Annotated in this window: 45 protein-coding genes (1 of these 45 running past the window's edge); 19 read left to right on the top strand and 26 right to left on the bottom strand. The window is 68.9% G+C overall.

The window, feature by feature from the left end; all coding sequences use genetic code 11:
- A protein-coding gene (locus tag ACFW16_RS26225) for a hypothetical protein (RefSeq protein WP_380310638.1) crosses the window boundary here: on the bottom strand, positions 1 to 178 show its 5' portion. Its footprint begins 110 nt before the window's first position; only the first 178 of its 288 coding nucleotides appear in the window; its start codon is at positions 176 to 178; the stop codon falls past the left edge of the window.
- Between the two features lie 212 nt (positions 179 to 390).
- On the bottom strand, positions 391 to 849 hold the full coding sequence (locus tag ACFW16_RS26220) for a VOC family protein (RefSeq protein WP_380310635.1): 459 nt from the start codon (positions 847 to 849) through the stop codon (positions 391 to 393).
- A gap of 304 nt (positions 850 to 1,153) precedes the next feature.
- On the opposite strand from ACFW16_RS26220, the gene ACFW16_RS26215 reads away from it, so the two are divergent.
- The 3 genes from ACFW16_RS26215 to ACFW16_RS26205 all read left to right on the top strand — a co-directional run bounded on the left by ACFW16_RS26215 (position 1,154) and on the right by ACFW16_RS26205 (position 4,741).
- Positions 1,154 to 1,432: a hypothetical protein gene (locus ACFW16_RS26215; RefSeq protein WP_380310633.1), complete on the top strand. Its 279-nt coding sequence runs from the start codon at positions 1,154 to 1,156 to the stop codon at positions 1,430 to 1,432.
- A gap of 73 nt (positions 1,433 to 1,505) precedes the next feature.
- Entirely contained in the window at positions 1,506 to 2,567 is a 1,062-nt protein-coding gene (locus ACFW16_RS26210; protein WP_380310631.1) for a glycosyltransferase family 4 protein, read from the top strand.
- Positions 2,564 to 4,741 carry a glycogen debranching N-terminal domain-containing protein gene (locus tag ACFW16_RS26205; protein WP_380310629.1) on the top strand — a complete coding sequence of 726 codons (2,178 nt, stop codon included), beginning with the start codon at positions 2,564 to 2,566 and terminating at the stop codon, positions 4,739 to 4,741. The genes ACFW16_RS26210 and ACFW16_RS26205 overlap by 4 nt, the downstream gene beginning before the upstream one ends.
- 38 nt (positions 4,742 to 4,779) lie before the next feature.
- Here ACFW16_RS26205 and ACFW16_RS26200 read toward each other — a convergent pair whose 3' ends face one another.
- The 7 genes from ACFW16_RS26200 to ACFW16_RS26170 all read right to left on the bottom strand — a co-directional run bounded on the left by ACFW16_RS26200 (position 4,780) and on the right by ACFW16_RS26170 (position 9,906).
- On the bottom strand, positions 4,780 to 5,481 hold the full coding sequence (locus ACFW16_RS26200) for a transporter substrate-binding domain-containing protein (RefSeq protein ID WP_380310627.1): 702 nt from the start codon (positions 5,479 to 5,481) through the stop codon (positions 4,780 to 4,782).
- A 155-nt stretch (positions 5,482 to 5,636) separates the two neighbouring features.
- Positions 5,637 to 6,365: an amino acid ABC transporter ATP-binding protein gene (locus ACFW16_RS26195; protein ID WP_380310625.1), complete on the bottom strand. Its 729-nt coding sequence runs from the start codon at positions 6,363 to 6,365 to the stop codon at positions 5,637 to 5,639.
- Between the two features lie 34 nt (positions 6,366 to 6,399).
- Positions 6,400 to 7,071, bottom strand: coding sequence for an amino acid ABC transporter permease (locus ACFW16_RS26190; RefSeq protein ID WP_380310623.1), 672 nt, complete (start codon positions 7,069 to 7,071; stop codon positions 6,400 to 6,402).
- 14 nt (positions 7,072 to 7,085) lie between these two features.
- Complete coding sequence (locus ACFW16_RS26185; protein WP_380310621.1) at positions 7,086 to 7,769, bottom strand: amino acid ABC transporter permease; 684 nt, start codon at positions 7,767 to 7,769, stop codon at positions 7,086 to 7,088.
- A gap of 11 nt (positions 7,770 to 7,780) precedes the next feature.
- Entirely contained in the window at positions 7,781 to 8,686 is a 906-nt protein-coding gene (locus ACFW16_RS26180) for an NAD(P)-dependent oxidoreductase (RefSeq protein WP_380310619.1), read from the bottom strand.
- A 3-nt stretch (positions 8,687 to 8,689) separates the two neighbouring features.
- Positions 8,690 to 9,127, bottom strand: a complete 438-nt coding sequence (gene rpiB, locus ACFW16_RS26175; RefSeq protein ID WP_380310648.1) for a ribose 5-phosphate isomerase B — start codon at positions 9,125 to 9,127, stop codon at positions 8,690 to 8,692.
- 35 nt (positions 9,128 to 9,162) lie between these two features.
- Positions 9,163 to 9,906: a FadR/GntR family transcriptional regulator gene (locus ACFW16_RS26170; protein ID WP_380310617.1), complete on the bottom strand. Its 744-nt coding sequence runs from the start codon at positions 9,904 to 9,906 to the stop codon at positions 9,163 to 9,165.
- Positions 9,907 to 10,108: 202 nt separating this feature from the next.
- Between ACFW16_RS26170 and ACFW16_RS26165 the strand changes: the two genes are divergently transcribed.
- The gene (locus ACFW16_RS26165) at positions 10,109 to 11,110 is read left to right on the top strand and encodes an amidoligase family protein (RefSeq protein ID WP_380310615.1); all 1,002 of its coding nucleotides are present in this window, start codon (positions 10,109 to 10,111) and stop codon (positions 11,108 to 11,110) included.
- Here the strand turns inward: ACFW16_RS26165 and ACFW16_RS26160 are convergent.
- The 7 genes from ACFW16_RS26160 to ACFW16_RS26130 all read right to left on the bottom strand — a co-directional run bounded on the left by ACFW16_RS26160 (position 11,083) and on the right by ACFW16_RS26130 (position 17,665).
- Positions 11,083 to 11,973: a glycine betaine ABC transporter substrate-binding protein gene (locus tag ACFW16_RS26160; protein ID WP_380310613.1), complete on the bottom strand. Its 891-nt coding sequence runs from the start codon at positions 11,971 to 11,973 to the stop codon at positions 11,083 to 11,085. The two genes, ACFW16_RS26165 and ACFW16_RS26160, sit on opposite strands and share 28 nt — an antisense overlap.
- A gap of 26 nt (positions 11,974 to 11,999) precedes the next feature.
- On the bottom strand, positions 12,000 to 12,782 hold the full coding sequence (locus ACFW16_RS26155) for an ABC transporter permease (protein ID WP_380310610.1): 783 nt from the start codon (positions 12,780 to 12,782) through the stop codon (positions 12,000 to 12,002).
- A complete protein-coding gene (locus ACFW16_RS26150; RefSeq protein WP_380310608.1) occupies positions 12,779 to 13,900 on the bottom strand; it encodes an ABC transporter ATP-binding protein in 1,122 nt (373 codons plus the stop codon). The genes ACFW16_RS26155 and ACFW16_RS26150 overlap by 4 nt, the downstream gene beginning before the upstream one ends.
- Positions 13,897 to 14,559 (bottom strand): ABC transporter permease, encoded by a 663-nt coding sequence (locus ACFW16_RS26145; protein ID WP_380310606.1) that lies wholly within the window; start codon positions 14,557 to 14,559, stop codon positions 13,897 to 13,899. Before ACFW16_RS26145 ends, ACFW16_RS26150 begins: the two co-directional genes overlap by 4 nt.
- 29 nt (positions 14,560 to 14,588) lie before the next feature.
- Positions 14,589 to 15,272 (bottom strand): isochorismatase family protein, encoded by a 684-nt coding sequence (locus ACFW16_RS26140; RefSeq protein WP_380310604.1) that lies wholly within the window; start codon positions 15,270 to 15,272, stop codon positions 14,589 to 14,591.
- A complete protein-coding gene (locus ACFW16_RS26135; RefSeq protein ID WP_380310602.1) occupies positions 15,272 to 16,576 on the bottom strand; it encodes a M24 family metallopeptidase in 1,305 nt (434 codons plus the stop codon). The genes ACFW16_RS26140 and ACFW16_RS26135 overlap by 1 nt, the downstream gene beginning before the upstream one ends.
- Before the next feature lie 108 nt (positions 16,577 to 16,684).
- The gene (locus ACFW16_RS26130; protein ID WP_380310600.1) at positions 16,685 to 17,665 is read right to left on the bottom strand and encodes a GlxA family transcriptional regulator; all 981 of its coding nucleotides are present in this window, start codon (positions 17,663 to 17,665) and stop codon (positions 16,685 to 16,687) included.
- 92 nt (positions 17,666 to 17,757) lie between these two features.
- On the opposite strand from ACFW16_RS26130, the gene ACFW16_RS26125 reads away from it, so the two are divergent.
- Positions 17,758 to 18,606, top strand: a complete 849-nt coding sequence (locus ACFW16_RS26125; RefSeq protein WP_380310598.1) for an alpha/beta hydrolase — start codon at positions 17,758 to 17,760, stop codon at positions 18,604 to 18,606.
- Here ACFW16_RS26125 and ACFW16_RS26120 read toward each other — a convergent pair.
- On the bottom strand, positions 18,581 to 19,588 hold the full coding sequence (locus ACFW16_RS26120; RefSeq protein WP_380310596.1) for a LacI family DNA-binding transcriptional regulator: 1,008 nt from the start codon (positions 19,586 to 19,588) through the stop codon (positions 18,581 to 18,583). The two genes, ACFW16_RS26125 and ACFW16_RS26120, sit on opposite strands and share 26 nt — an antisense overlap.
- Positions 19,589 to 19,829: 241 nt before the next feature.
- Here ACFW16_RS26120 and ACFW16_RS26115 point away from each other — a divergent pair, with 241 nt between their 5' ends.
- From ACFW16_RS26115 to ACFW16_RS26090, 6 genes are all read left to right on the top strand, one after another.
- On the top strand, positions 19,830 to 21,758 hold the full coding sequence (locus ACFW16_RS26115; protein ID WP_380310594.1) for an ABC transporter substrate-binding protein: 1,929 nt from the start codon (positions 19,830 to 19,832) through the stop codon (positions 21,756 to 21,758).
- Positions 21,759 to 21,840: 82 nt separating this feature from the next.
- Complete coding sequence (locus ACFW16_RS26110) at positions 21,841 to 23,949, top strand: alpha-amylase family protein (RefSeq protein ID WP_380310592.1); 2,109 nt, start codon at positions 21,841 to 21,843, stop codon at positions 23,947 to 23,949.
- A 27-nt stretch (positions 23,950 to 23,976) separates the two neighbouring features.
- On the top strand, positions 23,977 to 24,963 hold the full coding sequence (locus tag ACFW16_RS26105; RefSeq protein ID WP_380310590.1) for an ABC transporter permease: 987 nt from the start codon (positions 23,977 to 23,979) through the stop codon (positions 24,961 to 24,963).
- Entirely contained in the window at positions 24,963 to 26,138 is a 1,176-nt protein-coding gene (locus ACFW16_RS26100) for an ABC transporter permease (protein ID WP_380310588.1), read from the top strand. Before ACFW16_RS26105 ends, ACFW16_RS26100 begins: the two co-directional genes overlap by 1 nt.
- Before the next feature lie 14 nt (positions 26,139 to 26,152).
- The gene (locus ACFW16_RS26095) at positions 26,153 to 27,865 is read left to right on the top strand and encodes a dipeptide ABC transporter ATP-binding protein (protein WP_380310586.1); all 1,713 of its coding nucleotides are present in this window, start codon (positions 26,153 to 26,155) and stop codon (positions 27,863 to 27,865) included.
- Between the two features lie 82 nt (positions 27,866 to 27,947).
- On the top strand, positions 27,948 to 30,062 hold the full coding sequence (locus ACFW16_RS26090) for a beta-galactosidase (protein ID WP_380310584.1): 2,115 nt from the start codon (positions 27,948 to 27,950) through the stop codon (positions 30,060 to 30,062).
- Between the two features lie 131 nt (positions 30,063 to 30,193).
- Here ACFW16_RS26090 and ACFW16_RS26085 read toward each other — a convergent pair whose 3' ends face one another.
- The 5 genes from ACFW16_RS26085 to ACFW16_RS26065 form a co-directional block, all read right to left on the bottom strand.
- Complete coding sequence (locus tag ACFW16_RS26085) at positions 30,194 to 32,260, bottom strand: alpha-amylase family protein (RefSeq protein ID WP_380310582.1); 2,067 nt, start codon at positions 32,258 to 32,260, stop codon at positions 30,194 to 30,196.
- Positions 32,261 to 32,298: 38 nt separating this feature from the next.
- Positions 32,299 to 33,597: an ABC transporter substrate-binding protein gene (locus ACFW16_RS26080; protein WP_380310580.1), complete on the bottom strand. Its 1,299-nt coding sequence runs from the start codon at positions 33,595 to 33,597 to the stop codon at positions 32,299 to 32,301.
- Positions 33,598 to 33,682: 85 nt separating this feature from the next.
- Positions 33,683 to 34,561 carry a carbohydrate ABC transporter permease gene (locus tag ACFW16_RS26075; RefSeq protein ID WP_380310578.1) on the bottom strand — a complete coding sequence of 293 codons (879 nt, stop codon included), beginning with the start codon at positions 34,559 to 34,561 and terminating at the stop codon, positions 33,683 to 33,685.
- A gap of 2 nt (positions 34,562 to 34,563) precedes the next feature.
- Positions 34,564 to 35,520 (bottom strand): carbohydrate ABC transporter permease, encoded by a 957-nt coding sequence (locus ACFW16_RS26070; protein WP_380310576.1) that lies wholly within the window; start codon positions 35,518 to 35,520, stop codon positions 34,564 to 34,566.
- Between the two features lie 182 nt (positions 35,521 to 35,702).
- Positions 35,703 to 36,461 carry a GntR family transcriptional regulator gene (locus ACFW16_RS26065; RefSeq protein ID WP_380310574.1) on the bottom strand — a complete coding sequence of 253 codons (759 nt, stop codon included), beginning with the start codon at positions 36,459 to 36,461 and terminating at the stop codon, positions 35,703 to 35,705.
- Between the two features lie 188 nt (positions 36,462 to 36,649).
- Between ACFW16_RS26065 and ACFW16_RS26060 the strand changes: the two genes are divergently transcribed.
- A complete protein-coding gene (locus tag ACFW16_RS26060; RefSeq protein ID WP_380310572.1) occupies positions 36,650 to 37,660 on the top strand; it encodes a D-2-hydroxyacid dehydrogenase in 1,011 nt (336 codons plus the stop codon).
- A 59-nt stretch (positions 37,661 to 37,719) separates the two neighbouring features.
- Here ACFW16_RS26060 and ACFW16_RS26055 read toward each other — a convergent pair whose 3' ends face one another.
- Positions 37,720 to 38,715: a LacI family DNA-binding transcriptional regulator gene (locus tag ACFW16_RS26055; RefSeq protein WP_380310570.1), complete on the bottom strand. Its 996-nt coding sequence runs from the start codon at positions 38,713 to 38,715 to the stop codon at positions 37,720 to 37,722.
- A 158-nt stretch (positions 38,716 to 38,873) separates the two neighbouring features.
- On the opposite strand from ACFW16_RS26055, the gene ACFW16_RS26050 reads away from it, so the two are divergent.
- From ACFW16_RS26050 to ACFW16_RS26040, 3 genes are all read left to right on the top strand, one after another.
- Positions 38,874 to 41,249, top strand: coding sequence for a family 78 glycoside hydrolase catalytic domain (locus ACFW16_RS26050; protein ID WP_380310568.1), 2,376 nt, complete (start codon positions 38,874 to 38,876; stop codon positions 41,247 to 41,249).
- Positions 41,250 to 41,523: 274 nt separating this feature from the next.
- Positions 41,524 to 41,811: a ribbon-helix-helix domain-containing protein gene (locus ACFW16_RS26045; RefSeq protein WP_380310566.1), complete on the top strand. Its 288-nt coding sequence runs from the start codon at positions 41,524 to 41,526 to the stop codon at positions 41,809 to 41,811.
- Positions 41,812 to 41,901: 90 nt separating this feature from the next.
- Positions 41,902 to 42,642 carry a hypothetical protein gene (locus ACFW16_RS26040; RefSeq protein WP_380310564.1) on the top strand — a complete coding sequence of 247 codons (741 nt, stop codon included), beginning with the start codon at positions 41,902 to 41,904 and terminating at the stop codon, positions 42,640 to 42,642.
- Here the strand turns inward: ACFW16_RS26040 and ACFW16_RS26035 are convergent.
- The 3 genes from ACFW16_RS26035 to ACFW16_RS26025 all read right to left on the bottom strand — a co-directional run bounded on the left by ACFW16_RS26035 (position 42,614) and on the right by ACFW16_RS26025 (position 51,720).
- Positions 42,614 to 44,422 carry an adenylate/guanylate cyclase domain-containing protein gene (locus ACFW16_RS26035; RefSeq protein ID WP_380310562.1) on the bottom strand — a complete coding sequence of 603 codons (1,809 nt, stop codon included), beginning with the start codon at positions 44,420 to 44,422 and terminating at the stop codon, positions 42,614 to 42,616. The two genes, ACFW16_RS26040 and ACFW16_RS26035, sit on opposite strands and share 29 nt — an antisense overlap.
- A gap of 16 nt (positions 44,423 to 44,438) precedes the next feature.
- On the bottom strand, positions 44,439 to 49,280 hold the full coding sequence (locus tag ACFW16_RS26030) for a PKD domain-containing protein (RefSeq protein WP_380310560.1): 4,842 nt from the start codon (positions 49,278 to 49,280) through the stop codon (positions 44,439 to 44,441).
- An 82-nt stretch (positions 49,281 to 49,362) separates the two neighbouring features.
- Positions 49,363 to 51,720, bottom strand: coding sequence for a FecR domain-containing protein (locus ACFW16_RS26025; protein ID WP_380310557.1), 2,358 nt, complete (start codon positions 51,718 to 51,720; stop codon positions 49,363 to 49,365).
- An 850-nt stretch (positions 51,721 to 52,570) separates the two neighbouring features.
- Between ACFW16_RS26025 and ACFW16_RS26020 the strand changes: the two genes are divergently transcribed.
- The 4 genes from ACFW16_RS26020 (at position 52,571) to ACFW16_RS26005 (ending at position 57,585) form a co-directional block, all read left to right on the top strand.
- A complete protein-coding gene (locus ACFW16_RS26020; protein ID WP_380310555.1) occupies positions 52,571 to 53,854 on the top strand; it encodes a peptidoglycan-binding protein in 1,284 nt (427 codons plus the stop codon).
- Positions 53,855 to 54,121: 267 nt separating this feature from the next.
- Entirely contained in the window at positions 54,122 to 54,916 is a 795-nt protein-coding gene (locus ACFW16_RS26015) for an EAL domain-containing protein (protein ID WP_380310646.1), read from the top strand.
- A gap of 81 nt (positions 54,917 to 54,997) precedes the next feature.
- Positions 54,998 to 56,194, top strand: coding sequence for an FIST signal transduction protein (locus ACFW16_RS26010; RefSeq protein WP_380310553.1), 1,197 nt, complete (start codon positions 54,998 to 55,000; stop codon positions 56,192 to 56,194).
- The gene (locus ACFW16_RS26005) at positions 56,191 to 57,585 is read left to right on the top strand and encodes a sensor histidine kinase (protein WP_380310551.1); all 1,395 of its coding nucleotides are present in this window, start codon (positions 56,191 to 56,193) and stop codon (positions 57,583 to 57,585) included. The genes ACFW16_RS26010 and ACFW16_RS26005 overlap by 4 nt, the downstream gene beginning before the upstream one ends.
- The last annotated feature ends 86 nt before the right edge of the window (positions 57,586 to 57,671 follow it).

Raw genomic sequence — 57,671 nt, 5'->3', positions numbered from 1 at the left:
GCCGCATCTCCGCCTCGGCTTCCGCATCCCGGCCCTGCCGGAGGAGGTCCGTGGCGTGCTTCCAGTTGAGCCGCTGCCGCGGGACCGGGCCCGAGCCGGTCTTCGCCCAGTCGCGCAGGCCGATGCAGAGGGAGGTGAAGAGAAGCAGGCCGGGATCGCCGTTTGCTTCCTGGCTCATGGGGACTCCAAGCGATTCTGTTCCGGAAAGACATGGCCCGGAGCCGCACGGGGGCAACCGGAGCCGCGGGCCGGACGCGCACCGGCCCCTCTGCCGCCCGGACTAGACCGGCTCCGGTCGAGCGTCAACGATTGATAGCCGCAACGCTGCCGCACGGCGTCGATGGATCGCGGCGGGAAGGGGAGGCGCGGCGGCGCCTCCCCACCTCCCGATCAGGCCGGCTGGGCCGGCGCCACCGTGACCATCCAGGACACGCCGAAGCGGTCCGCGACCATGCCGAAGCGGGACGAGAAGAAGGTCGGGGCCATCGGCATCTGCACCTGGCCGCCCTCGGCCAGGGCGGCGAAGACCTTCTCCGCCTCGGCGTCGCTGGCGGTCTCATAGGCCAGGGAGATGCCCTTGAACTCCGGCTTGCCCTGGCACATGCCGTCGGAGGCCATCACCGCCGCGCCGCCGACGGTGAAGCAGGCATGCATCACCTTTTCGGCCATGTCGGCGGTCATCGGGCCGCATCCCTCCTGGGGCGGCGCCTCCGGCTGCGGCGGGGCGTCCTTGAAGCGGAACAGCTGCTCGACCCTGGCGCCGAGGGTGCGCTGGTAGAATTCGAGCGCCTCGTCGCAGCGCCCGTCGAAAAACAGATAGGGCTTGATGGCTTGGGAACCGGATTGCATGGCGGCGTTCCTCTCCTGGATATGGGTCCCGGACCGGCGGAATGGTGCCGGCGCTGATCCAAGGACGTAGGGCGCCGACGCGATCCGACAGCCCTGATGATTTTTCGGCACCGGCCGAGCTGGCGAGAAATTCACCGGAGCTTCGGAACAAGATCGGCCCACACCGGTTGGAAAGCGCGTCGACCTCATCATGCGAGCGCGACGGCAGGCCCCCCGGCCTTCATGGTCGAGGCGGTGCCCGGCGGACGCTCGCGATCAGCATGCCCCGGTGAGCGGGGCCGCCCCTGGAAGAGAGAGGACCCGCATGACCGGTTCCGCATCATCCATCCGCGCAAGAGTGGTCGCTGCCTATCGCTCCAGCCGCGAGGCGGGGGCGGACGAGTGGACCGCGTGCGAGAAGGCGCTCGACGTGTTCCGCCGGGTTCACCCGGACGCCTCCGCGGATTTCGCCAACACCTTCGTCTCCGAGGCGCTGCGGGAGGCCTATCCGCCCGATCGCGTCGCGCGCCCGCCGGTGCCGGCCTCGGCGCCGCTCCGGCGCGCTGCGCCTCCGACCGGGATGGGCGCCGGCCCGCACTCATAGCTCTTCTGGCGGTGCGGCCGAGGGCGGGCTCTGCGGCCGGTATCGGCTACGCGCATTTTGGACAGGTTCGACGATGAAGATTGCCCAGATCGCTCCTCTCTATGAAGCGGTGCCGCCCCGGCTCTACGGCGGCACGGAACGGATCGTCGCCCACCTGTCCGACGCGCTGGCCGATCTCGGCCATGACGTCACCCTGTTCTCCAGCGCCGACGCCCACACGCGGGCCACGCTGGTGCCGGTGCGCGACCAGGCGTTCCGGCTCGACCCCAGCCCGCTCAAATCCGATTACGCCGCGCATCTGTCGATGCTGCACGAGGTCCGGCGGCGGGCCGACGAATTCGACATCATCCATTTCCATGTCGACCTGATCCATTTCCCGCTGTTCGAGGCGATCGCCCCCCGCACCGTGACCACGCTGCACGGCCGGCTGGACCTGAAGGACCTGCCGGAGGTCTATCGCCGTTGGCCGGACTATCCGCTGGTGTCGATCTCGGACTCCCAGCGCCTGCCTCTGGCCGGCGCCAACTGGGCGGCGACGGTGCATCACGGCATGGCGGAGGACCTGTTCCAGCCGACGGTCTCGCCGCGGGACGGCTATCTCGCCTTCCTCGGGCGGATCTCGCCGGAGAAGCGGCCGGACCGGGCGATCGAGATCGCCCGCCGGTCCAACCGGCGCCTGCGCATCGCCGCCAAGGTCGACGCCGCCGACCAGATCTACTTCAAGGAGACGATCGAGCCGCTGCTGTCCGATCCTCTCGTCGAGTTCATCGGCGAGATCGGCGACGACGCCAAGGCGGATTTCCTCGGCAACGCCGCCGGGCTGGTGTTTCCGATCGACTGGCCCGAGCCCTTCGGCCTGGTGATGATCGAGGCCATGGCCTGCGGCACGCCGGTGATCGCCTGGGCCTGCGGCGCGGTGCCGGAGGTGATCGACCACGGCACCACCGGCTTCATCGTCCGGTCGATGGAGGAGGCGGTGGAGGCGGTCGGGCGGCTGCCGGAGCTGGGCCGCGGCGAGATCCGCCGCACCTTCGAGCGGCGCTTCTCCAGCCGGGTGATGGCGGAGCGGTACCTCGAGCTGTACGGCCGCCTCGCCGGCGATGGCTCGCCCTCAGCCCTGCTCGCCGCCGAGTGAGCCGGCCCGAGCCCCAGCTGGTTCCGGGCGAGCCCGTTCCGGAGCTGCCGCCGCCGGACACCTCGGCCCGGCGTGTGCCGCTGCGCATGTATGCGCTGAAGCACGGCGACACCTTCCTGGTCGCCGACGCCCTCGGCAACATCGCCGGCGACGATGACGGGCTGTTCCACAACGACACCCGCATCCTGTCCCGCCTGATCGTCGTGCTCGGCGGCAGGCTGCCGTCTTTGCTCGGCGCCGGGCTGAGCCAGGACAACGCCGTCTTCACCACCCACTCGACCAACCGGACGCCGTCGCCGCTGGGTGACGAGGGGCTGCCGGAGGGCGCCATCCACCTGCAGCGGTCGACGCTGCTGTGGAGCGACCGGCTGCATGAGCAGGTCCGGGTCGAGAATTTCGGCCAGGCCGAGGTCCAGATCCCGATCACCATCCGCTTCGGGGCGGATTTCCGCGACATGTTCGAGGTGCGCGGCGCGACGCGGCTGCGGCGCGGGCGGCTGGCCGAGCCGAAGGTCCGCGACGATGCGGTGGTGCTGCGCTACACCGGGCTCGACAAGATCGCCCGCCAGGCGGTGATCCGGTTCTCGGAGGCGCCGAAGCGTCTCGACGGCGACACCGCGGAGTTCCTGTTCCGGCTGCCGGGCCACGGCGCCTTCGACCTGTATGTCGAGGTCGGGGTGGAGGAGGCGGGCGAGCCGCCGGGCCGGGCCCGGTTCCGCCATGCCATGGCCCAGGCCAAGCGGCGCATGCGGGCCCTGTCGCGCCATGGCACGGTCCTGCGCAGCTCCGGCCGGCTGTTCAACGACTGGATCGAGAAGTCGCGGGCCGACCTGTCGCTGCTGGTCACCGAGTTGCCGACCGGGCCCTATCCCTATGCCGGCATCCCCTGGTTCTCGACCACCTTCGGGCGCGACGCGATCATCACCGCGCTGCAGACGCTGTGGCTGAACCCGGCGCTGGCACAGGGCGTGCTGCGCTTCCTGGCATCGCGCCAGGCGCTGGAGGCGTCCGCCTTCAAGGACGCCCAGCCCGGCAAGATCATGCACGAGGCGCGCCGGGGCGAGATGGTCGCGCTCGGCGAGCTGCCCTTCGCCGAGTATTACGGCGGCGTCGACACCACGCCGCTCTTCATCATGCTGGCCGGCGCCTATGCGAGCCGGACCGGCGACCTGGCGCTGATCGACGAGCTGTGGCCGGCGCTGCTGCGTGCCGTCGGCTGGGTCGAGCGGGTGGCGGACGGGAACGACGGCGGCTTCCTCGACTATGCCCGCAGCTCGGAGAAGGGGCTGTCGAACCAGGGCTGGAAGGACAGCCACGATTCCGTCTTCCACGCCGACGGCCGCTTCCCGGACGGCCCGATCGCGCTGGTCGAGGTGCAGGGCTATGCCTTCGCCGCCCTGCGCACCATGGGCGATCTGGCGGCCCAGCGCGGGCTGGCCGACGAGGCGACGCGGTGGCGGGTGCGGGCCGAGGCGCTGCGTGTCGCGGTCGAGAGCCGGTTCTGGATGGAGGATCTGGGCTTCTACGCCCTGGCGCTGGACGGCCACGGCGATCCCTGCCGCGTCCGCGCCTCGAACGCCGGGCACCTGCTGTATTGCGGCCTGCCGGCGCCGGAGCGGGCGGCCAGCGTCGCGCGCCAGCTGCTGGACACGCCGTTCTATTCGGGCTGGGGCGTCCGCACCCTGGCCCGCGGCGAGGCCAACTTCAACCCGATGTCCTATCACAACGGCTCGGTCTGGCCGCATGACGGGGCGCTCTGCGCCGCCGGCCTGGCCCGCTACGGCGAGCGCGCCGGCGTGGTCCGGCTGCTCAGCGGCCTGTTCGAGACGGCGGTGAACTTCGACATGCGGCTGCCGGAGCTGTTCTGCGGCTTCCCGCGGGTGCGCGGCGAGGAGCCGATCGCCTATCCGGTGGCCTGCCTGCCGCAGGCCTGGGCCTCGGGCGCCGTGTTCATGACCCTGCAGGCCTGCCTCGGCCTCCGGGTCGACGGCGCCCGCAACCGCATCCGTATCGACCGGCCGCATCTGCCGATCGGCATCGAGACCCTGACGGTCGAGGCGCTGCCGGTCGGCGAGCGGCAGGTCACCCTGACCTTCCAGCGCATCGGCGACCGGGTCGTGGTGTCTCCCCAGGGCGCCCGGCCGCCGGAGGTCGACATCATCATCCGGATGTGAGGCCATCCGCCCGACCGGGACACGGCGGGGCGGCGGTCCTATTGCAGCATCGCCTCCGGCAGCGGCGAGCCGTGGTACTTCTGGTAGATGTCGTTCAGCTTGCGGTTCTTCAGGTTGGCCGACACCCATTCGTTCAGCTTCTCCATCAGCTTCGGCTCGCCCTTGCGCAGCCCGATGGCGAGGTCGAAGGTGCGGATCAGGAACTTGGGCTCGAAGGCGCGGTCGGGGCTTTTCTCCCGGATCTGGTTCACCAGCGTCGCCGAGGTGGCGACGATCTGGGCCTGGCCGGAGACGGCGGCGGTCACCATGGTCGCGTCGTCGTCGTAGCGCACCACCTGGAAGCCTTTCTCCGAGGCCAGCTTGGTCAGCTCCGTGTCCTGGGTGGTGCCGCGGGTGACGGTCACCGACTTGCCCTGCAGGTCGGCCCAGTCCTTGATCGGGGCGTCCTTCGGGGCGCCGATCACCGACTGCAGCGCGGCGTAGGGCTTGGAGAAGTCGATCACCTTCGCCCGCTCCGGCGTCACCGACAGGGTCGAGATGATGATGTCGGCCTTGCCGGTCTGCACGTTCGGGATGCGGGTGGCGCCGGTGGTCTGCACGAACTCCAGCTCCAGCCCCCAATCCTGGGCCAGGAGCTGCGCGGTCTCGACGTCGGAGCCGGTCGGCTTCATCTGGCCGTCGATCATGCCCGAGGGCGGGATGGCCAGGTCCGTCGCGATCCGGATTTTCTTGGCGGCCATGATATCATCGAGCGCGTCTGCATGTGCGGCCCCGATACCGAAAGTCAGGGCCCCGAGGCTCAGGGCGCAGGCCAGGGCGATCGCCCGGCCCCAGCGGATTGACGGCTGCATCTGCGTCTCCTCCATGTCTCTCGTTCTGGTTGGACGGCCGGGGCTCAGAGCTCGTTGGCGACGAACTGCTGCAGCTCCGGCGTTTCGGGGCGGGCCAGGATCTCGGCCGGCCCCTGCTCGTGCACCCGGCCGCGATGCATGAAGACGATCCGGTCCGCCACCCGGCGGGCGAAGCCCATCTCGTGGGTGACCATGATCATCGTCATGCCGCGCGCGGCCAGGTCCTCCATCACCTTCAGCACCTCGCCCTTCAGTTCGGGGTCGAGGGCCGAGGTGACCTCGTCGAACAGCATCACCTTGGGCTGCATCGCCAGCGACCGGGCGATGGCGGCGCGCTGCTGCTGGCCGCCCGACAGCTGCTCGGGATACGCGTCGGCCTTCTCGCCGAGGCCGACCTGGTCCAGCACGCCGCGGGCCAGGGCCCGGGCCTCGGCCCGCGGCACCTTCTTCACCGAGACCGGGGCCAGGGTGATGTTCTGCTCGATGGTCAGATGCGGGAACAGGTTGTAGCTCTGGAACACGATGCCGACGTCCAGCCGCAGCCGGCGCAGGTCGATCTCCGGGTCGCTGACCTTGTGGTCGCAGACCGTGATCTCGCCGCCGTCGATCGTCTCCAGCCGGTCGATGCAGCGCAGCGCCGTGCTCTTGCCCGACCCGCTGCGGCCGATCAGGGCCGTGACCTGGCCCTTGCCGACGGCGAAGGACACGCCGTCGAGCACGGTCAGGTCGCCGAAGCTCTTGCGCACGTCCTGCAGCGTCACCATCGCGGTCATCGCGTTCTCTCCCAGATGTCTTTTCGAGGCCCGTTCAGGCGAGGGCCGGCTTCAGCCGCGGCGCGGGACCCGTCCGGCGCTCCAGCCGCCGGCTCAGGAGCGAGATCGGGTAGCACATGGCGAAGTAGAGGACGGCGATCACCATGTAGATCGCGAAGGGCTGGAAGATGGAGTTGTTGACGATCTGCCCGGCCCGGGCGAGCTCGACGAAGCCGACCACCGAGGCCAGCGAGGTGTTCTTGATGATCTGCACCATGAAGCCGACGGTCGGCGGCGTGGCGATGCGCACGGCCTGCGGCAGGATCACCTTGAACAGGCGCTGGGCGCGGCTCAGCGCCAAGCACTCCGCCGCCTCCCATTGCGGCTTCGGCACGGCCTCCAGGCAGCCACGCCAGATCTCGCCGAGATAGGCGCTGACATAGATGGTCAGCGACACGCCGGCGGCCAGCAGCGGCGGCACCTCGATGCCGAGCGTCGGCAGGCCGAAATAGGTCAGGAACAGCAGCACCAGGAGCGGCGTGCCCTGGATCAGATGGACGTAGCCGCCGACGGCGGCGCGCAGCAGGCGGCTCGGCGCGATGCGGCCGAGGGCGACCCCGAAGCCGACCAGGCCGCCGCCGATCAGCGCCATCAGCGACAGCACCAGGGTCCAGAGCGCCCCCTGCAGCAGGAAGTCGAGATGGTTGAGGTTCAGTCCGGTCTGCATGGCGTCCTCGCGGGTCAGAGCGGCGTGCCGAGCCGGCGGCGGCGCGGGAACAGCACCAGGCCCAGCCCCCAGAAGCCGGCCCGCATGAGGAGCGAGAGGGCGATGTAGAGCAGCGCGACGACGATGTAGGTCTCGAAGGCGCGGTAGGTGTCGGACTGGATGAAGTTGGCGACCGCCGTCAGCTCCTCGGCCGAGATCTGCGAGACGACGGAGGAGGCCAGCATCAGCAGCACGAACTGGCTGGTCAAAGCGGGGTAGACCCGCTCCATCGCCGGGCGCAGCACCACGTGCCAGTAGATCTGCACCCGCGACAGGCCCAGGCACTCCCCGGCCTCGATCTGGCCCTTGTGGATGGACTCGAAGCCGGCGCGCATGATCTCGGCGGTGTAGGCGCCGACATTGATGGTCAGCGCGATCACCGCGACGGTGACGGCCGGCAGCGACAGGCCCAGGCTGGACAGGCCGAAATAGACGACGAAGATCTGCACCAGGAAGGGCGTGTTCCGGATCGCCTCGACATAGACGCCGCACAGCCGCGACAGCCAGGCCGACCGGCCGCGCCGGCCGACCGCGCACAGCGTGCCGAGCGCGAAGCCCAGTACGGTCGACGCCAGCGCCAGGCGGATGGTCAGCCAGGCGCCGTCCAGGAACATCGGCCAGCGCTCGAGCACGACGGAGAAATCGAGGGACACGCCCATCGCCGGCTCCTCTATCCGCCGCCGGGGGAGGGGGCCTGCCCGGTCATGCGGTCATAGACGCGGAACAGGGCCTGGTTGCCGTTGCCGCCCTCGCCATGGGCGCGGGCGTCGAGATACTGGCTGGTGACCAGCGCCGTGGCGGGCAGGGGCACGGCCTTGCCGAAGGCCAGCTCCTGCACCAGGCGCAGGTCCTTCAGCATCAGGTCGATGCGGAAGCCGGCGCCGGCGTCGCCTGCAATCATCGCAGGGCCCAACTTGTCCAGCATCCAGGAGGCGGCGGAGCCGCCGAGCAGCACCTCGCGCATCTGCCGCAGGTCGACGCCGCAGGCCCGGCCCAGCGCCAGCGCCTCGCAGATCGCCTGCAGGTTGATGCCGCAGATCAGCTGGTTGCACAGCTTCACGGTCTGGCCGGCGCCGCTGTCGCCGACATGGGTGATGGTGGTGCCCATGCCGCGCAGCACCGGCAAGGCGCGGTCGAAGGCGGGCCGGGCGCCGCCGGCCATGATCGTCAGGGTGGCGGCGCGGGCGCCCTGCGGCCCGCCGGAGACCGGGGCGTCCAGCAGGTCGATGCCGGCGGCGGCGAGGTCGGCATGCATCCGCCGCACCGCCTGCGGCGAGATCGTGCTCATGTCGACCACCAGCCGGCCGCGCGGCGGCGCTGCCAGCAGCCCGCCGGGGCCGTATACGACCTCCTCCACCTGCGGCGTGTCGGGCAGCATGGTGACGACGATGTCGGCGCCCTCCGCTGCCTCGGCCACGCTGGCGGTGGGGATTGCGCCCTTCGCCGCCAGCGCCTCGACCGCCGTCGGCAGCACGTCGAACGCCCGCACCGCATGGCCGGCGCGCAGCAGGTTGGCCGCCATCTCGCGGCCCATGGTGCCGAGGCCGATGAAGCCGACCGTATGGGGCTCCGCCATGGCTCAGCCCTCCCGCTCCATCTGCGCCAGCTTCTCGACCCGGCGCCTGAAATCCTCGCTGGGGTCGAACTCGGCGGCGAGATAGGCGGCGACCAGGTCGCGCGCCAGCCAGGGGCCGACGATCTGGGCGCCGACGCACATGACGTTGACGTCGTCATGCTCGACCGCCTGATGCGCCGAATGCACGTCATGGCAGACGGCGGCGCGGATGCCGCGGATCTTGTTGGCGGCGATGGCGGCGCCGACGCCGGTGCCGCAGATCATCAGTCCGCGATCGGCCGCCCTGCCGGTGACGGCGGCGCAGACCGCCCGGGCGATGTCCGGGAAGTCGACCGGGTCGGGGGTGTGGCTGCCCACATCCGTCACCGCATGGCCGAGGCCTGCGACGAAGTCGGCGATCTCTCGCTTCAGGGGAAAGCCGGCATGGTCGCAGCCGATCACGATCTTCAACACGGGTCTCCTTGTCGGGTGGGCCGTCAGCCTTGCGGTCTGGGCGTCTCGAAGGCCTTGCGGCGGTACTCGTCGCCGATCTCGAAATGGCGGCGCAGCAACTCGTCCGAGCGTTGCACGTCGCGCGCCACCAGGGCCTCGAAGATCCGGTGGTGATGGTCGATCAGGAACGACCGGATGCCCGGAACCTTCAGGATCAGCTCGCGCCGCCCGCGATGCGACCGGTGCACCAGGTCGGAGATGGCGGCGTAGACGCTGCGCAAAGTCTCGGACCTGGCGGCCTGGACGATGCCGTTGTGGAAGTCGAAATCGGCCTCGCCGCCGGCCACCGGGTCGTCGATCGTGGCCTCGATCCGCCGCAGCGCCGACCGGATGCGCTCGAAATCCGCCAGGGTGGCGCGGCGGCAGGCCAGGCGCACGGCCTGGCACTCGATCGCGATCCGCGCCTCCATCACGTCGTCGATGACATCGGACTGCTGGGCCAGGACGAAGGTGAAGAACTCGCCCAGGGTCGAGGCGTCCGGCTGGCGCACGATGGTGCCGACGCCGTGCCGGATCTCGACCGCACCCAGCATCGCCAGCGCCCGCAGCGCCTCGCGCAGCACCGGCCGGCCCACCCCCAGCAGCGCCGACAGGTCGCGCTCCGGCAGCAGCCGGTCGCCGGTCTTCAAGGCGCCGGACAGCAGCTGGTCGCGCAGGAAGGCGAAGACCTTGGCGTAGCCGCCGGGCGCGTCATCAGGATCGCGGGTGAGCTTGACGATGTCGGTCATAGTGATCTTACCGTGGTAAGACCACTTAATCGCCGAAGGAACCGGCTGTCAATCCATCCGTTTGTCCGGACCGGGGCTGTTCTGATCCGATGGAGACGCCGCAGCCCGTGCGGCGTGACACTCCATCACCTTAACCAGGGTCGTCCGGCCCCCAATATGACCTGCAGCGCCTCGCTCGAAACCAGAAGGGTCCCGCCGGCCTGTGCCGCACACCGACGCCGCCGCCTCGTTCCAGCCGCTTCCCGCCCGAGAGCCCGAGCCCCCGCGCCTGGTCGGCGTCGAGATCGAATTCATGGGCCCCGGTGCCCGGCATGCGGCGCAGGCCTTGGCCGCCGGCGTCGGGGGCGAGGTCGTCGAAGAGGACGCCCATGCCTTCGCGGTACGGGGCACCGCCCTGGGCGACCTGGCGGTCGAGCTCGATCTGCGCTTCACCCATCCGCAGCGGCACGGCAAGACCCTGCCGCTGCGGATCGGGCCGAAAGCCGCGGCCGGGCTGGGATGGCTGGTCTCCGGCGCGGTGCCGCGCGAGCTGATCGTGCCGCCGCTGCCGGTGGACCGGCTGGCGGAGGTCGATCGCGTCCTGGACGTGCTGCGCGCGGCCGGCGCCCGGGGGCGAGGCGCCACGCTGTTCGGGTCGCTGGGCCTGCATTTCAACATCGAGGCACCGGCCGCGGACCTGCGCCGGATCACGGCGGTGATGGTGGCGTTCGGGCTGATGGAATCCTGGCTGCGGAGGGAGATCGCGGCAGGGCGGCGGCGCCCGGAGCGGCACCTGCCGCCGCCCTATCCGCAGGCGTTCCTGCATCGGATCTCGGCGCCCGAGTACCGGCCGGACCAGGCCGGGCTGATCGACGACTACCTGGCCGCGAACCCGACCCGCGACCGCGGCCTCGACCTGCTGCCGCTGCTGCTGAGCCTGGACCCGTCACGGGTGCGGGCGAGGCTGCCCTATGAGAAGATCGCCGCCCGCCCGGTCTTCCACTACCGCTTGCCGCAGGCCCATCTCGGAGCCGCCGGCTGGAGCATCGCGCCGGACTGGAACCGCTGGGTGGCGGTCGAGCGGCTGGCGGCCGACGAGGAACGCCTGGCCGCCGCAGCCCACGCCTACCGCACCGAGGGCAGCGTCTGGCCCGCCGCCGATGGCCTCCCGGAGGCCGCCTTGCCGGCGGTCCCGCGTCAGAACAGGCTGTTCTCCTTGAGATAGGCCGTGGCGACCGCCTCGATCGACTTCTTCTGCACGTCCACCTCGCCGTTCAGGCGCTGCATCGTCGCGTCGTCCAGCCGGGTGGCCAGGTTTTCGAGCAGGGGCTTGATGTCGGGATGGGCGTCGAGCACGTCCTGCCGCACCACCGGCACCAGCGCATAGTTGGGGAAGAAGCCCTTGTCATCTTTCAGCAGCGTCAGGTCCATCGCGGCGATGCGGCCATCGGTCGCCGCCACCACCGACACGTCGACATCGCCATTGGCGAGGGCCGGGAACACCAGGCCGATCTCCATCGGCCGGACATTGGCGCGGCCGGCCTTGAAGTCGTAGGCCTTCTGCAGGCCCAGGAGCCCGTCCTCGCGCTTCGGGAACTCGGCCGTGGTCGCCATCACCGGATCCTTGCCGTCCTTGTAGGCGGCGGCCAGGTCGGACAGCGTCGCCATCCCGTCGGTCTTCGGATTGCCCTTGCGGATAGCCAGGGCATAGGTGTTGTTGGCCTTGGACGGGGCCAGCCACACCAGCCCCTTGGCGCCGTCGAGCTCCTTCACCTTCGCGTAGGTCTCGTCCGGCGTCAGCTTGTCGGTGACCTTGTTGAAGGTGACCAGCGAGGTGCCGGTGTATTCCCAGTACAGGTCGACCTCGCCGCTCTCGAGGGCGGCGCGGACGATGTTGGTGCCCATTCCGTCCTTCTTCTCGACCGTATAGCCCTTGCTCTCCAGCAGCTGCTTCGTCATCTCGGCCACCAGGTACTGCTCGGTGAAGTCCTTGCCGCCGATGGTCAGCCCGGCCGCGCCGGCCGCGCCGCTGCAGGCCAGAAGCGCGATCGCCGCCAGGATTGCCTGCTTCAACGTCGTCTTGATCATCGTCTTGCTCCCCGTTTGTGTGTTCTTCACCGCAAGGGATTGATCCCGCGCGGCACGAGATGGAGCTGCAGCCGGCCGACCAGGAAGTCGGTCAGCACGGCCAGCAGCGCCGTCGGGATGGCGCCGGCCAGCATCATCGGCAGGTCGTTCAGCGCGATGCCGGTGAAGATCAGCTCGCCCAGGCCGCCGGCGCCGATCAGGAAGGCCAGCGGTGCGGTGCCGACGCAGATCGACAGGGCGGTCCGGATGCCGCCGAAGATGATGAACAGCGCGTTCGGCAGCTCGACCCGCCAGAACACCTGGGCGGGGGTCATGCCCATGCCCCGCGCTGCCTCGATCAGCGGCGTCGGCACGTTGCGCAGCCCGGCATAGGTGTTGCGGACGATCGGCAGCAGCGTCGCCGCCCACAGGCCGAAGACCGACGGCACCGTGCCGATGCCGAGCACCGTCATGCACAGCGCCAGCACCGCTAGGGTCGGGATCGTGGTGCCGAGGTTGAAGACCTGCAGGATCAGCTCGGCCGAGCGGCGGAAGGCGGGGCGGGACAGCACAGCACCGGCCGGCACGCCGGTCAGGATGGCCAGCCCGCCGGCCCAGGCCACCAGCTCGATATGCTGGAGGCCGAGGAAGACGATGTCCTCCTCATAGGACAGGATCTCGGCCGGCATGTCGCTCGACAGCCACCACAGCACCGCCGCCGCGGCCAGCAGCAGCCATAGCAGCGCCGCGATGCCCGGCACCGGCAGCGGCCGCCCGCCTGCCGGCAGGGGTGCCGCACGCCCGGCCCAGGCCTTGCCGACGTCGCTCATGCCGATGCCCCCCGCGCCGACAGGCCGCGGATGATGCCTGCATAGGTCAGGGCGCCCTGGATCCGGCCCTCGGCGTCGACGCAGGGCAACAGCGGCATGTCATGCGCGAACATCAGCGACACGGCGCTACGCAGATCGGAGGTCAGCGGGATGGTGGCGCGGATCGGCTCGGCGCAGTCGCCGCAGGTGCCGCCGAGGACCGCCCCGGCCCGGCTGCCGGAGACCATGGCGCCAGGGTGTCCGTCCGCATCCAGCACCAGCACGGCCGGGCAGCCGCTGGCCTGCATCAGCTCGCGCGCCCGGCCGACCGGGTCGTCGCGCCGGACCGTGCCGGGCCGGCCCAGCGGCACATCGGCGATGCGCACCAGCCGCAGCCGCTTCAAGGTGCGGTCGGTGCCGAGGAAGGTCTCGATGAACGGGGTGGCCGGGTTGGCCAGCAGCTGGTCGGGCGTCGCGAACTGCTCCAGCCGACCGGCGCGGAAGATGGCGACGCGGTCGGCCATCTTCACCGCCTCGTCCAAATCGTGCGAGACGAAGATCACGGTCTTCCGCAGCGCCGCCTGCATGCGCAGGAACTCGTCCTGGATCGCCCCGCGGTTGATCGGGTCGATGGCGCCGAAGGGCTCGTCCATCAGCAGCACCGGCGGGTCCGCCGCCAAGGCGCGGATCACCCCGACGCGCTGCTGCTGCCCGCCGGACAGCTCCTTCGGATAGCGGTCCATGAACACCGCCGGCTCCATCGCCACCAGCTCCAGGAGCTCGGCGGCGCGGGCGCGGGATTTCTTGCGGTCCCAGCCCAGGAGGTCGGGCACGACGCAGATGTTCTCGGCGACGGTCTTGTTCGGGAACAGCCCGATCTGCTGGATGACGTAGCCGATCGACCGGCGCAGCCGGATCGGGTCGACCGCCCTGGTGTCGCGGCCGTCGATGAACACCGTGCCGCCGGTCGGCTCGATCAGGCGGTTGATCATCCGCATGGTCGTGGTCTTGCCGCAGCCCGAAGGGCCGAGCAGGACGCAGATCTCGCCGGCCGGCAGGTCGAAGCTGACCTCGTCGACCGCGACCACCGGGCCCGCCGGGGTGTCGAAGACCTTGGTCAGGCGGTCGAGCCGGATCATGCCGTCGCCCCCGTGGCCAGCCCCTTCGAGGTCAGCCGGCGCTGCACCAGCGCCAGCAGCAGGTCGACCGTGATCGCCAGCAGCGACACCGCGACCGCGCCGGTGATCAGCTGCCGCGGGTCCGACTGGCTGATGCCGCGCGAGATGAACCTGCCGAGCCCGCCGGCGCCGATATAGGCCGCGATCGCGGTGACCCCGATGTTCATCACCACCGCGGTGCGGATGCCGGCCATGATCACCGGGATCGCCAGCGGGATCTCAACCTGGCGCAGCCGCTGCGCCGGGCTCATGCCCATGCCGATGCCGGCCTCGCGCAGCGCCGGGTCGACATCGACGATGGCGGTGTAGGTGTTGCGGATGATCGGCAGCTGCGAATAGAGGATGACCGCGATCACCGCCGGGACATAGCCGATGCCGTGGCCGAGCGGCGACAGCAGCGGGATCATCAGGCCGAACAGCGCGATCGACGGCACGGTGATCATCATCGAGGCGAGGTAGAGCACCACATCCGCGGCCCGCTTCGACTGGGTGATGGCGATGCCGATCGGGACGGCGGTGACGATCGCGATCGACACCGCGACGGCGACGATCGACACGTGCTCCAGCGCCCGCGCCGCGATCACGTCCAAGTTGTCGTAGGCAAAGGTGAGCGTCTCCATCAGGCCGCGTTCCCGTGATTGCCTCGTCGTCAAAGGTCGAGATAGAGCCTCGCCGCATTGTCGTAGGTGAAGCGCAGCGGCGCCGATCCCTGCATCCGCCAGGCCTCGACCGTCTCGCCCGCCATCAGCCGGCAGGCGCCGTCGGTGTCGATCACGGCGCCGCCATAGAGGCGATTGGCCAGGTTGAGGATCGCGGTCTGGTGCATCGCCGCGCTGCCGCTGCCGCACGCGTCTTTCACCAGCGCGACGCGGAAGCCGCGCCCGACTGCATCCCGCACCGTCTCGGCGATGCAGGCCTCGGTCCACACCCCGGCCACGAACAGCCATTCGGTGCCCAGCGCCGCCAGCCGGTCGGCCAGCCTGCCCCCGGCGAAGGCGCTGGCATCCGACTTCACCAGCACGGGCTCGCCATCGGCCGGGCCGACCTCGGCGCAGATCTCCGACATCGGGTCGTTGGCGTCGCTGAAGGCGGAGGTGCCGTCCGCCATCACCGGATGGAACGGCTTCACCCGCTGCGCCGCCAGGTCGACGACATAGGCGGAGTGCAGGACCGGGATGCGGGCCGTCCGCGCCGCCCGCTGCAGCCGCTGGACGTTGCCGACCACTGCGTCGAAGCCCTCGACCAGATAGCGGCGATCCTGGCGGTGCTCCTCCTGCAGGTCGACGAACAGCGCCGCCGCCTTGCCCGGCTCGATCGAGAGGGCCGTCCGCATCACACCTCTCCGTCCAGGAAGTCGTCCTCATAGGGGAAGCGCGACAGCACCTCGGTGCCGGTCTCGGTGATCAGGATCTCGTCCTCCAGCTTCACGCCCTCGCGGCCGCCCTTCTCGCCGACATAGCTCTCGACGCTGACCACCATGCCGGGCAGCAGATGCCCCTCCCGGCCGTAGGTCTCGTAGTCCATGGCGTGGGCGATGAACGGCGTCTCGCCATGCATGCCGACGCCGTGCATGACCGAGGTGTAGCGCTGCTCGACGAAGCGGTCGGGGATCTTCCAGGCCTTCTCCGCCACCTCGCGGAACGCCATGCCCGGCCTGACGATGCCGATGTTGTGCCGGATCTGGTCATGCGCCATCCGGTACAGCATCTTCTGGTAATCGGTCGGCCGGCCCGGCCCGCAGCGGAAGGTGCGGGAGAAGTCGGAGTAGTAGCCGTAGCAGCCGATCGTGTCGGTATCGAGCGCCACCAGCTCGCCCGGCCGGACCTTGCGGCCGCCGGCCTCGCTGAACCAGGGGTTGGTGCGCTGGCCGGAGGTCAGGAGGCGGGTCTCGATGAACTCACCGCCCTGGCGGATCACCTCGTGGTACATGATGGCGAACAGCTCGTTCTCCGAGATGCCGGGCCTGATCGCCTCGCGCACCGCCGCGACCGCGGCCTCGGCCCCGGCCATCGAGGCCTGCAGGCACTTGATCTCCTCCGGCGTCTTCACGGCACGCACGGCCAGGATCTCGCCCTGGCAGTCGGTGACGGTGCAGCCGCGCTTCTCCAGCGCCAGCGCGTGCAGGTGGTTGCAGCGGTCCAGGCCGATCTTCATCGACCCGCCGCCATGGGCCCGCAGCAGCTCGGCGATCTCGTCGGCGAAGGCACCGGCGCTCTCGCCGTCGCGATTGGACACCGACGACCAGACCAGCTTGGACGGCCGCGCCTCGTCCACCGTGTCGAGCACGGTCGACACATGGTAGCTCTGCGGGTATTCGAACAGAACGACCGGCCCTGCGGCGGGCACGAAGAAGTAGCGGGTGGAGTTGCGCAGGAAGTACCCGAACATGTTGCGCGACCCGGTGGCGTAGCGCTGGTTGTACGGGTCGAACAGCACCACCGCGCCGTAGCCGGAATCGGCCATCCAGCGGCGCAGCCGGGCCAGCCGGCCCTGGCGCAGCGCATGGACGTCGACGAAGGACGGCTCGGTGTCCGACAGCCACATGCCGACGGATTCGTCCGAGGTCGCCGGATGACGCATCCGCTCGGCGAAATCGACGTCCTCGACGCTGTCGGGGTTGAACACCACGATGCTCATTCGCGTCTCCCTGTTCGGCCCAGGATGCGACGCCCGGCAGGCGGGGTTCGTGCGGGAATCCGCAAAATCAATGCGGATTTCCGCAATCCTTTCGATTGACGGACGCGGTCAGCCGCGGCGGGCGGCGCGCGGCGAGACGCCCTCCTGCTCGCGGAACGCCCGGGCGAAGCTCGACATGTCGGAAAAGCCGCAGGCCAGGGCGACGTCGCGCACCGGCAGGGTGGAGTGGGCCAGCAGGTCCGCCGCCCGGCGCAGCCGCAGCCGGCGGTAATAGGCGCCGGGGGAGGTGCCGGCGGCCGCGCGGAAGGCGCGCTCCAGCCGGTCGGCGGAGACGCCGAGGCGGCCGGCCAGCCCGGTCATCCGCAGCCGGTCCTCCACCGCTTCCTCCATGATCGCGATCGCCGACAGCACCAGCTCGTCCCGGATGCCGGTGCGCAGCCGCAGCGGCATCAGCTTGCGGTCGACGCTGGAGCGCAGCGGGCTGTGCACGAACCATTCGGCGACGCCCGCCGCCAGCTCGGCCCCGCAATCAGCGCCGATGATGTCCAGCATCATGTCCAGGCTGCCGACGCCGCCGGCCGAGGTGAAGCGCTTGCGGTCGATGACGTAGAGGTCGCGGCGCAGCTCGATCTCCGGGAAGGCCTCGGTGAAGGCCGGCTGGCTGGTCCAGTGCAGGGTGCAGGCGTGGCCGTCCAGGAGGCCGGCCCGGGCCAGGAAGAAGGCGGCGTCGGCGACCGCGCCGATCCACGCCCCGGCCCGCAGGTTGCGGCGGATCCAGGCCACTGCCTGCTCGGCCACCACATGGTCGGCGTCGCCGCCGGAGCACACCACGATGCGGTCGACCAGCGGCGCCTCCTGCACGGTCTGGACCGGCTCGATGGCGAAGCCGTTCGACGCCCGGACCTTGCCGCCGGACAGGCCGACGGCGATCCAGCGGTAGCACTCGCGCCGGGCCAGGATGTTGGCGGCGCGCAGCGGCTCGATCACCGAGCTGAAGGCCATGGTCGGGAAGCCGGGGAAGACCAGGACGGCGAAGGTGATCGGCGTGGCCGTCCCGTGTTGCGCGCGTCCGCGGGGTGGCTGAATCACGTTGCATCCCCGGCGCTGGCCGTTGCATCCCTGTCGGACAGTGTTCCGCCCGGCGACGGCGCGGTCAACGTCCCCAGTCCGGATGGCGTCGCATGAGCGTGTCATGGGCCACATCGAGTCCCGCGGAGCTGCGGGCGCACCACGCCCGGGATGCCGAGGAGCGGGCAGGGCCTCTGCCTGAGGACGTGGAGGAAACGGCGGTCGGGGAGGCAGGTGCCTTCCGCGGCGGGCTGCTGTTCACGTCGCCTGATCCGGCGCCGGGCGTCGCGATCCTCTACTTCCACGGCGGCGGCTTCGTCGCCGGAAGCCCGGCGACCCATCGCTGCGTCACGGCCCGGCTGGCGAAGCTGACCGGGATGCGGGTGCTGTCGGCGCGCTATCGCCTGGCGCCGGAGCATCCGTTCCCGGCCCAGCGCGACGACGCGGTCGCAGCCTGTGCGGCCCTCGCCGCGACGGGCGGGGGCCGGCTCGTCCTGGCCGGCGACAGCGCCGGGGCCTGCGTCGCCCTGTGGGGCCTGCAGGGGCTCGATCCGAAGCTGCATGCGCGGGTCGCCGGGCTGGCCCTGCTCTACGGCGGATACGGAGGTGTTCGAGGCGAGAGCATCGCCCGATCCGGTACGGCGGAAAACGGCCTCGATTCAGAGACGCTGTCGATCATGTACCGGCGCCTCGGTCCGATGGCGGAGAACGACCGGATCTGGCCCATCGCCTTCGCGGCCGAGGTCGCCGCGCCGGCCTATGTCCTGGCGGCGGAGCTGGATGCGGTGTTCGACGATTCCGCCTTGCTGTTCCAACACCTCGGCTCCCGCGCGGACAGCCGCTTCGCCGTGGCCGCCGGCCAGGACCACGGTTTCCTCAAGGGAGCGGGCAGGGACCCCGCCGCGCTGCGGGAGCTCGAGGCACTCGCCGGCTGGCTCAAGGGGCGCGTCGGCGCGGCATGACGCCATCATCGACCTTTCGCGGGCCGCAGGACGCGCGCTCGACGATCCGGCTCGTGATCTGCACGCGCACCGGGATGTCGGGCGGGATGCGTCCGTTGATCCGGTCGTCGAGCAGGCGCACGCAGGCGGCCCCGATCTGCTGGCCGTAGACCTTGACGGTGGTGAGCTGCGGCGAGATCTGGGTGGCGGCCGAGTAGTCGCCGAAGCCGACGACCGACGCGTCCTCGGGAATGCGGTAGCCGAGCCGCAGCAGCTCCGACATCACCGTCAGCGCCAGACCGTCATGGGCGCAGAAGAAGGCGGTCGGGCGGAAGCCTTCCGCATGCGCGGCGCGCAGGTGCTCGGTGAAGCGTATCTCCGCATCGAACTTCATCTCGCGGAACTCCACGTCGTCCTGCTTCTCCAGGACCTCCCGCACGCCGTAGAAGCGCTCGACGCGCCCGCGGTATCCGGGCGCCCCGTGGACGTAGGCGATGCGGCGGTGGCCGAGGGCCACGAGGTAGTTGGCCACGGCCGCCCCTGCCTCATGGTCCGTGCCGCCGATATGGTCGGCCTGTTCGAGCGGCTCGAGCCAGCCCTGCCGGACGATCGGCTTGCCGAGGGCATAGGCGGCGGCGAAGCTCTCGCGGCCGTGCGGACCTACGAACACGGCACCGCTGCAGGCGCGCACGATGGCCTGGATCTCCTCCGGCTCATGGGTCCAGCGCATGTTGAGGCGGTATCCCAGCCGTTGCGCCTCCGACTGGGCGCCGTTCTGGATCAGCAGGTGAAGCTCGCTGTTGATGAGATCGGCGTCGTGGAAGATCACCCCGAGCGTGAGCGGCCCCGTGTCGGGGCGGGCGTAGCCGAGCGCGGCGGCGGCCTCCTGCACGCGGCGCCGCGTCTCCTCGGACACCCCGTCCTTGCCGGACAGGGCGCGCGACACGGCGAATTTCGACAAGCCGGTGCGTTGCGCGATGGTCGCCAGCGTGACCTTGGCCATGGCCGATCCTTCTCCTCGCCTCGACCCGTTCTAACATCGCCTCATAACGCGACCTAAGTGTTTTGTACATCTGGGCCGCGGGATTGATGGTTACGCGGAAAATCGCTATAACCTGCGTTGAAAAACCGAAAATCAGCGCAGAAATTTCTTGAACATAACGCTTTACCTAACAAATCGATGATGTAAGCCTCAACTCCAGCTACGGCCATACCATAACGGCCGGGCAGGGAGGAGAGACAAGATGGTGAGATTGAGCCGCAGGGCCTTCATCGCCGCCAGCTCCGCCGTCGCCGGATCGCTTGTGCTGCCCAAGGTCGGCCAGGCCGCGGAGATCAGGGAATCGGCCTTCCTGAAGGACCAGGTGGCCAGCGGCGCGCTGCCCCCCGCGGCGCAGCGCCTGCCGGCGAACCCGCTGATGATCACGCCGTTCGAGCGCACCGGCCGGCAGGGCGGCGACTGGAAGCACGCGCTGGTGGGCGGCGGGTCGCTGTCGATGGTGGTGCGCTACCAGGGCTACGAGCCGCTGGTCCGCTTCAATCCCGACTGGTCCGGCCTGGTCGAGAACGTCGCCGAGTCCTGGCAGGTCAACGCCGACGCCACCGAATACACCTTCCGCCTGCGCAAGGGCCACAGATGGTCGGACGGGCAGCCCTTCACGACCGAGGACGTGCGGTTCTGGTACGACGCCTTCTTCACCGACAAGGACACCAACACCGGCGGCAACACCTGGTGGTACGCCGGCGGCAAGCCGGCCCGGCTCGAGGTGGTCGACGAGACGACGTTCAAGATCGTCTTCCCGTCGCCGAACGGCTTCTTCGTGCAGAACCTCGCCTGGGCGCAGCAGGACCAGCTGACGCGCGCGCCGAAGCATTATCTCCAGCAGTTCCACATCCGGTACAACCCGGATGCCGACAAGCTGGCCAAGGAGCGGGGGCTGGAAAGCTGGATCGCGCTGTTCCAGCGCGAGATCGGCCTGGCCGACGACAACACCTTCTTCCAGAACCCGAGCCGGCCGACGCTCAACGCCTGGATGTTCACGGTGGCGCCCGGGCAGAACACCGAGCAGGCGCTGGCGGTCCGCAATCCCTATTACTTCAAGGTCGATCCGGAAGGCACGCAGCTGCCCTATTTCGACCGCATCGTCTACCAGATGGTGGCCGATCCCGAAGTCCTGCTGCTGAAGGTGCTGCAGGGCGAGATCGACATGATGGACCAGTACATCGCCACGCCGGCGAACAAGCCGGTCCTGTTCGATGGCCAGGAAAAGGGCGGTTACGGCTTCTATACGCTGAAGGAGACCGCCGCCAATGTGATGGTCTTCCAGCTCAACCTCAACCACACCGATCCGGTGAAGAACAAGCTGTTCAACACCAGGGAGTTCCGCCAGGCGCTCTCGCTCGCCGTCGACCGGCAGGCGCTGATCGACGCGGTGTTCGTGGGGCAGGGGCAGCCGGCGCAGGCCTCGATCCGGCCCGACGACCCGCTCTATGTCGAAAGGCTGGCCAAGGACTTCATCCAGTATGACCCGGACGCCGCCAATGCGATGCTGGACAAGATCATCCCCGGCAAGGACGGGGACGGCTACCGGCTCGACGAGAGCGGCCGGCGGGTGACGATCATCTTCGAGCTGGACCAGACCCGCACCACCTTCCTCGACATGTTCCAGCTGGCCGTGCCCATGTTCCAGGCCGTGGGCATCGACGCGCAGGTGCGCAGCATGGACCGCTCTCTCTGGGAGACGCGGGTCCGCCGCGGGCGCGACTTCGACGCGACGGCGCACCAGTTCGGGGCGAACAGCGGCATCGCCGCCATGCTCGATGCGCGCTACTTCGTGCCCTTCTCGACCAACTCGCTCTATGCCCCCGGCTGGTCGCTCTATTATCTCGACCCCAGCAATCCGGACGCGATCGAGCCGCCGCCGGAGGTGAAGGCGCAGCAGGACCTCTACCGGACGCTGCTGGCCACCGGCGATCCCGAGCGGCAGAAGACGCTGATGCGGCAGATCCTCGAGAACGCCGCGGATCTGTTCATGACCTTCGGCGTCGCCCTGCCGCCGGACGGCTACGGCATCGTCAAGGCCGCCATGGCCAACGTGCCGAAGACGATGCCGAACTCCTTCGGCTGGCCGACGCCCGGCCCGGCCCGGCCGGAGCAGTTCTTCAAGGCCTGACCGGCCACGACCTTATCGCATCCTGATGCCGTTCCGACGGGCCGGCGCCGGGGTTCCTCGACCGCAACACAGGATTCGGGACATGCTGCAGACCGTTGCGCCATCGGCCGGAGGCCTGAGGACAGCCGAGTGGTACAGGTCGGCGACGCGCTGGACGCAGCTCACCCTCGCCGAGGACGACCCCGTCCGCTTCGATCCCGAGTTCTGGATCGACCTCTTCAGGCGTAGCCGGTCGAACGCGACCTGTCTCAGCGCCGGGGGCTACATCGCCTATTACCCGTCGAAGGTGCCGTTCCATTATGTGAGCCGGTATCTGGGCGACACCGACCCCTTCGGCACGCTGGTCGAGGGCGCCCGGCGCCTCGGCATGCATGTCATGGCCCGCGTCGATCCGCATGCCATCCACCAGGACGCGGCCGACGCCCATCCGGAATGGATCGCGGTCGACAGGGACGGCAACCCGCGTCGCCACTGGGCCTATCCGAGCGTCTGGGTGACCTGCGCCTACAGCGACTACAATTTCGAGTTCATGCCGCAGGTGCTGCGGGAGATCACGCGCGACTACGACATCGACGCGATCTTCGCCAATCGCTGGCAGGGGCACGGCGTCTGCTACTGCGACAACTGCCGGAAGAATTTCCGCGACGCATCCGGCCACGACCTGCCGCGCGACGCCGATCCCGAGGACCCGGCCTGGCTGGCCTGGACGGCCTGGCGGCGCGCGGTCTTGAGCCGCCTCGTGGTCGAATGGGACGAGGCGATGAAGGCGATCAAGCCGGACACCAGCTTCATTCCCAACATGGGCGGCGTGTCGCTGATGGAGTTCGACCTCGCGCTGATCGAAAGGCACTGCCCGTTCCTCGTCGTCGACGACCAGGGCCGGCGCGGCACCGAGCCGATCTGGATGGCGGGCCGGAACGGCAAGCGCATGCGGGCGACCTTCCGCGAGCGGCCGGCGGTCCTGATCACCTCGATCGGGCCGGAGGAGAAGTACCGGTGGAAGGATGCGGTGACGACCGGGCCGGAGATCCGGTCGTGGATGCTCGACGGGGTGGTGCAGGGCATGCTGCCCTGGTTCACGAAGTTCAACGGCACGGTGCCCGACCGGCGCTGGGTCGAGCCGGTGGTCGAGAGCTTCGGCCTGCACGCCGCGCTGGAGCCGGTGCTCGCGGCGACCAGGCCGGCGGCTGAGATCGCCGTCATCGATCCGGCCACCACCCTGCGCCACCACGGGCCGGAGACGCGCAAGGCGGCGGAGGCCGACGATCTCGGCTTCTACCAGGCGCTGGTCGAGGAGAAGCTGCCCTTCGAGATGCTGTCGGACCAGGCGATGACGCCGGAGCGGCTGGACCGCTTCAAGGTCGTGATCCTGGCCAACGCGACCTGCCTGTCCGACGCGCAATGCGCCGCGCTGGACGCCTATGTGGGCCGCGGCGGCAGCGTGGTGGCGGCCTATGAGACCTCGGCGCGGGACGAGAACAACCGGCCGCGCGGGGCCCTGGCGCTGGGCGGCCTGCTCGGCGTGAGCATGACGGCGCCGTCGCGCGGGCCGGTCCAGAACAGCTATGTCGCGATCAACGGCAGCCACCCGATCTCGGCAGGCTACGAAGGGGCGGCGCGCATCATCGGCGGCACGCATCTGATCGCCGTGGAGGCGGCGGCCGATGCCGAGGTCCCGTTCCTCACCGTGCCGGACTTCCCGGACCTGCCGATGGAGGAGGTCTATCCGCGCGAAGCGCCGCGGGGCGCCGCCCTGGTGGCCCGAAAGCATCCGGGCGGGGGGCGCACCGTCTATATCCCCTGGAACATCGGCGGGATCTTCTGGGAGGTGCTGGCCGCCGACCACCAGCGGCTGATCGCCAACGCCGTGCGCTGGGCGCTCGGCAAGCGGCCGGATGTCGAGGTGAGCGGGCGATCGGTGCTGGATGTCGCCGTGCGCGAAGGCGAGGGCGGGCTCGCCGTCGCGCTGCAGAACCTCACCAACCCGATGATGATGAAAGGCCCGACCCGGGAGATCCACCCCGTGGGGCGGCAGGAGGTCTCGGTGGCCGTCCCCGCGGGCCGCTCCTTCGCCGATGCCCGGCTGCTCGTCGCGGGGGCGAAGGCGGAAGCGAGAGTTGAGGAAGGGCGAGTGGTCGTGACCGTGCCGGGCATCGACCTGGTCGAGGTGCTGCACGTCGCCTGGCGCTGAACGGGGAAGGGGGAGGCGCGGACGGATATGCTGCGCTACGTCATCAAGCGCCTGATCTACATGGTCCCGACCCTGTTCGGGATGTCGATCATCGCGTTCCTCATCATCCAGCTGCCGCCGGGCGATTACCTCACCTCGATGATCGCCATGATGACGGATTCCGGCCAGAACGTGGATCCGGCGCAGGTGGCGCGGCTCAGGGAGATCTACGGCTTCGACGATCCCGCCTGGCTCCAGTACTGGAAGTGGATGAGCGGCATCCTGTTCCGCGGCGATTTCGGCTATTCCTTCGAATGGAACCGGCCGGTCGCCGAGCTGATCTGGGAACGGATGGGCTCGACGCTGGCGATCTCGATCGTCTCCCTCATCTTCGTCTGGGCGGTGTCGCTGCCGATCGGCATCTATTCGGCCATGCGCCGCCATTCGATCGGCGACTACGGCTTCACCTTCCTGGGATTCCTCGGTCTCGCGGTGCCGAATTTCATCCTGGCGCTGACGCTGATGTACCTGTCCTACAGATATTTCGGCCAGAGCGTGGGCGGGCTGTACTCGCCGGAATACACCGATGCGCCATGGTCCTGGGCGAAGGTCCTCGACCTCATGGCCCATCTCTGGATCCCGGTGATCGTCATCGGCACCAACGGCACAGCGGCGCTGATCCGGATTCTGCGCGCCAATCTCAGCGACGAGCTCAACAAGCCCTACGTCATCACGGCCAAGGCGAAGGGGCTGCCCGAATACAAGGTGGTGGTGAAGTATCCGGTGCGCATCGCCCTGAACCCCTTCGTCTCCGCGATCGGATGGGTGCTGCCGGAGCTGATCTCCGGCGTGACCATCACCGCGATCGTGCTCAACCTGCCCACGGCCGGCCCGCTTCTCCTCAGGGCCCTGATCTCGCAGGACATGTACCTGGCCGGCAGCTTCATCCTCCTGATGGGCGTGCTGACGCTGATCGGCATGCTGGTCTCCGACATCCTCCTCGCGCTGCTCGATCCACGGATCCGGTTCACCTGATGACCGAGCACATCTTCATCGACGGGCCGGCGGAGACGGGACCCGCCGTCACCCTCCTGAAGCCCGGGACCAGCGGGGGCGAGATCGCCGCCGCCGGGCAGTGGGCGCTGATCTGGCGGCGCTTCGCCCGCAACAAAGTGGCGGTCGCCGCGGGCATCGTCATCCTCGCGCTCTATCTGATCGGCGCCTTCGCGGAGTTCCTGGCGCCGGCGCTGCCCGACGCCGCGCGGCCGCAATTCACCAACGCGCCGCCGCAGAAGATCCGGCTGTTCGCGGCCGGGCCCGACGGCGGCTCGCGGTTCCTGCCGCATGTCACCGGCTATTCCATGCAGGTCGACCAGGCCTCGCTCCGCCGCTCCTACGTCGTGGACGAGGCCAAGGTCGTGCCCATCGGCCTTTTCGTGAAGGGCCCGGCCTATCGGCTGTGGGGCCTGATCCCGATGGACCGGCATCTCGTCGGGCCGGTGCGGCCGGGCGACACCATGTATCTGCTGGGCACCGACAAGCTCGGCCGGGACCTGTTGAGCCGGCTGATCTACGGCACCCGCGTCTCGATGTCGATCGGGCTGGTCGGCGTCTGCATCAGCCTGCTGCTCGGCGTCACGCTCGGCAGCCTCTCCGGCTTCTACGGCGGTGCGGTGGACATGGTGATCCAGCGCGTCATCGAGGTGATCAGCGCGATGCCCACCATCCCGCTGTGGCTGGGGCTCGCGGCCGCGATCCCGCTCACCTGGTCGCCGCTGCAGGTCTATTTCGTCATCACGCTCATCGTCTCGCTGTTCGGCTGGACCGGGCTGGCGCGCGAGGTGCGCGGCCGGTTCTACGCGCTGAGGGGCGAGGATTTCGTCACCGCCGCGCGGCTGGACGGTTCGGGCGAGCGCCGGCTGATCTTCCGGCACATCCTGCCCTCGCTCACCAGCCACATCCTCGCGGTGGTGACGCTCGCCGTCCCCACCATGATCGTGGCCGAGACGGCGCTGTCCTTCCTCGGCATCGGGCTCAAGCCGCCGGTGGTCTCCTGGGGCGTGCTGCTGCAGGAGGCGCAGAACGTGCGCACAATCGCCGGCGCCCCGTGGCTGCTGGCCTGGCCGGCCGGCGCCGTGGTGCTCGCCGTGCTCGCCTTCAACTTCCTCGGCGACGGCATGCGCGACGCCGCCGACCCCTACGACTCATGACCGGGGCCGCGCTCATGACGGCGGAACGACCCGCCACGGCCGCCGCCGATGCCGAGACGGTGCTGCGGGTCGAGCGGCTCAGCCTCGACTTCAGCCTGCGCACCCATGTCCTGCACGCGGCGCGGGAGGTCAGCTTCGAGCTGAAGCGCGGCAGGACGCTCTGCCTCGTGGGCGAAAGCGGCTCGGGCAAGAGCGTGACGGCGCGGGCGCTGCTGCGCATCATCGACCGCAACGGCCGGATCGCCGGCGGACGCATCCTGCTGCGGGGCAACGGCGGCGAGGTCGACATCGCCCGGCTCGGCGAGCGCAGCCCGGAGCTCCTGAAGATCCGGGGCGGGCGGATCGGCCTCATCTTCCAGGAGCCGATGAGCTCGTTGTCGCCGGTGCACACCATCGGCTCGCAGATCGTCGAGGCGCTGCGGCTCCACCGCAGGCTCGGCAAGCGGGCCGCGCGCGAGGCGGCCGTCGACCTGCTGCGGCAGGTCGAGATCCCGCATCCCGACAGATCGATCGACCGCTACACCTTCGAGTTCTCGGGCGGCATGCGGCAGCGGGCGATGATCGCGATGGCGCTCGCCTGCAACCCCGACATCCTGATCGCCGACGAGCCCACGACGGCGCTCGACGTGACCACCCAGGCGGAGATCCTCGACCTGATCAAGCGGCTGCAGGACAGCCGCGGCATGGCGATGCTGCTGATCACGCACGACATGGGGCTGGTCGCCGAGGTCGCCGACGAGGTGGCGGTGATGCATTACGGCCGCATCGTCGAGCGGGGCGGCGCCGACGCCATCTTCCACGATGCCAGGCATCCCTACACCCGGGCGCTGCTCCATTCGACGACGAAGCTGGAGGAGAACCGGCGCGCGGTCACGAGGCCGGCGAGCGCCACGCCGGGCGATGCCGCGCCGGTGCTGTCGCTGCGCAACGTCTCGAAGGTCTATGGCCGCGGCGACTACGCCGTCACGGCGGTCGACGATGTCAGCCTCGATCTCTTTCCGGGGGAGAATCTCGGCATCGTCGGCGAGAGCGGATCCGGCAAGACCACGCTCGGCCGGCTGATCCTGCGGACGATCGAGCCTACTGGCGGCCGCATCACCTATGTCGATGGCGAGCGGCGGCCGGTCGACGTCACGGCGCTCGGCAGGCAGGGGCTCAGGGTCTTCCATCGCGACGTGCGGCTGGTGTTCCAGGACCCGTTCGCGTCGCTGAACCCGCGCATGACGGTCAAGCAGATCATCGGTGATCCGCTCTATGTGAGCCGGACGGCGCGAGGGCAGGCCCTGACGAAGCGGGTCGCCGAGCTCATGGAACTGGTCGGCCTCGATCCGCTCGCGATGGAGCGTTACCCTCATGCCTTCTCCGGCGGGCAGCGGCAGCGCATCGGCATCGCCCGCGCCCTCGCGCTCGATCCGCGCATCGTCATCGCCGACGAGGCGACCGCCGCGCTCGACGTCTCGATCCGCTCGCAGATCCTCGACCTGCTGCTCGAGCTGCAGAGGCGGCTGAGGCTGAGCTTCGTCTTCATCTCGCATGACATCTCGGTCGTCCGCTATTTCTGCGACCGGGTCGCGGTCATGCATCGCGGGCGCCTCGTCGAGATGGGCCCGGCCGAGGAGATCTGCACGGCCCCGCGCGAGCCCTACACGCGCAGCCTGATCTCGGCCGTGCCCAGCCCCGATCCGCGCCGCAAGCGGATGATGCACCGCACCCGTTTCGTCGCCTGAGGAGGCGCCGGCCGACGGAAGGAGCGGTGGTCGCGAAGACGCGGCCGCCGAAGGAAGAGTATTGCGCGAAAAGGAGCGTCATATGCCGACGGACAAGGTCCCGCAGATCCCCTTCGGAGCGGTCTATTTCCGCAAGTCCAACCCGCCGCCGGAGGATTGGGAGCGGGACTACAGGACGGCCGCGGAGGACGGGCTGAACGTGTTCCGCCACTGGTTCATGTGGAGCGTCATCGAGCGCCGGCCCGGCGTCTATGACTGGGACGACTACGACCGGCAGATGGACCTCGCGGCCGAGCACGGCCTCAAGACCATCATCGCCGAGCTCACCCACACCGTCCCCGACTGGGCCTATCGCCAATTCGCGCATGCGCGGCAGGTGCGCATGGACGGGCGCCCGCTCACCTCCAATATGGGCGTCAGCGCCGCGGTGGGCGGGTTCGCCAACAACGGCGGCGGGGCGGGGGCCCTGACGATGAATTGCCCCGAGGTGAAGGCCGCTGCCGGCGCCTTCCTGACGGCGCTCGCCACCCGCTACAAGGGGCATCCGGCGCTGCTCGGCTACGACGTCTGGAACGAGGTCAACTACGCCGCCGATGTCGACTATTCGGCTTATGCCAAGGCTGCCTATCGCGTGTGGCTCAGGAGCAAATACGGCGACCTCGAGACGCTCGCCCGGGCCTGGCACCGCTACTCCTATGCCGAGTGGGAGGACATCGAGCCGCCGGCCGAGATCGCCGCCTATCCGGAAGGGCTCGACTGGATCGAGTTCCGGCGGGACAATTTCCACGGCCAGATGCAGTGGCGCATCGACACGATCCGCGCGGTGGACCGGGACTGCCTGATCGCCGCGCACGGGGTCGCCGGCGCCATCCCGAACATGGCGGCGAATGGCTGCGACGACTGGCTGGCGGCCTCGAAGGTCGAGATCTACGGCATGACCTGGGTGCCGGCGCGCAAGGGCAACCAGCCCTGGCGCAATTTCTACGGCGCGGACCTCACCCGCGCCGCCTCCCGCGGCAAGCCGTTCTGGCACGCGGAGCGCCAGGGCGGGCCGCTCTGGCTGCAGCCGCAGGTGCTCGGCCGCGACAAGGAGGACGGCCGCGTCGCCGAGCCCGAGGATGTCCGCCTCTGGACCATGACGTCCTTCGCCGCGGGCGCGACCGGCGTCCTGAACCTGCGCTGGCGGCCGCTGCTCGACGGCCCGCTGTTCGGCGCCTTCGGCTCCTACGCGATGGACGGCTCGCGCACGCCGCGCTCGGACATGGCGAGCGCCATCGCCCGATGGGCGAATGCGCCGGAGCAGACGGGGCTGTTCGCGGCGCGGCCCGTGAAGGGCGATATCGGCCTGCTGGTGATCCCGGAAGCGCAGGCCTGGGACCATCTGCTCAACCACCGCCATTGCCCCGACACCTATGCCGAGGCGATGTGGGGCGCCTATCGCGGCTTCTTCGACAACGGCATCCAGGCGGACTGGGTGCATATCGACGACATCGATGCCTACGACACGATCTACGCGCCGTACCCGATCATGCTGACGGCGGCGCATGCGGAAAAGCTGGCCCGCTGGGTCGAGGGCGGCGGCACGCTCATCAGCGAGGCCTGCATCGGCTATTTCGGCGATCGCGGCAAGGTGGGCACGGTGCAGCCGAACCACGGGCTCGACCGCGTCTTCGGGGCGCGCGAGCACGAGGTCGAGTTCATGCCCGACATCGGCGACCGCATCCGCTTCGCCTATGCCGGCCAGACCGTCACGGGCGGCGGTTTCCTGCAGAGCTATTCGCTCGCGGGTGGGACCGAGCGGGGCCGGTTCGACGATGGGCGGATCGCGGTGGTCGAGAACACCCATGGCCGCGGCAGGACGCTGCTGGTCGGCACCCATCCGGGGGTCGGCTATTTCAAATCCTTCAGCGCGGCGAACCGGAGCTACTTTGCCGAGGTCTTCGCCTGGACCGGCAAGGAGCAGCATGTGCGGCTCTCGAACGGCGCGATGCAGGCCAGGCTGCACGAGGGCGAAAGCGGCCGGGTGCTCTGGGTGGTGAACCCGACGCGCGAGCCCCAGCGCTCGACCGTGACGCTCGCCGCCCGGTACGGGACGCTCGAGATCGGCACGGTGCATTGGGCGGGCGAGGACGCCCGGACCCAGGGTGACGAAGTGGTGGTCCCGCCGCGGGATGCCCTGGTGGTCCGGCTGGCCTGATGCGTAGGTTGGGTTCGCGGCACGCGAACCCAACAGGATCGGAGGCCGCGACGGCGGTGGGACGTTGGGTTCGCCGATGGCGAACCCAACCTACGGGTTGACTGCTGCTCGGCTAGCCCGCGCGGCCGGGCTCATCCCTCTGCCGGGATTCTGATCACTTCGAAGAGTTCGAGCGGCGGCAGCTCGATCAGGAGATCGCCATCCGCTTCCCGGACCGTCGCGGCCTCTCCCGACACGAGCAGTTCCGGCTCCCGCGACAGGCGTGCCCCTTTCAGCCGGAGCCGCCCGCCCGTGACCGTCAGATGCGGGCCGAAGGATTTCCGCCGGGCGCCCGACTGATTGATCAGATGCACGACGAGGTGCTCGCCGTCGCGGCCGAGGATCAGCTCGACCTGCTCCGGCAGCTCGGCGAAGAGCCGCTGGCCGGTGAGCGGCCTGACGGCATTGAGGAGATGATCGCGTACCTCGGTGGTGCCGAACTCGCGATAGGTCCGGCCGATGGTCCAGGGGATCTGGACCACCGTGCCCCGGCCCGCGAGCCGGACGAGATCGGGATCGTCGCTCGCCGCATGGCCGTAGCACTTTTCCGGCGGCCCGAAGGGCGCCTGCGGCAGCAGCCTGCCGATCTTCTCCACGCCCGGCTTCCAGACGAAGCGGGCATAGCTGCCATAGACCGGGATGACGGGCGGCGCATACCGATAGGTCCCGATCTCCGGCTGGTCGCCGTCGATGACATAGGTCGACCAGAGCTCGTTGCCCGTTTTCGGCGCGCCCACGCGCATCAGGGCCGGGCTGGTGGCGAGCTCGATGCCGCCATCCTCGGTGACGCCGCTGCTGCCGGTCAGCACCAGGTTGCCGCCGTTGCGGACGAAGGCGTCGAGCGCTTCGGCGGTCTGCCGGCCGAGCGCACCCAGATCGGGCAGGATGATGAGGGCGTAGCGATCGAGCGCGCCTTCCTCGGCCATCTTGCCGATAAGCTCGACCGCGAGGACGTCGAACGGGAGATGCTTCTCCTGCAGCGCCGTGTAGAGGCCGCGGAACTCCTCGACCGATTCCGCGTAGCCGGGGCTGGCGCTCCGCAGCCGGTCCGGCCGTACCAGCGCGATGGTCGCGGCGGGCTTCAGCCGGGCGTAGAGATCGCGATGCGCGCGGTGGAATTTCGTGATCGGGCTCGCATGGGCGAGGTTGGCGTAGGGAATGCGGCCGGGCGCGCCCATGATGTAGGTCGACGGGTTGCCGCCGCGCGCGATCGCCTGCAGCAGGTATTGCGCGAAATGCTCCGGCTGCTCGCCGGCCATGCGGTAGGGCATGTCGACGAACGAGACCGAGTTCACCATCACCGGGGTCTCGGGCTCCGCCGTGAGATGCGCGCTGACCGCTTCCGCCGTGTTGTGGTGCCACAGTTCGCGGCCGAAGGCGTTGTTCGCCTCATGGTAGATGACGGGCGCGCCGCGGCCGCGCACCAGGGCGGCATCGGGACGCTGCGCCATGATGTGGTCGGCGATCTTCGCGGTGAGCGTGTCGATGACGTGGCTCGAGAATTTGAGCCATTCGGGATAGCCCGGCGAATTGGGGTCGTCCGGCAACTCCTGTCCGCCGCTGAAGGCGCCGAACCCTTCCCGGCACTTCCGGCAGTGGCAGACGCCATGGTAGACGCGGCTGTAGTCGCGCTCGGAGAAGCCGAACCAGTTGAAGAAGAACCCGTCGACCGGATAGCGGTCGATCACTTCGTCCAGAACGTCGAGCGAGCGGTGCTGGTAGTAGTCGGCCGACGGGCAGGTGCTGAACAGCGTGTTGTAGACCTGCGGCTGTCCGGTCGGCGAGACGAACAGCCAATCCGGGTGCTCGCCCGCGATGCGCGCGGAGACCTTGGAGAAATCCAGCCGCGACAGCACCCGGATGCCGCGGCGGTGCGCCGCCGCCACGGCATCGCCGATCAGGTCCCCCGAGGGCCGGTCGGCGAGGAACGGGCTGCGCGTCTGGAACGGCAGCTCCGTCGGATAGAAGGACGCGATGCCCCCGGTGTTGATGAGCCACGTGTCGGCGCCGTACTCCTCGATGAAGTCCAGCGCCTTCTCGACGTCCAGGACTGCGTCGATTTCCTGCAGATTGGTCTGGAACACCGAGAAGGGCCGGCGCCACCAGCCCCGGTCCCCGGGGACTTCGACGGCGGGTTTCGCTTCATGATCGAGGGGCATCGGGGACTCCTTGTGGGCTCGGTTCGGGGCGGCTGCGCTCAGGCCCGCCGCATCAGGGCTCGGCCCTGGTCGATGAAGGCCTGGGCGGCCTCCTGGACCGAGGATTTGCCGAAGCCGACGTCCTCGTTCACCCGGCGCATCAGGTCTTCGATGGCGCGTCCGGCCTTCTGCGGCGGGGGCGCCGGCAGCGCCTGGGCGAGCGCGGCCTGGCTGTATTTGAGGACGCGCTCGTCGACCGGCGCGAGATCCTCGAGCTCCAGCACCGCCTGAAGCGCGGGCTTCGAGGCGGGCGGGCCGCTGATGAGGCCGAGGATCCGGGCCGACTCCGGGTCGCTCGCGAACCAGTCGATGACCTTGACCGCCGCTTCCTTGTTCCGGCTCTTGGCGTAGAGGCAGAGCGAGCTCGTCGGCTGCGGGTAGTAGCCTGGGTTCGCCCCGGTGCCGGCCGAAGGCGGCGTCGTGATCGAGAGCGTGTCCTTGGTCAGCGCCTGGTAGCCGCCGGCGAGATCCTGCGAGGCGATCGAGGCGAACACCGCCTTGCCCTTGACCAGCGGGCTGTTCGGCCACTCGGTGCCGGTGAACGGGGCCTGCAGGTCGGCCGGCACCGCGCCGCCGCTCTTGCGCATCCGGTCCCAATAATCCAGCCACTGGCCGACATCGTCGGCGGTGACGGCCAGCGTCTTGCCGTCGTAGAGCGACCGGCCCTGGCTCATCAGATGCATCTGGAAGGTGTCGAGCCTGGCGGCGCCGTCGTGGCTGCCATGGAGCTGCGGGTCGGCGCGATGGATGTCGGCGCAGAACCTGGCGAACTCCTCATAGGTCCAGGCGGCCGGCGGCTCGCCCATGCCGAGGCGCTGGAGCGCGGACAGGTTGCAGGCGAGCCCCTGGATGCTGACGGCGATCGGCACGCCGTAGATCTTGCCGTTCATCCGGCCGAGATCGAGCACGGTCGTGTCGAACAGATCGGTGCGGAACAGGGCCGGGACGAAGTCGTCGAGCGGGGCCAGCGCGCCGCGGGAGGCATATTGCACCATGTCGGGGGCGCCGAGCGTGATGACGTCGGGCGCGTTGCCGCCCGCGACCATGGCGGCGATCTTGTCGGGCCAGGACGCGCTCGGCACGCCCTCGAAGGTGACCGGGGTGTCGGGGTGGAGCTCGTTGAACTTCGCGATCGAGCGGCCGCGGATCTCGAGCTTCTGGGCATTGCCGAAGATGCCGAAGCGGACCGGCCCGCCCTCGGCTCTCGCCGCCGCGCCGCCGAGGGCGGCAAGCCCGCAGAGCGCGGCGCTGCCGAGGAGCAGCGTCCGCCGGCTCATCGTGGTGTTGGTCGTGGTCATCGCGGTCCTCCCTTGTTTCGGGCCGCGCCGTTCCCGGCGGCAGCGTGCCCTGCGTGACGGATGAGCGTGCGGTGGAAGCGCCGGCCTACCCCTTGATCCCGGACGTGCTGATCCCCTCCACGAGCCGGCGCTGGAAGACGAGGAAGACGACGAAGGTCGGGACCAGGCTGAGGACCGACATCGCCAGCAGCTGCGCATAGGCGCCACCGGAGGAGTCGACGAGGCTGCGCAGCGCGACGGGCACCGTCAGCGACTCCGGCGAGGTCAGATAAATGAGCTGCGAGAAGAAGTCGTTATAGGTCCAGATGAAGGTGAAGAGGATCGTTGTGATGATCGCCGGCCGCAGCAGCGGGAAGATGATGTGCCGAAACAGCGCGAAGGTTCCGCAGCCGTCGATCGTCGCCGCCTCGTCGATCTCGCGCGGGATCGTGCGGATGAACTGGACCATCAGGAAGATGAAGAACGCGTCCGTCGCCAGGAACTTCGGCACGATCAGGGGAAGATAGGTGTTCACCCAGTCGAGGCCGACATAGAGGACGTATTGCGGGATGAGAAGGGCGTGCGACGGCAGCATCAGCGTCAGGAGCATGATGGTGAACAGCACACCCTTCAGCGGAAACCGCAGCCTGGCGAAGGCGAAGGCCGTCAGCGAGCAGGCGAGCACGTTGCCGATCACCGCGCCGAGGCAGATCACGAAAGAGTTGAGGAAGTAACGGGTGAAGCTGGGGTTGGCGGCCGTCCAGCCCTGTATGTAGTTGTCGAGATCGAATTTCGTCGGCAGTGCGGCAGGATTCGAGAAGATCTCCTGGTCGGACTTGAACGAGCTCGCAACCATCCAGATGAGCGGATAGATCATCGCCAGTGTGCCGATGACGAGCACGGCATAGGCGATCCACCCGGCGCGGCCCCGCGGGCTCCGTCCGATGTTGCGTCTCGGCCCGAGGCCCAGCTCCAGCGACGCCATGGTCATTGATCTCCGTAGAAGACCCATCGCCGGGAGAAGGCGAAGTTGAGCGCCGTGAAGAGCGCGATCACGACCAGAAGGACCCAGGCCATGGCCGAGGCGTAGCCCATGTGGAAGCTCGTGAATCCCTCCTGGTACAGGTACAGCGTGTAGAAGAGCGTCGAGTCCGATGGGCCGCCGGTGCCGCCGCTGACGATGTAGGCGGAGGTGAAGGCCTGGAAGGAATGGATGATCCCCATCACCAGGTTGAAGAAGATCACCGGCGTGATCATCGGCAGGGTGATGTGCCGGAACTGTCTCCAGCGGCCGGCGCCGTCGATCTCCGCGGCGTCGTAGAGCTCCTGCGGCACCTGCTTCAGCCCGGCGAGGAAGATGACCATCGCCGACCCGAACTGCCAGGCATGCAGCAGGATCAGCGTGTAGAGCGCGTATCGCGGATTCGAGATCCAGTTCGGCGCGTCGATGCCGAACAGGCCGAGGAACTGGTTGACGACGCCGCCGTCGCCGAAGATCTGGCGCCACATCACCGCGACGGCGACGCTGCCGCCGAGCAGCGACGGCAGGTAGTAGATTCCGCGGAAGAGGCCGAGCGCCCGGACCTTCTGGTTCAGCAGGATCGCGACCAGCAGCGCGACGGCGAGCTGTGACGGCACGCCCAGGGCGACATAGAGGACCGTCACCCCGAACGCGCCGAGATAGCGCGGGTCATAGGTGAAGAGATCGATGTAGTTGGCGAGGCCGATCCAGGTCGGGCTGCCCAGCAGATCGAAATCGGTGAAGGACAGGTACAGCGAGGCCGCGAGCGGGCCGGCGGTCAGGATGAAGAGGCCGGCGAACCACGGCAGCAGGAAGAGATAGGCCTCGTATTGCTGCCGCGCCGCCCGCCTGCGCTTCCGCGGCCTGGGCAAGGCCCCGGCGAAGAGCGATCCGTTCCTGCCGCTGGTGTGCTCGAGGGCCATGCGCAATGTCCTCCCTCCGGCGCGGCGCACTTCGGCGCCCGATGCCTTCGGACGCGTATGGCCGTCGTGATGGCGGGAACACTAGAACAGGCGATGGCGGAATGTGAAGAGAAAATTAGAGATTATGTGCTATATAAATTAATTAGTGTGCGAACGGAGGGTTTCGCCAGCCGCAGATTCCCCTACCGCTGGGCACGATCGCGCCGCATCCGCCCGAGAAACACCGCACGGGAATTGGCGACGTGCCGTTCGATCGCGGCCGCCGCGGCGTCCGGATCGCCGCGTCGGACCGCTTCGACCAGGTCCCAATGCTCCGCGGTGGAGCGCCGCATGTTGGCGAGCGTCAGCGGATTCTGGCGCGACATGGCTCGGATCCAGGCGCTGTGCCGCTTCATCAACGTCACGGCTTCGACATTGTGGTGATGCTCGATGATGTAGTCGTGGAAGGCGACGTTGGCGCGGTGGAAGGCGGGATAGTCGGCCGCATCGACGGCATCCTGGCAGGCCCGCTGCAACGTCTCGATGGTGGCGATGTCCCCGGCGCCGGCGAACTCGGCGAAGCCGCGCACGAGATAGGGCTCGATCAGCCCGCGGATGTCGAAGATGTTGCGGATGAAGTCCTCGTCGATGACGCGGACGCGTGCGCCCCGGTTGGGGCTGATGATGACGAGGCCTTCGCCCTCGAGGCCTTGAAGCGCCTCGCGCGCCGGATTGGTGCTGGTGGCGTAGCGCGCGGCGATCTCGCTCACCTTGATGCGCGAACCGGCCGGAATGCGGCCTTCGAGGATGTCGTCGCGCAGGAGCTGCTGCAGCCGTCCGTATCCGGGCTCGCGCTTCGGCGGCTTCGGCGCGGCCGGCGCTCCCTTGCGCGGCCGGCCGCGAGGCCGTTTGACCCGAGTGCCGGGCTCCTCCGTCTGGGCGTTGGGATTGATCCCGTCCACGGCCACCTCACCGATCAACTCGACCCATTCCTACCAGACGTCGACCCTGAACGACAGGGACGGAGAAGGTTATTCGGGAAACAGATCTATGTATCATACATAATATTAATTTCGGTATGTGCTATTTATGATTCAAGATGAGGCCGGATGCGGGCTGCAGGTCCGTCCGACAGCAACGGGGGACATGCATGGCCGAACGGGTGGTGATGATCGACACCGAAACGCCCTTCAAGGGCGCGAACTGGGATCGTCTGGCGGAAGCGGTCGGGCCGGACCGCCTGATCGCCGTCTCGTCGCGGGATGCGGGGGCCCTCGGGGCCGCGCTGAAGGAGGCCGAGATCGCCATCCTCGCCGGTGATCTCGACCAACGGTGTCTCGCGGCACCCAGGCTCAGATGGGTCCATTGCGACCATGCCGGGCTCACCAGATCCGCCCGTCCCGAGGTCTTCGAGCGCGGTCTGATCGTCACCGGCTCGGCGGGGCGCTCCGGCCCGGCGCTGGCCGAGCACGTGCTGATGTTCGCCCTGATGCTCGGCCACGGCTATCCGGATTTCCACGACGCCCAGAAGCGGCACGAATGGCGTCGCGCACCCGAGATGAACCGTCTGCGCGCCCTGTACGGCCGGACCATCGGCATCATCGGCATGGGTCACACGGGGCGGGAACTCGCCACGCGGGCGAAGGCCTTCGACATGCGGGTGCTCGGCTATCGTCGCCGCGACCTGCCGAACCCGCCCGGCGTCGACCGGATGTTCTCGGCGGACCGGGGCGAGATCATCGATCCGATCCTCGACGAGGCCGATATCCTCGCTCTCGTCGTCAATCTCTCGGATGCGACCCACCACCTGATCGGCGACCGGGCCATCCGGCGCATGAAGCCGAGCGCCATCATCGTCAATCTTTCGCGAGGCGCGGTGATCGACCAGGCGGCCCTGATCGCCGCCCTGAAGGAAGGCCGGCTCGCCGGCGCCGGGCTGGACGTCACCGACCCCGAGCCGCCGGCGGCCGACGATCCCGTCTGGGATGCGCCCAACCTGCTGATCACGCCCCATTTCACGGCCGCGCTGCCCGACAGGGCCGAACGGTCGCTGGATGTCATCACCGAGAATCTTCGCCGCTACCGGGCAGGGCAGCCGCTGCTCAACCGCATCACCGAGGAAGATGTCTGGACGAAGGGACCGGCCAGGCCCTCAGAATGATGGGAACGCGCACCGAAAGCCGCGGCACGGCCGGTGCCGCTGGGGCGGCCCGGCGGCGATCAGCGCCGGCGTGAACTGGCCCGGGCGACCACGCGCGGCTGGATCAGCAGGTGCTGGGGGTCGGTCCGGCCCCTGATCCGCTCGACCAGCAGCCGGGCGCATTGCAGCCCGAGGGTCTCGCCGGACTGGTCGACGCTGGTCATGTCGTTCTGCGCCAGCTCGCAGAACATGGTGTTGTCGTAGCCGACGACGGCGAGGTCGCCGGGAATCGACAGGCCCAGCCCGATGGCGACGCTGATCACCTCCAGCGCCACGAAGTCGGTCCAGCAGAACAGCGCCTCGGGCCGGTCCGGGCCCTGCAGCAGGTGCCGCGCAGCGGTCTGGATCTCCCGCAGCGTCAAGGCGGCGCGGACGACGCTGGGGGGACGGCCCAGCTCCTCCATCGCCGCCCGGTAGCCCTGTTCCCGCTTCCAGGTCACCGCCGTCTCCGGCGAGCCGCGGTCGAGGGCCAGGCTGAACATGCCGATGGTCTTGTAGCCGCCATCGGCCAGATGCTGCACCACCAGCCGGGCGCCCAGCTCGTCGTCGTTGTTGACGGTGTCGAACGCCGTCGCGTCCGGCTGGTGGTGGCCGATGGCGACGATCGGGATTCGCCGCGCCAGGGCAGCCAGCGCGTCCACCGGGATATGCGGGGCGATCAGGATCAGCCCGTCCATCTGCCGGTCCAGCATCGATTCGATCAGGTCTCCCTCGATCGCCTTCGACCCTTGGTTGATGCCGAGCAGCGGCTGGTACTGCGTGCGTTCGAGCGCGGCGTTGATGCCGGTCATGATGTCGGCGAAGAACGGGTTGCGGATGTCCGACAGGGTGATGCCGAGCGTGTAGGTCTGGCCGCGCATGCCGCGCGCGGCGGCGAGCGGGCGGTAGCCGAGCCGCGCCATCGACGCACGGACCTTGTCGCGCAGAGCCTCGCTGACGCCGTAGGCGTCGCGCAGCACCTTCGAGACCGCGGCGACCGACACGCCGGCGTCCCGGGCCACGTCCCGGATCGTCACGCGCTGCGTCCGCCTGCCGTTGCCCGATGAATCCATTCCGCCTTCCTGCGCCGCGCTCGCGCCACCTGATCGCGCCGATTTCCGGTTGTCAAACGGCGAGGTCTGTAGAACGATACACGTAGAACATTCTACACACTGATGTCCGGGAGAAGCGGGGAATGCAGGAGATCGCCACGGCGCGCGTCCGCAGCGGTGCAGGGGACGCGCCGGGCTGGTCGGCCGAGATGGTGCGGCCGCTGGCCGACCGGGGCGTCGGCACGCCGTCCTCCTTCCTGCGCAAGGACTTCGCGCTCGACCGGGTGGCGGGCGACGAGGTGCTGCGGATCAGCGCGCTCGGGCTCTATCGCTGCTTCATCAACGGCCGGCGCGTCGGCGACGACCTGCTGACCCCCGGCTGGACCTGCTACGACAAGCGGCTGTCCTACCAGAGCTACCGGGTCGGCGACCTGCTGCGGGCGGGGGAGAACCGGATCGAGATCTGGCTCGCCGACGGCTGGCTGCGCTCGCAGATGATGTGGCGCGGGCTGAAGAAGTTCAACGTCTGGGGCGAGCACATCGCCGCCATCGCCGAGCTGCGCGGCAGCTCCGGCGCGGTCCTGCTCGCCACCGATGGAAGCTGGGCCAGCGGCGAGCTGCCGGTGCGCCAATCGGGGATCTATTTCGGCGAGATCTACGACGCCCGGGTCGAGCCGCAGGCGACGGCCGGCGGCGCGGTGCTGCCCTTCGACGCCTCGGTGCTGATCCCGCACGAGACCCGGCCGGTCCGCGAGCGGCCGCCGCTGCCGGTGGTGAAGTCCTGGCCCGACGGGGAGGGCCGGACGATCCATGATTTCGGCCAGAACAGCGCCGGCTACGTCGCCTTCACCGTCCGGGGCGAAGCCGGGGCGCGCGTCGTCGTCGAGCATGCCGAGGTGCTGGACCGCGAGGGCCGGTTCGACAACGCCAACTTCCGCACGGCCGAGGCGCGGCTGGAATACGTGCTGAAGGGGCAGGGCGAGGAGTCCTATCGCCCGGTCTTCACCTTCCAGGGCTTCCGCTACGTCCGGGTCGCGGTCGAGGGGCGGGCCGAGGTCGCCTCGATCGTCTCGGTCCCGATCACCTCGGTGGGCGAGCCCGTGGCCGCCTTCGTGTCCGGGCACCCGCTGGTCAACCGCCTGGTCGAGAACACGATCTGGTCGCAGCGCGCCAACTTCATCGAGGTGCCGACCGACTGCCCGCAGCGCGACGAGCGCCTGGGCTGGACCGGCGACGCCCAGGTCTTCGCCGGCGCCGCCTGCTATCTGCACGACTGCCGGGGCTTTCTCGGCAAATACGTCCGCGACGTGATGGCGGACCAGCGGCCGGACGGCGCCATCCCGCATGTCTCGCCCGACCCGACCCGGATGAAGCCGGAGAACTTCGTCAACTTCGCCGGGTCGACCGGCTGGGGCGACGCCATCGCGATCATCCCCTGGACGCTGTGGCTGCATTACGGCGACCGTGCGATCCTGGAGGAGACGCTGCCGGCGATGGTCCGCTGGGTGGACTTCGTCTGGTCGATCAGCGACGGGCCGATCGTCCGGCCGCCGCCGGGCCGCGACCGGCGCGGCTTCACCTTCGGCGACTGGCTGCAGCCCAGCGGGCCGACCGAGAAGCCCTGGCCCACCATCGGCGACGACGCCGCGGCGACGATCTACCTGTTCATCGCCGCGACCCTGACGGCCCGGATCGCCCGGCTGGTCGGGGAGGCCGAGACCGCCGAGCGCCTGGCCGGCATGGCGGAGGAGGTGCGGCGGGCTTTCGCGCGGGAGTTCATCACCCCCTCCGGCCGCCTGCTCTATGACGACCAGACCTCCTACGCGCTGGCGTTTCTGCACGGGCTGATCCCGGAGGAGCACAGCGAGGCCGCGAAGCGATACTTCAAGGCCGCGGTCGAGCGCACGGGCGGCCGCGTCGGCACAGGCTTCATCGGCACCCCGGCGCTGCTGCCGGCCCTGGTCGCGATCGGCGAGCGCGAGCTCGCGGGCCGGGTGCTGCTGCAGGAGGACGTGCCAGGCTGGCTGTACCAGGTGAAGATGGGCGCCACCAGCATCTGGGAGCGCTGGGACGCCATCAGGCCCGACGGCACGATCTTCGAGCCGGCGATGAACTCCTACAACCACTACGCCTATGGCGCGATCTGCCAGTGGCTGTTCGAGGGCGTGGCCGGCTTCCGCCCCGATCCGGGGCGGCCCGGCTTCCGGCACATCGTGTTCGAGCCGACCATCATCCCGGCGCTGTCGCCGGTCGCCGCCCATCACGACACCGCGGCGGGGCGCGTCTCGGCCGGGTGGTCGGCCGACGGCGACCGGGTGACCTATTCGGTCACGGTGCCGGACGGGGCGACGGGGGCGCTGCGCCTGCCGCCCGAATACCGCGACGTCGCGGTCGACGGCGGGCCCGCGGCCGGCGACCCTGCCGGGGCCGGCGTTCCGCTCGCGCCCGGCAGCCACAGCATCACCTTCAGGATCGGGGGAGGACGAGATCGATCTTCGCGGCGATCACCCGCGGCCTGAAGGTCGTGCTCGGGCTCACGCTCGGCGTGCTGCTGACCTTGCAGGCATGCCCTCGCCGATCCGGCGGTTGATCCGTCACGACGAGGGCTGACGCAACGCGAGGCCCGCCGAGGACGGCCACACGTTACGACGGATGGTCGCCTTGCGTCGTATCGCCTGGCCACGGAAGGGGTAGCTCATCAATCAAATTGAATAATCGGAAAGCTGAATTTCGAGCTTTTGCATATTTCCTGTTGAAGAAATACTGGGATGGTCTTTAAAATTGGTGAAAATAATGGGCCGATCCACTCATTTTCGGGTGATGAACCCACTTGAGCCGCATACCCGGAATGTCACGATTGGTGGAAACCGCACCAGCATCCGGCTGGAGCGGCAATTCTGGAGCGGGCTCGAGGAAATCGTGACGCGAGAGGGCGTTCCCATGAACGCCCTCGTGAGCCGGATACGCGCCTCGCAACGGGGTGACGGCAGCCTGTCCAGCGCGGTTCGCGTCTTCATCCAGGCCTACTTCTTTGCGCTGGCCCACAATCGCCGTCCGGTCGTCCCAAGGGGCTTCGCCTAGCGGAGCCGGACCTGGCACAGCCGGGCCGCGCAGCATCTCCGCCGATGTCCCGGATCGGACGGGCATCGCCGACCGCATGGGCGGGGAGGCATGCATGGCCGGGACCCACCCAATTGCCGAATTGCCGGACCCGGGCCGTGCGGCGGAGAGTTGATGATCATGGCCGAGTCCGCATGCCGTCACGGATTGCGCCGGGTTGCCGAAACGCCGATACGCGTCGGCGGCCGCTGCCTTCGGGCGGCGATCATCGTGATCGCGGCCGCAAGTCTCGTCGACGGCGCGCAGGCCCAGCTCCAGATCGACCCGCCGCCCCCGCTGCCGAGCCCGGCCCGGCCACCAGGGAAGCCGGTCCCGGCCTACCCGCTGGTCAAGCCGGGGCTGCCGGCACCGGGACCGGGAATCGGGCAGCCGGCACAGCCCGCGCCGGGGGAGCACTCCGCTCCGGCCAGTGTCCGCGTGCGACAAAGCAAGACGCATCCGAACGGCATGACCATCTCGGTCGACACCGTGAGCTTCCTGCCCTCCAGCATCGTCGTCGATGTCGAGATCTTCAATCCGGGCATCGACCGGCGGCGGCTCAACCCATCCGGCAGCCTGCTGCTGACCGACGACCGCGGCCGGAACTATCCCTTCCTTCCCCCGCCGGACAATCCGGAGATGCAGATCGCGCCGCGGTCGCATGTCTTCGGCCGGCTGGTCTTCCTCGGTGGGGTCAACTGGCAGGCGCGGTCGCTGCGCCTGACGATCAACCATCCGCTCGGCAGCCCGGCCGACCGCATGACCGCGACACCCCTGTTCCAGTTCAGCCTGCCGGCGGAGCCGCGGTCCTAGCGTCGTCCTCGCCCCAGGCGGCCACCCGGCTCGCCGGGTGGATGTCATAGACCCTGAGCGGCGCGCTCTTGCCCTTGAGAGCGATCGGATCGAGGGCGCGGGACAGCAGCGGCAGGTCGGGCTGCGACGTCGTCGCGGCCTCGACCGCGGCGGCGGTGGCGAGAGTCTGCCGGGGCTTCGCCGCCGAGCACAGGCGGGCGGCGACATTGACGCGGTCGCCGAGCACGGTGAAGTCCATGCGGTCCCTGGCGCCGATCGCCCCCATCACCACCTCGCCCATATCGATGCCGATGCCGATGGAGAGGTTCCGGTCGGGGTTGGCGGTCGACAGATCGGCCATGTGCGCCTGCATCGCCACCGCGCAGCGAAGCGCGTCGGCCGCCATGACGGGCCCCTGGAACACGGCCATGATCTGGTCCCCGACGAATTTGTCGATGTCGCCGTTATGGGCGGTGACCAGATCGGCCAGCGCCGCGAGATAGAAGTTCAGCGTCTCGATCACCGTCTCCGGGTCGCGGCTTTCGGCGAAGGCCGTATAGCCGCGGATATCGGCGAAAAGGATCGCGACCTCGCAGCGGCTTCCGCCCAGATGGACGCCGGTCTCGTCCGAATGCTGGATGGCGTCCATCGTGCCGTGGGACACGAATTTGATGAGCTCGAAGCGTTCGTTGATCTGCACGATCATGTGGTTGATGCGCTTCGCCAACTCGCCGATCTCGTCCCGGGAGCGCACGGTCCTGACCTGGACGTGGTAGTTCCCCTTCGCCACCTCATTCGCGGCCTCCCCGATCGCGAGGATTGGCCGGCTGATGCGATGGGAGAACACCGCCGCTCCCAGAACCGCGACGACGAGCCCGCCGACCACCCAGAAGAACAGGCTGTCGATCATGACGTCGGCGGCGTAGTAGGCGTCCGCCTCCTTCTGTTCGACGATCACGGCCCAGTCGAAGCTGCGGGTGAAGGCGAAGGTGCCGAGCATCGGGGTCCCGTCCGGCCGCAGATAGGTGTCGACGCTGATCGTGCGGGCGCGGTTGCCCTCGCGGGCGGCCAGCGCCTCGCCGACGATGTCGCGCCGGCCCAGCTGCTTGACCCGGCCCGATTCGTCCAGCTCGGTGTCGAAGAGCTTCCGCCCCTCGGCGTCGATCGTGGTGATCATGCCGACCTGGCGGAAGGGCTGGCTCATGATGAAGCTTCGGATCCGGCCGAGATCGATCCTGGCCGAGAGCACGGCGCGCGCTCCGCTGAACCGGCTTTCGAGCGGCAGAGCGACAGTGGCGAGCCAGGTCTCGGTCTTCGGCTCGTAGATGACGGCGGTGATCCGCGCGGCCGCCTCCTCGTCGGCAGCCGCCGAGGCCAGCATCGCCTCCGGCGGCGCCCGCAGCACGTTCAGGGGCTGGATGCCCGCCTCGGTGAGCCTCGTGCTGAAGCGGTCCTGCGAGATTACCAGCGGCAGCCGGCCGCCATCGAGGGTGATCTGCAGGGCGACGATGTCCGGCAGCTGGGCGATGCCATGGGTCAGGATCGCGACCTTCTCCCCTATATTGATCTTGTCGCTGTCGATGGCGCTGCGGATCAGGAGGAGGGGGGCCAGCCAGGCGCGCTCGTAGATATCATCGATCTGGCCCGTCACCTCGCCGACGGTGGTGACCAGCCGCTCATTGGCGGCGCTCTTCATCTCGTCGCGGGCGATCCGGATCAGCGACTGCCCGGCGAACAGCAGCGGCAGCGCCGCGATCAGCACCGAGAACAGCAGCAGCTTGCGGCGAAGGCTCAACGACATGACATCGGCCCCGCCGTCACTCCCGAGCTTCCGACGACGGCACCTTGGTCACCAGCATCGGAGCGCGCCGGCGGACCGTGACGATCGTGTCGTCGGTGGCCACGCCGCAGGGCAGGCCGGAGCTGTCGGTGACCGTGAGCTCCACCGGGATGTCGCCGGCCTGCCGGAACAGGTGGCGGACGCGTTCGCCCGACTCGGTGGTGCCGTCGCCGATCCGCCAGACATGCGTGAGAGCGCCGCCGTCGGGGTCCCGGGACCCCGTGCCGTCGAGCAGCACCGCATCCGCCGCGCCGCCGATGAAGGCCTCGAAGGGGGGGCCGGCATCGGCGACCGGCGGTGCATTGACCACGATCGGCACCGACCGGCGGGTGGCCGCGCAGCTCGACTCCGTGTCATCCGTGACGGTCAGGGCCACGTTGTAGGTTCCCGGCGTCTCGAAGACATGGGTGGCGGTCGGGCCCCGGGCGCCGCTGCCGTCGCCGAAATCCCATTCATAGCGGACGATGCGGCCATCGGAATCGTAGGACGAGGTGCCGTCGAAGGCGACCTCGGCCATCGGGCAGACGGCACGCTGCGGACCGGGCATCGCCACCGGGGGCCGGTTGACGTGGAGGATGCGGGTCTGCGGCCGGCGACTGCTGGCCAGGTCCCGGCCGTCATCCGGGATGACCGTCACGTCGTAGCGGCCCGGGGTCTCGAAGCGCCGGACGAAGCTGTGAGCCCCGTCCGTCGTGCCGGCGTTCTGCCAGCCGTCCCCCATCGGCTTCACCGCCGCCGCCCCCTTGACGACGAGGCGGACATCCTCGCCGGTGCAGGCCGCGGCCGGCAGCACGATCCCGGGCGCGGGCGGCGGACGCACGGCCAGCATCGTCTCCACCGTCGTGGAGGAGTTTTCAACGCCGGCTTCGTCGGTCACCGTCAGACGAACCTTGTAGGTCCCGGCGGCCGCGAAGCGGTGGTTGACCCGGATGCCCTTCGCCGTGCCGCCGTCCCCGAAATCCCAGTCATAGGCCGAGATCGCCCCGTCCGGATCGTGCGATGGGCCCGCATCCAGCAGCAGGTCCTCGCCCTGGGAGGCGCTTTCCGGCGCCGCGATCACGGCGACCGGCGGGGCGTTGACGGCCACGACATGGGTGGCGGCCACGCGCTGGCAGGTGGGCGAGGCGGAATCGCTGGTCACGGTGAGGGTGACCTTCTTCGGGCCGGGTTCGGTGAAGACGTGGCTGACGGTCGCGCCTTCGGCAGTGGCGCCATCCCCGAAATCCCAATGCCAGCCGGTGATCCGGCCGCCCGGCATGTGCGAGCCGGAGCCGTCGAAGGCGACCTCGCCGAGCGGCGCAGCCGGACGGGCGCCGATCGTGACGACGGGTCCCTGCAGGATCCTGACCGCCATCTCATCGGTCGAGTGCGGGTCGCATTGGCCGACGCGCTGCCCTTCGATCTTCAGGAAGACCCGGTATTCGCCGGGATGCTCGTAGACATGGCTGGGCTTCTCGCCGATCGCGAACCTGCCGTCACCGAAATCCCAGTCGTAGCGCTTGATCGTCCCGTTCGGATCGAAGGAGCGCGAGGCGTCGAAATCGATCGACGACATGGCACAGGCCTTGATGTCCGGGCCGGCATCGGCCGACGGTCCCTGGTCGACCTTGACCGACACCCTGTCGGCATCGACGCTGTTCGCGAGGTTCGCGCTGTCCCGCACCGACAGGGTGACCGGATAGACGCCGCCGCTGCGGTAGGTCTTGGTCGGGTTGACGATGTCGGAGCTGGTCCCGTCGCCGAAATCCCAGGCGTAACGCAGGGCGCCGCCCTGGGGATCGAGGGATTTCGATCCGTCGAAGGTGATCACGTCGCCGGTGCAGACCTGGCGATTGCCGCCCGCATCCGCCACCGGCGGCTGATGGATGACGAGGGATCTGGCGGCCTGGTCGACGGAGTTGTGCAGGCTCTTGCCGTCGTCGACGACGAGGATGATCGGATAGGTGCCGGCCGCCGCATAGGTGTGCTGGATCCTGGCGCCGGTGGCCGAGGCCCCGTCGCCGAAATCCCAGCGATAGGTGAGGGGATCGCCATCCGGGTCGATCGAGGCGGTGCCGTCGAAGGAGACGATCAGGCTTTCGGTCACGGCGTCGCGGCCGGCATCCGCGACCGGGGCGTGGTTGACCGCGATGCCGATCTCGCGGGAATCGAAGCCGTTGGAGGCGCCGCTGTCGTCGGCCACGGTGAGGCGGGCGGTGTAGAGGCCCGGCGCGGTGAACCGCCGCTCGACCTGCGCGGTGGAGACCGGGGCACCGCCGTCGCTGAAATCCCAGCGATAGCTGACGATCCGGCCGTCCGGATCATAGGAGGTGGCGGCGCTGAGCCGGACCGGGTCGCCCGGCGCGGTGATCAGGTCGCCGCCCGGATCGGCGACCGGCGCGGCGTTGACGGTGATCCGGGCCTCCTTGTAGTCGACGGCATCGGCATCGCCGCTGTCGTCGGTCACCGCCAGCCTGACATCATAGATCCCCGGCCGGGCGAAACTGTGCGATGCGATACGGCCTCGGGCGCTGCTGCCGTCACGGAAATCCCAGCGATGGTCGGCGATATCGCCGTCCTGGTCGAGCGAGCGGCTGCCGTCGAACACCACCTTCTCTCCGGGCGCGACGATCCTGTCCGGCCCGGGATCGGCCACCGGGCGGGCATTGATCACCACGGTCATGCCGTCGCTTGCCGAGTTCCATTTGGTCCCCGACCGGTCCGTCACCGTCAGGCGGACCGGGTAGCGGCCGGGGGCCTCGTAGACATGGGTCGGCCTGGGGCCGCTGCCGGTGCGGCCGTCGCCGAAATCCCAGGCATAGTCCGCAATCGCGTCGTCGGAATCGGAGGAGCCGGTGCCGTCGAAGGCGACGGCGCTGGCGGTGACCAGCTGATCGGGTCCGGCGATTGCGACCGGGGGATCGTTCACGCGCACGCTGAGCGTGCTCTCGCCGGTCGCCGAACTGGTTCCGGAATCGTCCCGGACGGTGAGCTGTACCCGATAGACGCCCGGCCGGCTGAAGGCATAGGTGGTCTTCTGCCCCGTCCCGGTGTCGCCATTGCCGAAATTCCAGTCCCAGATCAGGAGGCGCCCGTCCGGGTCGCTGGAGGCGGAGCCGTCGAACACCAGCGGTTCGCCGACGGCGGCCGATTGGTCGTGGCCGGCGATCGACACGGGCGGGGCGTTGACGACGATGGTGGTCGTGGCCGCGGCCGTTGAATCGGGCAGCCCGGCATCGTCTGTCACGGTCAGCCGGACGATGTAGGTGCCGGGCCGGTCATAGGCATGGGCCGGCTGCGCAGCGGTGCTCCGCGTGCCGTCGCCGAACTCCCAGGCATAGGCCGTGATCCGGCCATCGGCATCGAAGGATTGGCGGGCATCGAAGGCGATGGTCTCGTCCACCGAGACGCGGCGTGCGGGACCGGGAACGGCGACCGGCGGCGTGTTGACGACGATGGAGACCTCCGCCGTGTCGGCACCGCAAGGCTGGTCGGAGCCGTCATCGACCGTCAGGCTGGCCAGGTAGCGGCCGGGCTTGTCGAACCGCCGGCCCACCTTGGCGCCCTGGAGCGTGGCGCCGTCATTGAAGCGCCAGGTCAGGCGCTTGATCGGCAATCGGCCCGCGACCGATGTGCTGCCGTCGAAGGCGACATCGGCGCCGACCGAGGCGGAGCGGGGAGCCTCGATGCTGGCCTCCGGAGGCACCGGCACATCGACCTGGACATCGGCTGCGGCGCCGTCGCCGATCCTGGCGGAGGAGCCGAGGACCTCCAGCCGGGCCATGTACCGGCCCGGCGATCCGTAGTCGTGGCGGACGAGGGGGCCTTCGGCGGCGGAACCGTCGCCGAAATCCCAACGATAGGTGAGATGCCCGCCCTTCGGGTCCACGGACCGGCCCGCGTCGAAGGACACCGACCCGCAGGCCGCCAAATCCGAACGGTCGATCGCCGGTTTCGGCCGGACCAGGGCCGGCCAGAGCGTCACCGGGAGCTCGAAGCGCACCGGATTGCCGGCGCCATCCGCGATCATGAAGGTGGCGTCGTTCGGCATCTCCACGCCGCGGCCGAATTCGAGGGCGGCGTCCGCTCCGCCGGCCCCGGAGGCGAGGGGAAGCTCGGTCGCCTGCCATTTGTCCTGCCCCGATGCCTTGAGCGGGACGGAGGTGAACGCAGTCGTCAGATCGAGGGTGCCGAAGGCCAGATCGAAGTTGTAGACGACCAGCCGGTCGGCCCCCGCCGGCGGGCGGAACCGCAGCTCGGCGAAGGTTCTCTGATCGGGGACGCGGACCACAGGCCGATAGGCGAAGATCTCCAGCCCCTCGGGCTGCATCTGCCGCGTCTCGCGGGCGCTCACCGCGACGTCGAAGACGTTGCCGGCCGCGCCCTCCAGGCCCTGCACCAGCAGGCGAAGGATCCGGCGCCCGTCGACGGCGTCGCCCCGGCGCGGATCGACGACGGCCACCGTCTTCCACTGGCCCACCGCATCCGGCTCGTCGCCGAACACCTTCTCCGCGATCAGCGTGCCCGCGGATGCCTGCTCCGGCGGTGGAACAGCGGGGACGAGCGGGGGGAGCGAGAAGGCGCCGGGGCCGCCAAACACCGCGTAGCGGGTCCGGCTGGCCCCGGGCGGGCCCATCGACTGGTCGTATTCCGCGCTGATTCCGGGGTCGAACACATTGATCCACAGCCGTTCGGTCGAGCCCTCGGGCACGCTGATGTAGATCGTCTGCTCGCGATAGAAGTCGCCTTCCCGCGAGAGCGCCTTCGGGCCATAGGTGATGAGGGCCGGCCTCTCGTCGGCCTGCGCCGGCGATACGGATCCGCCTGCCAGAATGGCCATGACGACGACGAATGATGATGCTCCCGTCCGACCTGCCCTCATGCTCATGGTCCCATCGTGCCTATCCGAAGCGATCTCCCGTTCAGTCGATGCGGTACGACTGCCGATTGCCGGCCGCATCCGTCAGCTCCACCGTCCGAACCGCCGCCGATCTCAGCTCGCCGCGGGGGACAGGAAGCGATCCCTGATAGGCCTGCGCGGCCCGATTGAACCGCAGCACGGCATCCGCGGTCCCCGACCCGTACCCCACGGTCGCGAGCGCGGTCGCCGCCAGCCCCGAAGCGTCGGAGGCGCGGATCTCGATCGCCGCGTGGGAACCGGCATCGCCCGCTTCGGGCGTGAGCTTCGCCGCCACGAGGCGGGGCGGATCCTGGTCGAGCGTGACCGTGAACCGGGCCACGTCGCTGTTGCCGAGTGCGTCGACGGCGACGAGCTCGACCGGGTTGTCGCCGACGTGCAGGCTGACGATCTCATCGAAAGCGCCGTCCTTCAGCCCGGCCTCGCTGCCATTGATGCGCAGCGTCGCGTCGGCCTTGGCCACCAAGCCTTTGACGAACAGCGTTTCAGACGCGGTCAGGCGGGGCAACTCCTCCGAAAGAGTGATGGTCGGCCGTTGGCGGTCGACCGCGATGTCGATCCCGTGCGCGCTGCGGAAGCCCGAGGGCGCGGTCACGACGATCGAGAGCGCCTCCTCGTCGGCGCCGAGCCCGATGTTGAGGGCGAAGCGGCCCTCGGGGTCGCTGGCCGTCGATCCGCGGAGGGCGCCGTCGGCGCCGACGACATCGATGCGGGAGGCCGGCTTGGTGCGGCCTGCAAGGGAAACGGTGTCGCCGGCGGCCAGCACCCTGCCCGCCGGATCCCGGGGCACCGACCCGTCCAGGACGACCGCCTCGGACCGGTCCGGCATGAAGCTGAAGCGGTGCTGCAGCCGGGTGAGATTTCCCGCAGGGTCGGTGGCCACGACTTCGACCAGGTTGTCGCCCTCACCGGCCGTCATCGGCCCGGCAAACCGCCCGGCGGCCGTCACCTCGACCCGACGGCCGTTCACGGAAACGGCGGCGTCCGGTTCCGTCTCGCCCCGGATCTCGATCGCGGAGTCGCGCTCTATCCCGCCCTCGCCCGGCGCGTCGATCCTGAGATACGGTGCGAGCGTGTCGATCACCACCGTGAAGCGCCAGGGGGTGCTCCGCTCGCCGGGCAGGCCGAAGGCGTCGAGGGCGGAGACCCGCCAATAATAATCGCCGGGGGGCAGATGCCCGGTGCGGAACGCAGGTTTCCGAAGCCCGAACTCCGAGACGAGCATCGTGTCGAACGACTGGTCGGCCCCGATCTCGAGCCAGTAGCCTCCGGCGCCGTCCAGGCTGGTCCAGGCGAGATCGACGGATACCTCGTAGGCGACGTCGTCATCGGCGGGCGTGGAGAGGCGAGGCGCGTCGAGCACGTCGCGTTTTTCGGCGGCCTTGCCGTTCGTGGATAGGACGAGCCCCTCGTTCCGACCGAGCACGACGGTTTCATCTCTGGCCACGACGGCAACGGGGCGATCGTCGTAGTTGGTGAACTTGGCACCGGCATCGCTGCTGCTGACCCAGAAATCGCCGGACTCGATGCGGGCCTTCGCCTCGGGGATGTCGACGGCAAAGCTTGTGCGCCCGCTCTCGCTGGCGAGCAGGGCGTAGAAGTCGCCTTCGACCAAGCTGACCTTCGCCTCCTCCTGGCGGGTCAGCGGGTCGTAGCGCATCTGCTGGATGATCGCGTTCGAGTTGGCGTTGAGCCTGAGCCTGCTGGCGTCGCGGAAGGTGAGCTGGGCGGTCGATCCCGACAGGGTGCGGACCTTTTCCTGCTCCACCAGGATGGCGCGGAGCTTGACGTCGTTCCAGGACAGATCCTTCGGTCTCCGGGCTTCGACCCATCCGTTCTTGTCGCTCAGCAGCGCCTCGGCCGCCTCGTCGCGCCGTTGTTCCGAGATGGCGAGGGCTCTTGCCGCCTCTGAACGGGATTCGAGCGCAAGATCTTTGGCGTCGACCCAGGCGCGCTCGACGCGACGGCCGAGCGCCCGGTCGTAGAGGCCGATGGCGCGGCCGATCTCGTCCGGCGCGAAAAGCTGGGCCCCCGCCAGATTGGCCAGCCTGATCTGGTCGGCGCAGCGGGCGAGGGCGCGTTCGGCGGCAGCGATGAGATCGACCGGGATTCTCAGCGGCTGGCCCGGGGACAGATGCGCGACCGAGGCCACATCACTGGCCTCGAGGATCTCGGGCCAGAGATCGGGATCCCCCAGATACCGCTCCGACAGCTGCCGGATGGTCTGGTTGGGCTCGAGGCGAGCTTCGATGGTCTCGGCCCGGGCGTCGGGAAGCCAGGCCGCGAAGACAGAAGCCACCAGGGCCAGACCACCGAAAGCTGCCCGTTCGGCCCATCTGATGCGGATGGTGGCGCAACCCAAGGATACCTCCGGACCAAGCGAAGGATCTCAGTGGCTCCTCTGAAAACCATGAGGACTCAGGTGGAGCCCATGTCGGATCGAGATTGTTTCTTTCGATCTATCCTTCAGAAAAATCAGTTAATTGTCTCATAGGCTCGAAGATCATCAAAGAGGAAGAAATGTCCTGTCGAGAGATGGCGGCAGCCGATGTTCCCGTATCGCTCGGCCGGAGGCTCCGGATCGAAGCAAATGCATCGAAGCATCCGCCGATGACGGCGTCTGTTCAGTCGAGTTCCTGAGGTGGAAAAGGCCGCCTGCAAAGGCGGCCTTTCCAGCTCCCAGCGTCCTTTCCCGATCCGTCAGCACGGGCAAGAATATTCTATCCGCGAAGCCGTGTGTCGGGTGACGGCCCGAACACATTCATTTCCTCGGCCGAAGCATCCAAATAATAACATTCCAATACGACGGTCCAATTACCTCTTTCGACGTAGGGGCTCTAATCACCAAGAACGAGCGTCGTGAAGAACGCGGCTGACCCTCGCCGGCCATTGATTCGCCGGTTCGGCCCGGTGCGAAGCAATCATGGAGTAGCGGGGGGAAAGAAGTAGCGCCTTTGACCCGCGGATGGGCTCCCTTTTGAGGATCGGCTCAGAGCGGGGTGATCGCCGAAAGTACATCTAGGTCGAAACCGGCCGCGCATCTAGGCTTTCACTCGGGAATTGATGGGCTGAGACGTCCCCGCTGATCAGCCTCGCAACTCCTCCACATGGGACCGGGCGAGCACGATCCGACACCAGAAGAAGGCGGCTTGCCCGGTCTCATGCCAATTCGGCGAGGCGGCGGGAGGCTTCGAAAAACGGGTGAGGAGTTGGTGAGATCTCCGGTCGACAGCGACATCCGGCTCGACCGCGCACCGAACGGCGCCCGCAGTGCCGCCTCTCGCTTCATGGTCGCGGTACTGCTTATCTCCGCCGGCAGCGGCTGCTTCGCTGCGGAAGGGCCGGGAGCCCGCCGGGCCGAAGCCGGTCCTCTGGCTGCAGGTGCCGAAGAGCCACAGGTATCCGGCTTCGCAAGCCCTCCCGCAGCCGCGGCTCAGCAAATCACGCCCGCAGGTCCGGAGGGCGCTCCGACAGCGGCTGCAGCATCGCCGCCGGGAACCGGCACTGCCGCCGTTCCGGCCGACGATCGGGCTGCGGAGCTGCTGCTGCCCGACAACGCCTCTGCCGAACTGCGCAGCCTGGCGCTCAGGGCCGTCGCCGGTGAAGCGAACGCCGAACATGATCTCGGTACCTTCTACGCGCTCGGCATCGACGTGCCGCGGAATTTCGAGCGCGCCGCCTACTGGTATCGTCTATCCGCGGATCAGGGCGTGGCCAGCGCCGCATACAATCTCGGCGTGCTGCTGGAACGAGGCGCTGGCTTGCCGCGCGATCCGGAAGGGGCGGTGGCACGCTTCCGCGAAGCCGCTAAAGCCGGGCACGCCGGCGCGCTGAACGCCTTGGGCCTCGCCTATCGCGACGGCTCGGGCGTGGTGCGCGACCCGGCGGAGGCGCTGATCTGGTTCCGGCGGGCCAGCCTCGGCGGCAATCCGCGCGGCGCCTACAACATGGCCAGGCTCTACGAGAGCGGCGAGCTTGGGGCGCCCGATCCGCAAGCCGCCGCCGGCTGGTATCGGGTCGCGGCCGATGCCGGAAGCGAGCAGGCCGCGGCGGCGCTGGCGAGGCTGCAGGCCGCAGCCCATGGTGACGGTCCGGCCGCGCCGCGCATCGGATTTGTCAGCCTGGCGCCGCAAGCCTGCCCTCTCGTTCTGGACCGGACCGGCATGCCCGCCGCCGACCCGATCCTCGATGATCTGGCGGCGCAGATGGCGGGCCTGCCGCCGCCTGGCCCGGCCGAGGTGATCCCGGCGTCCGCCCCGGCAGCACGATCTGCGGCCAGGCCGCAGCGAGCCACGGTGGCTCAGATCAAGGAGATCCAGCAGCTGATGGCGAGGATGAATTTCGATGCGGGGCCGATCGACGGTCTGGTCGGGCGCCGGACCCGGGCCGCCATCGCCCGCTTCCAGCGGAGCCAGGGCCTGCCTGTCACGCGGCGGGCTTCGATGGAGCTGCTGAGCGCGCTTCGCGCGGCCACGCTGCTGGCCAGCAAGGACTGACCGAAGGCGGGTCCTGCGCCGTCAGCGTGCCGATCGCGTTGCACAGCTCATGGCCGGCAACCACCTCGTTGCGCCGCGCCTGCACCAGGCTGAGCCGGGCGTTGGGGGCGGGCACTCAAATCGCTTCTTCTCAAATATGCTCCGCTTATCTAAAATTTTCGGATTCGGCGTCGTGTCCCGATGTCAGTCTGCTTCGTTCGGAAATTGGATGCGCCTCGATGTCATTGAGGATCCCGATTGGCAATATCCAGTCTTGGGAGATAGGTCATTATTCGTCTTCGCCGCGGATGGAAACAGGGGCTGCCGGGAAGAGCGGATCTCCTGACCGCGCGTCAGGCAAGGCAGTTTTTTCTTGTGTTCCAGCCGATTGTGGCGATCTCCGATGGCGATTTGTGGGGCTTCGAAGCGCTGATGCGCTGGCGCCATCCGACCCATGGCGAAATAGCTCCCAGCATCTTCATCCCGGTTGCCGAGACGACCGGCCTCATCGCTCATCTTGGTGAGTGGGCGCTCCAGGACGCCTGCCGACAGGCGGCCTCCTGGCCATGGACCGCGCAAGTCTCGGTCAACATCTCCGCAGCGCATATTCGATCCGGCGCTTTCCTGTCGGCGGTGATGGCGGCGCTGGCCGCCGCCAAACTGGCTCCGACGCGCCTGGAGCTCGAGATCACGGAATCGGTTCGGCTCGAGGCATCAAAGGAAATCGCCGGGGTGTTCGAGCAGCTGAGGAGCCTGGGCATTCGGCTGGTGCTCGACGACTTCGGCACCGGCTGGGCTTCCCTCGACATGCTGCGCCGTCTTCCGTTTGACGGGCTGAAGATCGACCGGTGTCTCGTGGCGGATCTGCCATCCAATCCGCGTGCCGTCGCGATTGTCCGCGCCACGATGCAACTCGCGAGGGAGCTGGACCTCCGCGTGACGGCCGAAGGCGTGGAGGATGCAACCCAGCTGCGGATCCTGCGGGATCTCGGCTGCGAACGGCTGCAAGGGTTTCTGGTTGCGATGCCGGAACAGAAGGCGGCGGCGCCGAGCCGGGATTTTTGGCGTGTGCCGATGCAGTGATCGATGGACAAGGACAGATGTCCTGCCGCTGAATGGATGGCCCGCGGGCGCCGCCGGGTGCCTGATGGCCGGGGAGGCTGAATGGTCGCGATTGGTCATGGAAGAAGCGTCTCGGCTACGACAGCGATCGAGCAGTGTCGTGCGACGTTGGGGGATATCGTCCCGCAACTGCTGCTGGTGTTTTGCGGCGGAAAGCATGACGGCTCCGACGTTGTCGAGGCGCTCAGGACCACATTCGGGGATACGGTCGCGATCGTCGGCGGATCGGCGGCCGGCGTCATCTGGCGAGACGGCCTCGGCTACAGCGGATTGGAGGTCGGGCTCGTCGCCTTCGCAGCGGATGATTTCCCGCCGCAGATCTTGGTCAACCGCGATCTGCGGCAGGGTGAGCGCGCCGCTGGCTTTTCGCTCGGACAAAGGTTGGCCGAAACCGCCGAGCAGGACTCCGTCGTGCTGATGTTCTATGATAGTGTCGCTGACCCGTCGCCGCTGCGTCTGCATCCGGCGAGCGATCTGGTCGAGGGGCTGCAGTCGGGTCTTGCCGGCCACAGGATCCGGCTGATCGGCGGGGGGACCCTGACCGACATGAATCTGTCCGATGCCTGGGTGCTCGACGGCACGACCGTCACCAAGCATGCGGCCGTCGCGCTCGTCTTCCCATCCGGGCTCAAGGACGAGACCGTCATCCTGCACGGTTGCCGCCCAGTCAGCACCTTCATGGAGATCACGCGCATCGAAGGGGCCGAGGTGTTCGAACTCGACGGCCGGCCGGCGCTCGAGGTGATCGAGCAGATGCTGGGTGTGACGCTGGGCGCCACCTCATCGCATGACCTGTCGCTGATCGCCACGCTGGGCGAGAAGCAGGGGGATCCCTACGCAGCCTATGACGAGAACAGTTACGTCAACCGTCTGATCCTGCGCGCCAACCGGACCACCGGCTCGATCACTTTGTTCGAGAGGGACTTCCGCCTCGGCACGCGGGTTCAGATCATGTCCCGGGACAACGCGTTGATGCTCGACAGCGTTCGAGACGGCATCAGCGCGATCAACCAGGTGCAGCGGGACGGACAGCCTCTTCTGGCGATCTATATCGACTGTGCGGGCCGCGCCAGCGCTCGCAGCGGTGCCGCGGTCGAAGAGGCCCGGCTGGTGGCGGACCACCTCGATCCGTCGATTCCCTTTCTCGGCTTCTATTCCGGCGTCGAGATCGCGCCCTTCGACGGCTACAGCCGGCCCCTGGACTGGACCGGCCTCCTGACCGTGTTGTCGGCACGATGAACGGCGGCCCGCGAAGGACTGTCGGCGTATCGCCCGGTCAGCTGGAACGGGAGCTCGCCTATTACCAGCGCGAGTGCAACGATCTCGGCGCGCGCCTGCTGCGGCTGCAGGAGGAACAGAGCCAAGCCTTCCGGGAGGCGCGGCGCAGCCGGACGCTGGCCAAGCTGATCCGTGAAGCCCACCGTCTCGCCGACACGGTGATCGGGCCGGAGGATCTCGGCGATCAGATCCTGGAGATCGTCGTCGACAATGCGATGTGCGACCGTGCGGCGCTTCTGGTCGAGGAGACCCCCGGCAGCCGGACCTTTCGTGTCACGCATGCCATCGGGCTGCGCGAAAAGGCGGCCGCGCCGATCACTCTGCCGAGCGTTCCCGACTTCTTCTTCACCACCGCTCAATCCAGAATCGAGCCGCCGGCTTATGAGCTTACGGGCATTCTGCAGCTGCCCTATGTCCTCTGGGCGTACGATCGCACGACGGGCCAGGCTCTGATGATCGGCAACCGGTCCGAGGCGAATGTGAGCCGGGCTTTCGAATCCGGCGACCAGGAGCTCATCGAAGGTGGCCTCTCGGTCTATATCGACGTGCTGGCCCGCAAGCAGGCGGAGCAGGAGCTGCGGCGCGCCATGCATGCAGCGGAGCAGGCCGACGAGGCGAAGGCCGCCTTCCTCGCGACGCTGAGCCATGAGCTGCGGACGCCGCTGAACGCCATCATCGGTCTGGCCGACATCCTGTCCGCGAGGCGTCCCTCCGGCCTGACCGTCGAGCGATCCGTCGCCTATGCGACGGAGATCGGCGGCTCGGGCCGCCATCTGCTGCGCCTGATCAACGATATTCTGGACTATTCGGGCATCGCCCGGGGCCATCTCGCCATCCAACCCGAATGGATCCGCCTGGAGCACGCCGTGGCCGCCGCCGTCCGGGCGGCGCATGGCATGGCGGCGGAGCGCGGCGTCGCCCTGTCGATGTCGCCGATTGATCCGGCCTTCGGTCTCCTCGTCGACGGGGTTCGCTTCCGCCAGATTCTCGACAACCTGATCGGCAACGCGATCAAGTTCACGCCGCAGGGAGGGCGGGTCGTCGTCGATGTCGAGATCGGAACGGACCGATCGATCCAACTCCTGGTCACGGACACCGGGATCGGGATGCGGTCCGAGGAGATCGCGATCGCGATGGAGCCGTTCCGTCAGCTCGACAACGCGTTGACCCGCAAGACAGCCGGTACCGGACTGGGGCTGCCGATCACCAAGGGCCTTGTCGAAGCCCATGGCGGCTCGCTCGTGATCACGAGCGAGCCGGGAGGCGGAACCACCGTCCGTGTCATGTTCCCTGCGGCGCTCGGCAGCCCCGGGCGGGCCGCCCCTCCGAAGCCGGCTGATCCGGCCGGCTAGGGCCAATCGACATTCAGCCTTCCCAGAGCTGAATGGTGCTGAATCAATACGTTCCGGATTTGCTGATTCGGAGCGAAGGGATGGGG

It is taken from the genome of Inquilinus sp. NPDC058860 (genome assembly GCF_042743185.1).
In the GTDB taxonomy this organism is placed as follows: Bacteria; Pseudomonadota; Alphaproteobacteria; order DSM-16000; family Inquilinaceae; genus Inquilinus.
The sequence above is the reverse complement of the archived record's forward strand: the minus strand, read 5'-3'. Positions and strand labels throughout refer to the sequence as shown.

Bases quoted from the DNA above. Each gene is read 5' to 3' on its own strand.
- ACFW16_RS26150 (WP_380310608.1), bottom strand. From the start codon at position 13,900: ATGATCCGGCTCGACCGCCTGACCAAGGTCTTCGACACCCCGGCGGGC.
- ACFW16_RS26010 (WP_380310553.1), top strand. From the start codon at position 54,998: ATGGTCGCGATTGGTCATGGAAGAAGCGTCTCGGCTACGACAGCGATC.
- ACFW16_RS26160 (WP_380310613.1), bottom strand. From the start codon at position 11,973: ATGATCAAGACGACGTTGAAGCAGGCAATCCTGGCGGCGATCGCGCTT.
- ACFW16_RS26060 (WP_380310572.1), top strand. From the start codon at position 36,650: ATGGCCGAACGGGTGGTGATGATCGACACCGAAACGCCCTTCAAGGGC.
- ACFW16_RS26110 (WP_380310592.1), top strand. From the start codon at position 21,841: ATGCTGCAGACCGTTGCGCCATCGGCCGGAGGCCTGAGGACAGCCGAG.
- ACFW16_RS26045 (WP_380310566.1), top strand. From the start codon at position 41,524: ATGGGCCGATCCACTCATTTTCGGGTGATGAACCCACTTGAGCCGCAT.
- ACFW16_RS26170 (WP_380310617.1), bottom strand. From the start codon at position 9,906: ATGACCGACATCGTCAAGCTCACCCGCGATCCTGATGACGCGCCCGGC.
- ACFW16_RS26070 (WP_380310576.1), bottom strand. From the start codon at position 35,520: ATGGCCCTCGAGCACACCAGCGGCAGGAACGGATCGCTCTTCGCCGGG.
- ACFW16_RS26155 (WP_380310610.1), bottom strand. From the start codon at position 12,782: ATGAGCGACGTCGGCAAGGCCTGGGCCGGGCGTGCGGCACCCCTGCCG.
- ACFW16_RS26125 (WP_380310598.1), top strand. From the start codon at position 17,758: ATGAGCGTGTCATGGGCCACATCGAGTCCCGCGGAGCTGCGGGCGCAC.
- ACFW16_RS26135 (WP_380310602.1), bottom strand. From the start codon at position 16,576: ATGAGCATCGTGGTGTTCAACCCCGACAGCGTCGAGGACGTCGATTTC.
- ACFW16_RS26030 (WP_380310560.1), bottom strand. From the start codon at position 49,280: ATGGCCATTCTGGCAGGCGGATCCGTATCGCCGGCGCAGGCCGACGAG.
- ACFW16_RS26215 (WP_380310633.1), top strand. From the start codon at position 1,154: ATGACCGGTTCCGCATCATCCATCCGCGCAAGAGTGGTCGCTGCCTAT.
- ACFW16_RS26090 (WP_380310584.1), top strand. From the start codon at position 27,948: ATGCCGACGGACAAGGTCCCGCAGATCCCCTTCGGAGCGGTCTATTTC.
- ACFW16_RS26190 (WP_380310623.1), bottom strand. From the start codon at position 7,071: ATGCAGACCGGACTGAACCTCAACCATCTCGACTTCCTGCTGCAGGGG.
- ACFW16_RS26105 (WP_380310590.1), top strand. From the start codon at position 23,977: ATGCTGCGCTACGTCATCAAGCGCCTGATCTACATGGTCCCGACCCTG.
- ACFW16_RS26120 (WP_380310596.1), bottom strand. From the start codon at position 19,588: ATGGCCAAGGTCACGCTGGCGACCATCGCGCAACGCACCGGCTTGTCG.
- ACFW16_RS26185 (WP_380310621.1), bottom strand. From the start codon at position 7,769: ATGGGCGTGTCCCTCGATTTCTCCGTCGTGCTCGAGCGCTGGCCGATG.
- ACFW16_RS26085 (WP_380310582.1), bottom strand. From the start codon at position 32,260: ATGCCCCTCGATCATGAAGCGAAACCCGCCGTCGAAGTCCCCGGGGAC.
- ACFW16_RS26050 (WP_380310568.1), top strand. From the start codon at position 38,874: ATGCAGGAGATCGCCACGGCGCGCGTCCGCAGCGGTGCAGGGGACGCG.
- ACFW16_RS26080 (WP_380310580.1), bottom strand. From the start codon at position 33,597: ATGACCACGACCAACACCACGATGAGCCGGCGGACGCTGCTCCTCGGC.
- ACFW16_RS26035 (WP_380310562.1), bottom strand. From the start codon at position 44,422: ATGTCGTTGAGCCTTCGCCGCAAGCTGCTGCTGTTCTCGGTGCTGATC.
- ACFW16_RS26210 (WP_380310631.1), top strand. From the start codon at position 1,506: ATGAAGATTGCCCAGATCGCTCCTCTCTATGAAGCGGTGCCGCCCCGG.
- ACFW16_RS26200 (WP_380310627.1), bottom strand. From the start codon at position 5,481: ATGGCCGCCAAGAAAATCCGGATCGCGACGGACCTGGCCATCCCGCCC.
- ACFW16_RS26220 (WP_380310635.1), bottom strand. From the start codon at position 849: ATGCAATCCGGTTCCCAAGCCATCAAGCCCTATCTGTTTTTCGACGGG.
- ACFW16_RS26100 (WP_380310588.1), top strand. From the start codon at position 24,963: ATGACCGAGCACATCTTCATCGACGGGCCGGCGGAGACGGGACCCGCC.
- ACFW16_RS26075 (WP_380310578.1), bottom strand. From the start codon at position 34,561: ATGGCGTCGCTGGAGCTGGGCCTCGGGCCGAGACGCAACATCGGACGG.
- ACFW16_RS26095 (WP_380310586.1), top strand. From the start codon at position 26,153: ATGACGGCGGAACGACCCGCCACGGCCGCCGCCGATGCCGAGACGGTG.
- ACFW16_RS26180 (WP_380310619.1), bottom strand. From the start codon at position 8,686: ATGGCGGAGCCCCATACGGTCGGCTTCATCGGCCTCGGCACCATGGGC.
- ACFW16_RS26145 (WP_380310606.1), bottom strand. From the start codon at position 14,559: ATGGAGACGCTCACCTTTGCCTACGACAACTTGGACGTGATCGCGGCG.
- ACFW16_RS26005 (WP_380310551.1), top strand. From the start codon at position 56,191: ATGAACGGCGGCCCGCGAAGGACTGTCGGCGTATCGCCCGGTCAGCTG.
- ACFW16_RS26195 (WP_380310625.1), bottom strand. From the start codon at position 6,365: ATGACCGCGATGGTGACGCTGCAGGACGTGCGCAAGAGCTTCGGCGAC.
- ACFW16_RS26040 (WP_380310564.1), top strand. From the start codon at position 41,902: ATGCATGGCCGGGACCCACCCAATTGCCGAATTGCCGGACCCGGGCCG.
- ACFW16_RS26115 (WP_380310594.1), top strand. From the start codon at position 19,830: ATGGTGAGATTGAGCCGCAGGGCCTTCATCGCCGCCAGCTCCGCCGTC.
- ACFW16_RS26140 (WP_380310604.1), bottom strand. From the start codon at position 15,272: ATGCGGACGGCCCTCTCGATCGAGCCGGGCAAGGCGGCGGCGCTGTTC.